The following is a 57,671-nucleotide window of genomic DNA, read 5'->3' as shown; positions in this document are numbered from 1 at the left end:
TACTCAAAAATACGCTGAATAATCAGGGAACCTTTGCTCGGAAAAAGTAATTTATTCGCTTCAACCGAGCAACCCTTCTCGAGACTCATGCACTCGTCATACATTTTATAAGCTTTCTGTATTTATATGGTCTTTAATGATAAATTTTACGCATTTTACCATTTTTTATGCTACTTAAGATTTTTTTAAGACTCATCGTGTATTATTCGCCCACCTTTAACTATTCTTATAAATTACATGCTGTCTAAATATATATCAGAAAGCTTTGCTATTAAAACCATATTCAACCTTGGATCAACTAAAAAAGAAGAAACAATAGGTATTGTTCCTTCTACTAATCCATTAGTGCATGAGAAAAACTCTAATAATGTGGTATCAGTAGATAATCCAACACTTTCTCCTGAGCATTTGGCTCCAATCGGACCCGAAAGTACCAATACATGGAACAAAAAAAAACTTATTTTAAGTGAAAAAACTCGATTTAAATACAATGTAGCAACGTGTACTGCAGTCAATATTAATGACCATGGAGCAAAATTATTAACCGATGCTTATCATAAAATTCATGGTTTACCTGGATTCGTACATCGCTTTTTACATGGCCGACCCTCTTTGGAAAGAGCTTTATTTGTTCAAGCACCAGAAATGTATCCAATTTTTGATACACCTTGTGACGAATCAAAGACCATATTAATGACTAACCCTGCTTATCTGGATACCAAGAAATTTTTATCTGATTGTAAAGTATCCACTAATTATGCATTAAAACAATTAAAAAACTCTGAGAATGGTTTGGCTTTAGTGACCTGGTATATCCATCCTGAAGCATTGCCTCCAAAGTTTCGATCCAAAAAATGTGCGAACAAGATTCTTGCATCCTATAGGCATGAATTAATGCAGCAAGCTGAACTAACTTGTAACAGCATAACTGGGAAACAACCGTTTGACTATTATCGATATGGGAAAGATATGACACCCTTGCAATTGCACGGAAGTTTTTCAAAATTACCACGGACTATGAGTCAGGAATCAATTACCGAGCTAGAATCAAAAAGTGACCATAATTATTTAGCCTGCTTATTTGATTTAGATCATAATAAAGAAAAATCATTGATTTATTTAAAATCACTTAGAGCAAGTATTTTAGCCAATCTTGAAACAGTATATGGTGTTACTCCAGAAGATAAAATAAAAATATATCTCCACATGCCTTATTTGGAAGCCACTACAACGTTGCATGTCCATATTCGAGTAAACCAAGCCGATCATGGTCTTGAAGATGCTAAAAGCTTCGGACTCAATGAAATTATCACTACCTTAGAAGAAGGTGGTTCCGTAACTGACATGATTCTTGATCGCGGAACAATTTACTGTTCAGAGTATCCTCTCGGTGAAAATATAGAAGGAGTAAACGTAAAAACAGTACCCAATCTCAAACGAGATTGGAACGATATCTTCCATTTATTAGAAGCCGATAAAATCACTGTTCATTATTTACTGCATGCACTTCAAAATAATGGCGTAAAAAACCGAATGCAACTGCTTGATATCGAGCAAATTGGAAAATTATTAAAAATTATTGACGAAAGTGATGAGTTTCCAATTATTGAGAAATTGATTGACCTAATCAAAAAACTGGAAATCAATCCAGAATTAAGAAAACTTGGATGGTCACTGGAAACAGGTACATGTGAGGAACAAGAAGTTCATAACATTATTACCCAGAAACAAGTTACTAATGGAACTGTCCCTACCCATAGGAATTTATAATTTTATTTATAGTAAAGAGTTTCTGTACGGCTTGCAGAAACTCTTTATTAAAACTGTATTTCTCATCCTAACTCTATTGCATCTCAATGCTATAACAAGTTATTTTCCTAGGGATCATTGTAATGTTTCAATAAACTCTCGAACAATTTGAACAAATTTTTGTGGGGTTTCTAATTGTGGTAAATGACCGCATCCAACAAAGCAATAATAACGTGCTCCGCGAATATGATCGGCAAGATATTTGGAGTCCCGTTCACTAATAATTATATCTTGATCAGCAGTCAATACTAAAACAGGTACGTTAATTTGTCCTACCCAACTTCGTGAGTCAAATTGTTGGAGCGCAGCGTATTGTCCTTCATAACCCTTAATCGTAAATGGAAAAGGATTATCTAGACCAATTTGGATAAGTTGCTCAAGGACTCCAGGTCTAGAAAGAAATTGATATGAAAAACACCAACTACAGGAAGCCTTAAGCAGTGATCTAAAAGGTACATCGGCTTTCATAAACTCAAGTTGTGCCTCAAGATAAATGTGAAAAGCGGTTTGTATTTTTGCAGCAGAATTACCAATGACCGCAGATTTAACAAGAGTAGGATAACGATACACCAATGATTGCACTATAAATCCCCCCATCGAACTCCCTACAAAATGAGCTCTTTGGATATTAAGTGCCGAACATAAACCCGCTACATCATTGGCCATTTGATCAATGCTATAGGAACCATCAGGAATATCTGTCTGGCCAATACCACGATTATCCAACAGAATCACTTGATACTTTTCTTTAAAGTACTCGATAATTGCAGCCCAAGCTGTGTGATCGGCACTGAATCCAGCAATAAAAACAATAGGCTCTCCTTGGCCATGCATCTCATAGTACATGGAAATATCATTCACTTTAATACGGGGCATAATATTCCTTAACAATCTATTGACTCTGAAAAAATATACCATCTTCTCAAGTGAAGCTAAAGTCATAAGAGAAGATGGAAAAAGTGATCTACAAATACTTCGGAATTGTAAAACGCCTAGGAGAACTAATGAAACAATAAAGATTATGCTATTCTTATTTTAAGGATAAGTTTTTAGAATTTTCTACACATGCGCTATAAAGTTTCTGAACAATTTGCTCGCGGCGAAGAAAAAGCAATTGCTGAATTTAAAGAATTAAATGATGCCAAAATTTTTATTGCTCAAAAACAAGAAGATACTCGAATAGAGAAGCAAAAAATTATTTTTAGACTTTATGATGATTTTGATTTATTGCATGAATTTAATGAAGATAATATATCTGTTTCCTATGCAAAATATGCTGACGGTAATGGAGAGCTCAACATCATCAAATTTCCTTTTCACGTCATGATAAAAGCACAACATGCTACAGATAAAAAATGTATTGCAAACTTTAATCATAGAATTAATGCTAATTTGTTCGTTATTAGCAAATGTAACCTTGATGATTTGCTTAACGAAAATGATCTTTTTTTCATTTTTAAAGACCAAAATCTAATTGATACCTTAAATAAAATCATCTGTACTCATCGAAAAACTGAATCCTCTCGTATGCAAAGAACAGAGAAAGGAGCAAAATTTCATCCTACACCATTACCAACACGGCCAATACCAACAGGAGGGCCTAGCGATTGTTGGATTGAGGAAAATAATGAACATGAATAATACCGAATGAATTATGTCGTTGCTTGACTCAAGCTCAAAAGACACATTCTTTCTAATTTTACGTCAGCCCATCTCAGTACCCTGTTATTATAACACTTTAATTCCTATACATTTTGTTCTTTGCATATTGATAAGAGCCTCATAAGCTTATTTCATGACCTGAACTTTAAAAAAAGTTTTGCACTATACTATATATATGATGATAAATCGGAGGTAGTCATGGATCCATCGAATGAAAAGGACATCTATGAAGCCAGGATTTTGATAGAAAATGAAATTATCTTTAAAACCACTGGAAAAAACCTTGACGATTTGAAAATATGCTTAAGTGAAAAATGTGATCAGGAGCACTCGGGAGCTGAAGGAGAAATTGTTGAGATTATTTCAGGTTCAATCATGTATCGATGTCATAAACAAACAATTATTGATCAATAAATCCCTATTTTTGGAAATCAAAACTATGGAAGGCGTCCAAAATGTACATATATCTTGTAATAATCAATAAGGTTTCTTGCAATTATATTGCAAGTGCGTAAAGCTAATGTAATTTAAATGTTATCGGCAAGGAAGTCTTATGTATAAACAGATTATGGTTGCTGTTGATGGGAGTAAAACTTCCTCTTTAGCCTTAAAAGAAGCCATTCAACTTGCTAAAAACCAAAACTCTAAACTTTGTGTGGTTCACATCATTGATACCTTATATGAAGGCGATGTAGATCGTGAGGCGTTCGTTGAATTAATAAAAAAACAAGGGCAAGAAGTTTTAAAATCAATAAAGAAAAAACTAAATCGCGTAAAAATTGAGTTTGAAATGAAACTAGTTGAACTCACTCCTTCTAAATCACAAATTGCTGAAAAGCTTGTCGATGAGGCAACAGGATGGTCTGCGGACTTAATCATTATTGGTACTCATGGTCGGCGTGGGATTCAGCATATACTGACTGGTAGTGTAGCTGAGGAAATCATTCGTATCTCCAAAATCCCAGTATTGTTGGTAAAAAAATAGACGTATACGAGAGAAAATTAGCCTCTGTTTACAACTCGAATGAGCAAATCATTTTTTACATCATATATTCTTAATCAAAATATGCTATAAGTTTAACCACAAACCAACAGCACCAATACAAAATGACAAAAATACATACAAAAAAACAGATTAATTTTGGTAATGTAAGTAAAAATGCTCTTCCTCGATATGAATATCATCGTACACTACGTGATGCGATAGAACTATCTGCTACAAGCTATTCACAACAACAAGCAAAAAATGGAGTTATGTATCAATGGGATAACATTGCTCCAGAAATTGCTCTTGTTGTCTTGCAAGATGCCAAAAAAAAGGGCATTAATATTCAAGACGAAGTACTGGAAACAATGGGTGCTGAAGCATATTACGAAGAGTGTCTAAAAATAACTCTAGAAAAACTACAAAGCAACCCGCATTATTCCTTGTTCCTACAAAAATTAGCATTACATATTACTCATAATAAATCTCAAGAATTGACCGTTGAGAACTTAAAATCATTAGGAATTAATACTATTGATCAATTTGATGAAATCTTTGTTCATTTTTTGTCAATGCAAAGCAAATTAGTTAAAAACTTCCCTAATTTTCACAAGATAACCGAGGAAGATGATTATGACCAATTCATTACGTTCATGGCTAATGAACCATTGTACGAATCATTTCTCCTATCATATACGCAACATTTAGCATCTGAATTTAATCAAGGAAGAATAAAAAGTGAGCAAGTAGAAGCACCTAAAGAAATGGATAGCAAATCGTTACTCAAATTTTTACACGCAATTAGCTATGACTTAATTCTTAAAACTCCCAATACCGATTTGCTGAAAACAAACACGTTATATGTGGAGTTACTTCATGATCAGCTGAAATATACTGTTATTAATCCTTCTGGAAAAGAAATCAGTGCGCTAATTAATTTCAGTGAACTTGATTTTGCTTTGGATGAACCAATTTCTGAGGAAAACTTAAAAAAACATTTATCTGCTATTTTGAAAATTACATCACAACGAGGACATACAGGAGATATTCCACTTAATAGTACTGCATCACTAAGAGATAAAGGAGTTTCCTTTTTAGAGAGCGATCTTGGCGCAAGCATATTTCTATCTCATTTACCTGCCGTTGATTTGGTAAAAGATGAAGGAATTAAATTTACCCTCTATCAATGGCTTAGTCAGGGTAACTTAGCGCGTTTTATCGATCTATTAGCAGCAGGAGCATGCCAACACTATAACCAAGAACTCGATAGTCAAATAAAACAAATGAAAGAGCTTGTGGGAGACAATGAACTATTTCAAAATGAAATCGAAACTGTGGGCATCTTAATGAAGGGGATAGTTGCTTTAGTCGCTAGCTTAGAAGGGAACTCCCACGCCAAAGATATAGAGTTGGATACGGCGATAGCACAGCTGATTAAACATTTAATAACCATTGACAAACTCTATAAAAATACCCCTCTTTTAAAATCAGATGAGGCTTTTCCATCAATCACAGGAAATTTTGAAAATTTTATCAAAAAAGTCCTCTTTAATTCTTCGAATGGCAAACTCATTCAATATGTTCCTGATAGTAAAGATAAAGAAAAAACCTGGAAACTTAATTTAGTAGATTTAGTCGTTGGATTAGTGAACAATACAAATTTCGTTTCCGTACGTGATGTTAAAAATAAAGAAGAGTATTCTTTTTTGACAGATGAATTAGGTTTAGTGATACCGCCTCCTGTTGTGTTCAGAGAACAGCTTAAAGACAAACTAACAATACATTTAAAAAATGATATACATCACTATCATACTGTACGTAGTTATGAAAATGATAAATTAAATATGACTCAAGCACCCATGGTTTTTAGAGAAGGGCATTTAACCGATTCATTAACTGAAACCACATTTTTTGCTAAAAAAATGACTCGTATTGGGGAATACACTACAGATAGTCATTTGTTATCCGGGCAAGAAAATAACTTAAAAAAACATGAAGTCCGATCAGCAACTGCTACCGCATTAGCAGCTACTGGAATTGGTACCCGTACTGTAACTGATAAGTTTGATATCGCCCTCAAATTTGATGACATGAATGATATTAAGATTCTCTATATTGTTCGTGGAAAAGAAGCATTTAATCCACAACCTTTTACAGAGATGATGGGTAAAACCAAATTAGCTGAAATTGCTTATACGCATGTTAAACCCCAAGATTATATTATGACGATTATCTATAACCACAAGCATGAAATACTTGATGTAATTCCTGGTAACTTAAACGGCGAAATTCAAGGAGTTAGCGATTATGCCAAAGAGGTTATTAGAGCAGGTATTGATTTTTATAATAAACAACATGATCACTCTTTGCTTTATAAACCTTCAGTTAAGCTGCCTGATTTTCATGTACACAAACAGCATTCCGCAAACCCATTACCTAAAAAGAAATCTTTATTTGCTCTCTTACATATGCATCAAATGGAATCAGATTCTTTAGCAAAAAAAACGCCGCCCTCGAATTTTCTAGGCAGTATAAGAATTAATCGTAGCATTAGTAATGGCTATAAGATTTTATCTATGGACATGTTAAGGCCGGAAGTAAAACAAGTGCAACCATTAAGTGACGGATTGGTTCTTCCTGAACAATCATTTCAAAAAACACTTGGTCGATTAAGTGAGGTTAGAGAAGCGGCCGTTGCTCATTTTAATATGAGACACATCTTAACTCTTAAAAGTTTAAATCGGTGGAGTCTTCAGGAAAGAAAATTGCACGAAACTTATAATCGCATACTACAGCCTAATTTTATGGAAGGAGATCTAGAAGAACAATTAATGCACGCCAATGTAGCTCACGAAGAATGGCTCACTGATGTCTTAGTTCCCAAAATGCAAACGACATTAATGCTTCATCTCGCAACGAGATTAATCACTGATTATCGAGTTGATGTAGAGGAGGTCAATGAATTAGCACAACAATTATTTCATAATATTTTAAAATCGGGTGTAAAGTCCCAACAACTCTTGGATGCTTGGTCAGAAATGAATACTTCGCTCCATGAAACAAACACGAAACAACTCTGTACTAAAAACGCCCATGAACGAATGAAACAACTATACCCTACACTAAATCAAGAAAGCATTGCATATCAATCCAGATTTAATTCGTGTTTCATCATGGAAATGAATAAGGTACAAAAAAAACAGGGTAATCAAACCATGTCGGAGTTTTTGGATAAAAACCTAGATGACTTTACTGAAGAAATAAACCTTGAGAAAAAAACAATTTATCCATTAACTGATAATCACGATTTTGTTTTTTTAGGACCAGCAGCAAGTGGTAAAAGCACCATTTCTAACAGATACATTAAAAAAGAAGAAAGAAAAGATTACGTCTCACTCGCTACAGATGATTATCGGAGTATATTTATGCCTTTCACTGAGGCGTTTGAAAAACAAGAAACAGACCAAGGTTTCATTCGTACTCAAGATAGCGCCTATTTAATTAGCGAGCTTGTTGAAAAACGTATGCTCGAAAAAAAGGAAAAGCGCCCCAATATCATTATTGACGGTGTGACTTATAAACCATCACAAAAAGCTTTAGTTGCACAAAATAATAATTCTATAATCGTTTGTGCTTGTCTGGATGATATGTCAGAAGCCATCAAACGTTCTTATGAGCGAGCAAGACAAGAAGAAAGTGGCTCAGCTGATAAAGGTCGTTATGTAAATACCACTAGCTTGATTCATATGCATAAAACAGCAAGTCTTAATTTATTAATTCACTGCGACCTCAATACTACAATTGCATTTTACAATACTAATGTGCCTCGCAGCACAATACCTCCTTTAATTGCTACTTTGGACACCCATGGAGAGAAAACACTTACAATTAGTCATGATACAGGTTCCTTGATGTGTTTAGCATCCTTTTTTAATAAAGCACGAGTAAATACTGGAGCTAAAAGCGACAAACATCTTTTTTTGAAACGATTAAAACAACCTGAATTCCAAATTGATTCATTACTTGCGGTAACAGATTATGGATTTAAAATTGTATTGAATGGAGAGCACAATAAGCCATGCGTCACTATTAAAAAGGCAAGTAATGGCCAAATGATTATGGAAATCACCGATCCTGAACAAATTAAAGCTAAAATCAAAGACAATCAGGCTGAAAAATCTTTATTGCAAATGCTTTTATTATACGGAAAACTTGGTAACCTTAAATCAGTTCAAAAAGAGTGTTTATTACATGATGATATTGATGTTGTTATTGATCCATTAATTGATTCATACTCTACACAGGAAAATACTGGACATTTTTTGCTTAAAACCATTTCAAACTAGATATAATCCTAGAAAAAGCAGTTGAGTTCGTAGTGAGCAAACTAAAGGTAGGATAATTATGATTAGTACATCTTTTAGGTCAGGAGGTTACATTATGAATACTGAATTTCAGGTAAAAATTGCATTACAGAAAGAGAAAATAGAGAACTTTATTAGTCAGATGCGTAAAATACTTTCAAATAACGATGATGCAGTTGAAAAAGAAAATCGGCTTGAGATATTTGATACTTTGCTACTTTTAGCAACCTATGCTAATTCTGAAGAACTTGAAAAAGAGTTTCAAAGTTCATTACCTCTGTACGAAACTGATAATACAATCAATTACATGTGTCGACAACTACGTGAAATTAATGGTTTTTGCAAGTGCTCTTTGAGTGATGAACATGAGGTATATCAAGATTTATTTAGTACTATAACATTCCCTTCTGCCAGAGCAAAAAACTCAGCCCGCGAATTGCTTAGCCAAACAATTTCTAGGACAATCCTTGAAGCAACAAATACAGCTAAGATATACCAAATATCACCAAGGTAGCATTCTCGAAACAAATGTGACAAATTTTATGAGCATTAAAATTTCTATATTCTTAGATATCATTATATGAATATAATTTACCTACCTCCTGATTGAATGTCCCTCTTGCTAAAAAATTCATGATTAATTCACGTGTTTTTGCATTATTCATAATAAAAGTATGATTGGAATTCACAATAACAGGATCATTTTGTCCCTCCAAACGCGCATACTCAGGTGGTACTTTCGCATCATACTGACCAGCGATTATCCCTATTTTAATGTTAGGTACAGGTACATGATGTACATATGATGTTTGATCAGAACTAAGCTCAGCTAATGGTTTTATCGGGAAGGTAAGAAAAGGAAACATCTTCGTAGATAACTTTGCTAATTTTGAACCTTGATTAGGTGGAGCCAACATAATGAGAGAACCAATATTTTTTAATTGCTTTTTTGAAAGGGTAGCGAGTGCTTCTCGAGTAATAATTCCCCCAAGACTGTGCGTTATAAAATTAATTTTTACCCCAGGATTTTTTGCTAATAAATTTTTAATAAATTGACTTAAATAAACCCCATGTTCTTGGATACTGTATTTAGGAGAAGGATAATTATAAGAATAAACTTCATAACCTTTTCTTTTTAAAAAATTTTTTAGTGGCCACATACTTAAGGAAGTACGCATTAAACCATGAACGAGTACAATTATTTCCCGAGCATGTTGTGATTGAACTAGAACTTTATGAGAAGCGCTAGGATCTTGCTTAGCCGCCGTAAATGCATGAGTTTGAACCATACACATCATTCCACTAATCATCAAAATGAGTTGAATAGATCGTTTTACTTGGTGAATGGTTTTGACCATTAATCTTCCTTTTTAAAAATTAATATTCCTAGTTTATCTAATATAGCAGCTTCGAAGAACATTCCAAGACGAGAATATATCAAACCTTTTGCATCACAAACAGATTTTGCTTTGAGTGCAAAAACGCGGGGGGTCAAGGAGCGCAGTTATATTCCTAAGAGCAAAATAGAGTTGCAGGTAAGAGATCCAGTAAAGCAAGAGATCTGATCTTTTTTTTGATAGGATTGATGGATTTTTTTCCTAATACAAGATACTCTACCCGTCCTTTTACAATGAATTCCATTAATAAAAAAATTGAACCACTAACCTAGGAGTTTTATATGTTAAAAAAGGTGATTTTTACTACTTTTTCCATAATGAGTTTCTCTTCCTTTCTTCCTGCATATGCAAACATAGATACAAGCTGTAAGGTTCAAGTAGCTGTTGCAACACCACCAATAACTTTTGACCAAAATGTTGCATTTAATGTAACTAGTCAAACAGGATTAAGTAAATCCATTACACTCAGCGGCGGAAGTGCTCCACAATTTATTGAAAAATTACCTTGTACTTCAGAGCCTTTAATAATAAGCGCAACTCCTTATATAACTCCAGCGAATGGCTTATTACAAGCTCCTGTCATTGGTCAATGTATTTTAAAAGCAGGCCCCGTCTTTTTAAATGGTCCAGAAAATAGTGTTTCTGTAGTATTTCCTTACGATTTTAATTGCAGTTATTAACTTCGGCATGTTTTTGCCTACATCTTTTCTTAAGATGTAGGCGAGAGCTTTACTTATTATCCTTATCATGCCTTTTGTGACATATTCCCCAATAAGCGCCGAGACAACTAAACACTGCCCCAAGAAAAAATACCAAGAAAGCTAAAAAAGCACCTGAAGCAAGATCTGCTGGAGTCACGTTAACCTCCACCACAGTAACTTTTTCACCATTTTCTGTTGAAGAAGAGATCTTAGTAGATCCAACTGGGGTCGTAATTTGTGTAATAGGAACTGGAATTGCGACAACAGTACGAGCAATATTCGAATATGCGACTACGTTTTGACTCAAAATCCCTAATACTATAGCACCTATGATCAAAGAAGAAACCCAGGTAATAAAACCGTAAATAATTCCCAAATGATGATGTTTGGAGCAATGCAACCGACCTAAATAACCTGCAATATAACCACTAATAACCGTGGCAACAATAACACAGACGATTATTCCTAGCATTCCACCAAAAGAGAATACAATTGATCCATTAGTTACAGTCTTAAAAGAAGTTAACCCTATAACAATGCTTAATAGACCTAATAAAAGACCCAGTCCAAGAGCAATTAACGCCCCAACAAGAATAGCTGTCCAAGAAATACATTTATTGGGATGTATATGACAATGTTCATGCTCTAACGTGTTATTACTTATCATTTAACTCTCCTTATCTAAATGATTAATGTACTGCTTTTCCCCAGATAAAGATGAAGTTTATCTCCTGCTGATAGTCATATAGCATTCGGGAAAATCTTCTTTATTCTCAGGCAATTACTTTTTCATAAAAAGTAACCCATGTATCTTTGCTTTTCAAGCAAAAAACACAATCACTTACCACAACATAATACTCTTTAAATATAGAACACAATGTGGTTAATGGCTTTGGTTCTCAGCAATTTGTTCTATATTCCGCACAATATTTTTAGCAATAGCATTAAGCGGTAAATCGTTATCATCTTTACCAAAAGGATCTTCCAATTCTTCAGACAAGATTTCTAGACCCAGTAAAATATAAACAATCATGACCATCATTGGAATAATAAAAAAACCAAAAGTATCAATCCAACCAAAAGGAAACATAAGCGCATAAAAAAGCAACGCTTGTTTTACAAAAAAAGCAAAAGCATGGGGTACCGGAGTATTAGCAATTCGCTCACACCCACCTACCATATCGTTGATGTTCGCAAGATGAACATCTAAAACAAGATATTGTTCCAGATGCAGCTTATTTTTTTGACGCAATTCATTAAGAATACGATACATTCGTTTCATTATTAAAAGAACTGGATTTTTTCCTTCAAACTCATGGATACATAAAGAAAGCAATTCTGTTTGGATTCCATTACTTTCTTTACGTAGATGTGCTTTAATAACGATAGGAAGTTTTTGAAGTAATGCATAAAAATCGGGATGTTCATTCAATCCTACGAAAGCATCAAACTTTAAACCCAAATTACGACAATTATTTACAATAGATCCCCATAAAACTCGACCTTCCCACCAACGTGCGTAACTGGTATTGACTCTAAAACTAATAATAATAGTTAGAATAAAGCTAAAAATCAGGTGGAATTGCCCTAAATTATAGCGAGTCGCACTTTCAAAAAAATAGGCAATAAATACTGCATAGAGGATAAGCACTACCGAAATTGGCATTAATTTTCGAAATACTTTTTCTTTATAAAACAAGAAAAGATGGGGCACCCAAGTTAAAAGATTATGCGATCTTTTCTTCATTGTTACAAACCTTAATTAAAAAGATAATAGTGTAACTTACTGTTTGTGCAAAGCAAAGATTCAAAGAGATGACTGCAATTTTATTGAGACAACAGCTACTCCTGTCAAAAAATTCGCTTTAATTTATTTAATTGAAAATAAATGAAATTTTCTAAGTTGCTCTCAATTTTTAATCCAGCTAAGATAGAGCCAACTAAAAATCATAAGGAAGTGATCCATGAGTGATTTTTTTCAAACTCCTCCTTGTCTTAGCAATCAATACGATGATGATCGACTATTAAAAACTTATCTTGAATGGAAACTTCCACCGCCCATGCTTACTGAGATTCAACCTGAATTGTATCATTTAGGCCAACGCGCCATCGAAGACATTTACCAATTAGGCCTAGAAGCAGAAGAATATCCACCCAAACATATACCCTATGATCCATGGGGTAAGCGCATAGACCGTATCGAGGTTTCTCAAGCCTGGAAAAAACTCGACAAAATTTCAGCTGAAGAAAAATTAATTGCCATTGGTTATGAACGTCGGCATGGTGCTTTCTCTCGAATTCATCAATTTGCCAAGTTATATCTGTTTCATCCCTCTTCAGCCATTTATACATGTCCTCTTGCAATGACCGATGGTGCCGCACGAGCCTTGGAGCTTTATGCCGATGAGTCATTAAAGCAACATGCCCTTCCACATCTTATTTCTTCTGATCCTGCTCAATTCTGGACTTCGGGACAATGGATGACTGAGCGCACAGGAGGCTCGGATGTAAGTGGTACCTCTACCATTGCTAAACCTGATGGTACTTACTTTCTTCTCAATGGTGACAAATGGTTTACCTCAGCAACAACATCACAAATAGCGATGACTCTTGCTCGTATCGAAGGTGCTCCAGAAGGAAGTAAAGGATTAAGTCTTTTTTATTTAGAACTTCACGATCAAATGGACAAACTCAATGGTATCCGGATTAATCGCTTAAAAGATAAATTAGGCACACGTGCGCTCCCTACAGCAGAACTCACTTTAAACAATACACGTGCACTATTGGTCGGAGGAGCTGGTGATGGGGTAAAAAAAATCTCCTCCTTATTTAATATCACCCGAATTTACAATGCATGTTGCGCTGTAGGTTATATGCGCCGCGCCATTGCACTTGCCCGTGATTATGCCACGAAACGCGTTGCATTCGGTCACACTTTATCAAAGCACGGACTGCATATCGAAACTTTAGCGAATATGCAAATAGAATTTACTGCAGCATTTCATCTCGTCTTTCATGCTATTGAACTTTTAGGAAAAGATGAATTAGGTGAAGCAACACAAACCGAACGAGCCCTATTAAGACTATTGACCCCTCTTGTAAAACTCTATTCAGCAAAACAAGCAATCGCACTCGTCAGTGAAGCTTTAGAATCCTTTGGTGGAGCTGGGTATATTGAAGATACCGGATTGCCACAATTACTGCGAAATGCCCAAGTTTTATCCATATGGGAAGGCACAACAAATATTCTAAGTTTAGATGTCTTACGCGCAATTCATAAAGAAAATGCGGCAGTAGCATTTCTCGATGACCTACAAAAACGCTTGAACCAAATCAACCTCCATGACCTCATCCAGGCTAAAGTAAAAGTCCAACATATGACACAAAAACTACAAAATTATATCCACTCACCCCAAATAAGTGATGAGGATCAACAAGCAGGTGCGCGTCAACTTGCTTATTCTTTAACGCAAACCTTTGCCGCAAGCTTATTACTGGAACACGCTCAATGGGCTTTTTATAAAAATAACGATACGATACCTATGATTACGGCTATCCGATGGTGTGAAAAAAACTTATCTGAACCGTCCCATTTTTCGGAAATCTATCGAAAAAAATCACAAATACTCGCTATGGATTATAATGATTTTTAACTGCGACAAAATAAAATTAATCTATTTATAACTCCCCACACCATTCTGATAACGGAATGATTTTCCTGATCACTCCCTCGCTTGTCCAAATAACTATTAGTTATATCCAATAAGCCATAGATATGCATCGCTTAAATTCCCTTAATTAATGGTTTGTAGAATAAAAAATAAGCATCTAGAAATAAGATTGCTATTTAAAAAATAGCTGGGAGAAAAAAATGAAAATCGTAGTTTTTAGTAGTTGCAGCAATAACTTTGGCGACCTGGCGTTTGGTAAAAGAATAGGATTAAAATTACGCGATAAATATCCAAAAGCAGAAATTTCTTTAGTGACTGATCCGAAAGATAGTCCTAGAGGAAAACAAGCGAAAGCGCATCTTGAAAAGATTAATCTAGATTCAAAGTTTCCTATAATACCAATTGATGATTACCAACAAAATTATCGATACGATGTTCCAGCTGATTTAATCATCATAGGCCCTGTTTTAAACATTAAAGAAGATTTAGTTATTAATATCTTAGCAAAGAATAATCCTACTGTACCTATTGTCTTAATGACTGAATATAACTTTGATGATTGGGTAATCAGAGATTTAAATGATAAGATAATGCGACAAAAAGGATTTTCCGGTTCGATTCTTGATTTTCCGACGGGTATCAATAACCTTGGCGGCATTTTTATTGAAAACCAACTTGTTGATTGTGATTTAACGAAAGACGAAACGCGACAAAATATTTTTAATAAACTGACACAAACAAGTAACATTATATTAGGCAATGCAAGCAGTAACGACTATATAAATAACACAAATATTGCCGTTAATTACAGTCATAATAATGCTCGCCGATTTCTAACTGTACATAGCTTGATAGTTAGTCCTGTTAAAAATGTCGACGTAATCAACCTTGGTGATAAAAATCAAATTGACAAAACAGTATTAAAAGAACAATCAGAAAAACTACTCCAGAAAGGTTTTTCTAAGGTCATTTATGCATCTATAGAAGATGGTTCAGAAGTTGTTGCCCAAACCAATAATAATGGTCCTATTTACAGAGTGATACATACAGGTATGGTGTCTGCTGATGAATCACTCGCACTACGTCAATTATGTGGCGATTTTGGAGGCGCCACGGGGGATCAATCCTATAGTGAAGCTATTTCAAAGAGTTCTATTGTTGTATATGAATGTCAAACATGGAAAAAAGGTTTTTTAGATGCGATGGTAGCACTTGGAAACACTATTGATGCAAGTGGCAAATTAGGAGAAACAATTAGGCTACTAGGTACAGCAGATAGTGAAGAAAAATATGTAACGTTATCCTCTAATCTAAGAGATGAAAATGTATTAAAGGGGCTACACGATTTTCGCCTCACCATTTTAAAAAATCACGACTTATCTATAAATCTCAAATACTTAGATGATTTTTGGAATAAAGACCTAAAAAAGAAATTAATTGATCAACTAAGCAAGTACTCTTCTCAACTTAAATCGCTGCATAATCATAATGATATTGCTGTGATCTTAAAAGATCTTACTGATAAAATAGATGGACGTTCATTGTTCGAGATCCTAGAACATTGGAAAGTTGATAACGCTCATGGTTTTGATAAAAACAATTATGAAGTATTGTTCAATAATAAAAATAGAATCGCTTATCAAATTAAGAGTCTGATTGACAGTTATTTCTCAAAAAGCCAGATAATACATAAAATAAATAGTGATGACGATTTTTATATTGGTATTAAACAAAGTATCATTCTTTCTGATAGCCATAAAAATCAACCGCAAACCTCAATAACTAGGAAGTCAGCACAAAAGTACCTTGATGTAATTCTAACATTAGTTAATGATCTAGAGAGTGAAGTGCAAAACACACAAACTAATCAAAGCGATAAGCTCCTAAGATTATGTGATGAATTAAAAAACGAAATCAGAAACACCTTTATAACATTAGCCAAAGAAAATGCAATGAATCCCACTATTTTCCATTTGATTGTTTCAGAATTTAAAAACCATGCCACTGTAAAGCTAAACAATTTTCAAGCGAATTCCAGTAATTTAATACCAAACAGCATGAATAAATTTGACGTGCTAAAATTTACAATCCAAAGCTCTGTCAACGAAAGTATTTCAAATTCAAAAGAGGAAATCAACGATTCAATAAGATCCAGCAATACTGCCCCTTATTCTATGCAACAATCACTACGAAGTAACCTCCAAGAGCTTCGTAACGAATACATACAATTAGAGAATATAACACCAACACCCCGCAAAAATCGAAAATAGGAATATTGATACACTTTATAAATAGTATGGGCACTGTTAACTAGGTTAACAGTGCCCTAGTGTCTTGATGTCAAATTGAATTATAAAATTAGAACCTGTGACACCACTGTTTTTAATTGTTAGTTAGAGCATTATAGTTGTTAAGAAAATAATTCCTTTTAAAAAATATGAGTACCCACTATCACCCTATATTGAACTATTGATCGAGTAGTTATAAGATAAATTAATTATCAAGACATACTGAAAAATGAATATCGTCGAATTAAAATCATTTCTCGCTGTTGTTGAATATCATTCGATTTCTTTAGCATCTAAAAAAATGTATGTTACTCAGCCCGCTATGACCAAGCGCATACAAAAGTTGGAGTCAGAACTTGGAGTGCAGTTATTTAAAAAATCAGGTTTACGAACCGAATTAACTGAAAAAGGTAAGCTAAGTATTCCTTATATTAGGCAATTAATACATACCTATGAAGGATTGATGCTTCAACTGGAAGGAAAAAATTGTAATTCACGTTTGCTTAGCAATATTGGCGCTTCAGTTTATATCGCGCAATCTGTACTCCCTGACATTCAAAAATATATAAGCTCTCAAAACAATAATTTACTCATGAACATCAAATTAATTCATGAGCGAGATGTTGTCGATGGATTATTTAGTGGTAATTTCGATATAATTCTTTCTCCTTTGAGCTTCAGTTTTCCAAAAACAGTAACTTCGATTCCCTTATGGAGAGAAAAACTTTTACTTGTTGCTGCTGATGATCATCCTATTCACTTAAATAAGAATCTAACATTGAGCGATTTAGCTCTTTACGATGCTGTAGTAATGGAAAAAGGAATGGCATTGCGCCAGAAAATTGATGAACTTCTATGGAATAATGATCTGAACTTAAGAGTAATATCCGAAGCGAATACCATCTATAATAATATCGCTATGACCCAACAACAATTAGGATGGTCTGTGATTTATGAACGTTTATTGCAGCCAGGTTTATCTCCGATAAAAATTGAAGGTTGTGATTTGGATATCGAATTTTATGCATATTTTCTAGTGAAACGCAAAGAAGAACGAATGGTTAGACTACTTATTGGGTATTTACAGCAGTTTATTAATGCATCTAATGAATGGAAAAATTTTGCTATAAAAAATTCATAATTCGCTAAAAAGAATTTGCCTTATTCAACTCATTTTTTCTGACAATAATTTTTTTACAGTTAATAAGTCAAAATAGGTTTTTTTCTTATCAGCTGGATTTCGCAAAAGATAAGCAGGATGATAACTCACTACGAAGGGAATATTGTTATAATGATGTACCGTATTACGTAGTTGTTTCAAAGAAAGAGGCTTGTTCAATAAAAATTGGCCTGCAAAACGCCCTAAAGCCAAAATCAGATGGGGTCGAATAAACTCAATTTGACGAACCAGAAAAGAACTGCATTGAGCAATTTCATCCAGATGGGGATCGCGATTATTAGGGGGTCTGCATTTTAAAACATTAGCGATATAAACATCCTTTTCAACCATCTCAATGCTCTGCAGCATTTGATTTAATAAACCCCCGGCCTTTCCGACAAAGGGCAAACCTTGCTGATCTTCATAAAAACCTGGGGCTTCCCCAATAATCATTAACTTAGCTTGCTCATGGCCGCGATAAAAAACAGTTTGTGTACGTGTCTTATGCAGAGGGCATCGTGTACATGCTGCCACTTCTTTTGCGAGTGAGGATAGGTCTTTTTGACAAGAATTAGGGTGACGCAGTAGCCAAAGATCGATACCCATAGTTTGCAGATAATAATGATTTAATTCATTAGACATAAGTGGCCTATTTTAAATAAAAAAATTACATTAGGAATGTGTCAACAACCCCTAGAGCGTCATATGCTTACGTCCCGTGACATGTCCTCAGGATCTAGAAACGCTCCCCACATTGCTGGATTCTGCAGACAAGCCGCAGAACCTCGAAACAGAGAACTGTGCACATTTACATCATTCAGTGCTCTCGAGTTCTTGGTGAGTGCATTTTCGTATTTCATCTTCGATAAATCAACGATTACTCTTCGTCATATCTTAGGTTATAAAATTTATTAATTACACTCTGTTAATGATTTTAAATTATTTTGCTAATATATTCCCTATTGTCATTTGTAATGAAGAACTAATTCATGACATTAGCACAACAAATAAACCCATATTCTGCAGAATCTGCATTTAGCGATGGTCGATTAAGACAAGCACAATTAAAGATGCTTGCGATGCTCGAAGTCATTGATTCTATTTGTCTTAAGCATAATTTAGACTATTGGCTTGATGCAGGAACCCTTCTAGGAGCTGTGCGACATCAAGGTTTTATCCCATGGGATGATGATGTAGATATTGCTATGCCTCGTGCAAGTTATGAACAATTCTTACGTGTCGCTCCCGAAGAAATTCCTGATTTCATGTGGCTACAAACAATACACAGTGATCCTGGCTATTTTAACATGGCCACACCTTTAAAAATTAGAGATCGATGCAGTCGTTTTATTGAAAAGCATGAAAAAGGTAATGAACCTTATGTGCAAGGTATCTTTATTGATGTTTTTGTCTATGACAACATGCCCGTGGATCCTAAGCAACGAAAGCGCTATAAATTTTATGCTAAAAAACTCTCCCGTTTATTAAGCACTAAATACAGCAAAGTGAAAACAGGACATTATCCAACTCTTTACAAGACTATTGCCTCTCTTTTGCCTAAATCTCTGCTCGAATTTTTCCTAGAAAAAATTATCTATCAAGCCAACACAAGTAAAAGCCCTTATGTAGGGCGTGGTTATAATTGTGTCGGTAATAATTTAATAAAACATGATGAAATATATCCCCTTCAACGTGTTATATTTGAAACTAAAGAGTTCAATATTCCCAATAATGCCGAAACATTTCTCATTCAACAATATGGAGATTATTGGACAATACCACCAGAGGATCAAAGAACGATGAGACACTGTAAAGAACTCATCCCCCATCTGAATGAAATGATAGGATGAGCATGCTCACAATTCACCCTCACGATAATCAATTGTCAACTCTAAATTTTCGAAAGAACGTCGTCCTCCGCTCACGGAGGGCGACGATATCGAGAGGCGATGATTCGTCCTTAAATTGACGTCATTGAGCGTTCATGCCTCATGCTCCGCAAGTGATCCTTCAAATCTTCAATGCAGCATCGTTCTAAGTCAATTGCTTCGCTCATGGATCGCTTTTCATTCGCCCAAATTACTTTAATTTTTTACGATACTTGCGCTGTTGCTGTTTTTTTACTCCCTTGGTACTGCCTGTTCAACTCTTCAAGTGCTCCTTCAGTAAAATCTATCTCTGGATTTATTATTTGCTCTTTCCAGAGAGGCATGCGAACTGCTTTGAAAAAACGCTCTTGTTCTGCTTGTTCATAAAGCTTTTGGACTTCAGCTGTGTAAAGCTTGCAAGCTCCTGTTATTTTTCCTTCATCATCAGCATCTAATTCAATAATGGCCTTTTGGGCTGCTGCTTTAGAATCCACTTTTGCACCTCGAATACTTACATCCATGCTCTTTTGAGCATCTTCTATGCTATCAAAAAATGCAACCTCATGGCCTAATGAATAACCACAAACTTGTTCATACATAAACTGATGAAAAGGATTAACGACAAACGAGGATAAATCTTTAAGACTATCGCCAACCGAAGTATATGCAGGGCTTACTATTGCGTATAACTTTTTCATTTTATTCCTTAAAATTTTAAATTAAACGACTCATTCTAATACCGATTTTTTAGTTCATTTTTGCTAAATTTTTCAAGTGCAAACACTATCAAATTTACTTGTGTTTGTATAGGAATTAATGGATCGCTAAAAAGAAAAGACAGTAAGAACATTTTAGGACGTGGGCAATATATTATTCGTTGCCTCACGTCCTTCAAAAAATACAGCAGGTTCAGCGGTCTTAACTTGTGCAGTAGGACTCAACTGATTTTTATAGGTTTAACCTAGCTCAGGTTCATATGCAGCTATTTTTCGGGGTTTTAATTCAGCCTGTTCTTCTGCAATTGCTTTATCATTTACAATTTTAGTCACGCAGGCATCAGACCAAACATTTAAGGAGGTTTCCAACATATCAATTAGACCGTAGAAAGGCAAAATAACACCCATAAGTACAATTGGAACATTCATACTCGATAATAAGCTCACACTAAGGAAAAAGCATCCCATAGGAACACCGGCATTACCAATCGCAGCAACTGTAGCAACGATAATCCATAATCCCATCGTACCATAAGAAATTGGTATGCCGTGATTTTGCATTAAATAAATCACTGTAGCAAAAATAAAAGCAGCGCAACCATTCATATTGATACTGGTGCATAGCGGTAGCACAAAACGACTGATTGATGGCTTAACCTGTAGATTCTTTTCTATAGTACTCATAGTTACAGGTAATGTGCCCACTGAAGACTTAGAGAAAAAAGCTACTGATAATGCGGGAAGCATAGAACGCATCGCTGTAAAAGGCTGAATTTTGTTCTTCTTCAACCATAATGGCAATATAATAAAACCTTGGATTAAATTTGCTAAAACAACAATTAATAAGTATTCACCTATACCTTTAATATCCATGCCAGAACGTAATTGAACAACTGTTGAAGTAATAAAACCAAAAAGTCCCAAGGGAATAACGGCAATAATCCAACGCGTCATCACCAAAAACATACCGTGTGCGCCTCTAAAAAAGCGTGTTATTATATCACGTGAATCTTCATCGGGAATTTGGCGTACCGCAATGCCAATAATGATACTTAAGAATAATACCCCCATGACTTGTTGCTCTAAAAAGGGAGCTAATAAGTTAGTTGGTATGATATTTGCCAAATACCCAATATATCCTAGGCTGCTTGCTGATTTAATCTCATGAGAGTCCAAATTGACCTGAACAGAGCTAGGATGAATAACGATATAGAGTAAGCAACTAATTACCGCAGCTACTACAGTTGTCGAAAAAGTGTACGTAATTGTTCGCTTCCAAATTTTTTTCATAAATCCATCGGTCTTATAATTTGCCAAAGTAACAATTATCGATAAAGAAATGATCGGTAAACTGATGCATTTAAAGAGCTTAATAAACAAATCGGAAACCAATAATCCAGTTTCTTTTAAAACACTTATATCCGACAGCCCACTGGCAATACCTAAACCGATCATCAAAGCATAAATTAATGGGGTACTAAAAATGAATTTTTTCTGTTGCTGATGTGCTGCACACATATTTAAAATCCTCAAAAAAAACCGAACGATAAAGAAGGGGAAAAAAGAAAATGAGATCAGCAACAACAACAAATAAGCTTAAAATGAGAGAGGGTCGAATGATGAGCCATATGGTAAGACGGAATTAACATGGAAACCCTTATAAATGTTTAAAATATGAGCAATACGAATTATATTCTAACACGCGCCAATTATTCGTCAAGAGCTTTATGTGCCTTATACAATTAACCAACTAATTCTATACAATTAATTTGCTGTTTCAAACGGATAATCCGTCGGTAGGCATCTTCAATACGTTGGGATTCTATTTTTTGTTCAAAGATTAAGCGCTCGATTACTTCAATTACTTCAGGCGCTGTTATCTTGGCTAATTGATTTGCAAAAATGATCATATCAGCCCCTGCATTGATTGTCAGACATAAAGCGTCCTCAAGCGAGTAATGATCAGTGATGGCTTGCATTTGTAAATCATCAGCGATAATTACTCCATCATAACTCATAGAATTACGCAATAAACCCGTTAAAATCTCGTAGGATAAAGTAGCCGGCATCCCCTGACTGTCCAGCTTTTTGTTTATTACATGCGCTGTCATAATCATTGTAGGATGATACACATCGCGTACCAATGAAAAATACGGTTCTAACTCTTCTCTTCGAAATGTATTCGTCACATCGACAAATCCCTTATGCGTATCACCAAGCGCACTTCCATGTCCTGGAAAATGTTTGTAGCAGCATGCAATACCGTAGCGAGAAAAAACACCCACAAATTTTTTAGCAAAATCAACTACTTGTTCAGGAATAGTTGAAAAACTACGATGTAAGGCACCAACAATACCCTGTTCTTCTTGTAAGTTTAAATCCACAACCGGAGCAAAATTAAGATTAAACCCTAAAGACTTTAACGTAAACGCCATTTGGGTCAATTCCGCCTGCAATGCTTCAGGAGACAAACGTGCCATATCATAAGCACTGATGGTTGGCATACATCCCTCAACTCTGGACAAGCAGTCGATGGCTCCTCCTTCATAATCTATGGCAACTAATAGAGGTAATCCATTATTTTTATAATTTATTTCAGAAGAATAATCATTAAGTTGACGAGTCAGCTGTTTTATTTGTGCCTGATCTTTTAAATTCCTTCCATACGATGCTGTAGATACATCTTGATCAAATAATAAAACACCACCTAATCCATCAGAAGAAAGCCATTCAGCCACGGGACTTTTATCATGAATAGTGCATCCATCAAATCCCATAATTAACATTTGACCAATTTTATTTCTTAAAGTAATCATGAATTGTCCCCTCAACTTATATAGGAATAATCCTAAAAAGTCAGTCCGTATTTAGATCAATCCCATTTATATCTTTTTGGGTGGTATTGCTGGAATACTGTCAAAATCACACTTACATGTTCCAGTAGCGTCAGGAGGAAGTGGGATTTGTGAAAAATCGGAAGGATAACACACAGAAACATTCCACGCTGAATCACCAGGATTAACTTCATTGGGTAAAGACCAATAGTTTTTAGCATAATAACTTTCACCTTTTCCGCTTTCCCATATCGCCGGTGAAAACTGAGCACGATACATTAATTTCTGTCCAGGCTCACAAAGAAAAGATTGACGCACCCAAGACTTTCCAGGCGGTATTATTGCTGTGGTTAAAACTTTGGCCGTTGCTGCATCCATAACATCTACTGTCACAGTATAGTTACTCCAACAATTATCCTTAGCTAAGGTATAGTAACAGGTAATAGCCCATAGTGAATTAGAGGAAATAAGACTTACAGCGACAATAAAAATTCGTGCTAACATATTAGAATCCTTCGTGCGTAGAGCAATTAATCTTTTTATTTTGGGGCTCAAAACGAAACCCATACTAAGAAATAGTAACAACCTTAGAACTATTTACTAATAGTATATACAATATCATCTAAAAGTTATGTATTTAAGATAAAACAAGGGTTGATTTTATCATCTGACCTGTATAAGCTTGCCCGATTGGGAGAGATGGCCGAGCGGTCGAAGGCGCACGCCTGGAAAGTGTGTATACGGAAACGTATCGAGGGTTCGAATCCCTCTCTCTCCGCCAAATTAAGAAGGTAATGGTCAGACCCCATGCTTGAGCTGTCTCTTAATCATAAGTTAAACATCTTGGGTAAAAGTCAGATTTGAGTACAGGTTGGACTCTTACTTAGGACCTGTTAACAATTCGCTAGACTGAGCCAAAATGGCATGATTTTAGAGCACCGAAATACAGCATACTCAAAGTATGTGAGTATGCATCGGAACGGATAAAATCATGCCATTTTGGCCAGGATAGTGAACTTGTTAACAGCCCCTAATAAAAGTAGTTGATATTATGGCGAGAACCTACTGCCTTTATGTCTCACATTCCCAGGTACTTTGCAGTGATGGAGCTAACACATCTTAGTATGTAGCCTGCAAAGTATGATTATGAACAATTCATTTAGGGATATGACAAATGAAGTTAATTATAATAGGAATTTTATTATCATTTAATACAATCGCTGGCAATTATTTCCCTAAAGAAATATCTCAAGATCAGCCATGGTCTGTTTCTGCAAGTGCTGGAACTGGTAATTACCAAGTAAATTCTAGTAATAAAAATACGGCCATAGGAAGGTTTGCACTTGCTAATGAACTGATGCTCGCAGGCAATATTGCCCTGGGCCTAGAATTAGGGCTGCAAACGGGTACTCGAATAAAATTGAACTTGCAAAAAGAAACATTTCAAGCACTAAAAAATTGGATTCCAATGCAAACCACTCTTTCACCTACACTCGATTTATTAATCACAACCAAAAGCGATCCATTGGGAAATAGTGATTTTTTTGCTCAATTAAAAGGTGGACTTGCATACAGACACTGGCGAGATACCCGTGCACCCCTAAATGATATTTCACAACTCGCTGGTGAAATACAAGCGGGTTTTGGATATCCAATTACTGCTCTAGCTAGTTTAAGTCTATTGTATCAGGGAATATTTAGCGGTAATGGTCCTAATCTTCATTTAGATACTCACAATAAGGAACAATTATCAAATATACCTACATTACATGCCCTATTGGTTGGATTATCTATTAACCTATAAAAAATAGGATCGTAACACTGAAACTCAGGAATATTTTAGATTAGCTTCTCCTTCTATTGAACTATAATTTAATCAAATCGGAAGTCGATATGTGAAGAGTTTACTCAAAAAACGCTTAACTTAGCGCCATTAAATTATAGGGAGTACTATCATGAAAGAAAAACATTATGCCTATAAAATAACTCACCATGCATTAGGCTTAAATTGTCCTCATTCTGCGCTAGAAAACGATAAGATGGTAGACTTATTAAAAGAAATAGAAAGCCAACATCACGATGGTGTATTCTGGGTATTTAAACAATTTGGCGATCAACCTCAAGAAGCCTTGTGCCTTATAGACTGTTCAAAAAAACGAATTTACTTTCATTATTCTGGGGAAGTCGAAGATCTACAAAAGGCGATTACTAACTTAAGTCATTAAATGGTAAAAACCATATCATCAAACAAAGTGAATCAATTAAAATCTTTTTGGATTTATTTATATCTAAATAGATCTGGACAATTGTCTTCATTTTAGTCACTATTTCAATCCGAGTTGATTACCTAAATAAACGTTTCGGATAAGAGTTATATAAGATCCAGTCGATATCTAGGTTCGTTCGGGTTGAGGAGTCCTGCCATAGACTTAATGAACTTGTAGTCGTCCTCGCGAAAGCGGGGACCCATTTTGATGTAGACACCATGCTCCAATAGAAATGGATTTCCGCTTTCGCGAAAATGACGAAGCCCTTCAGTCAATAGCAGTGCTCCTCAGCCCGAACGGTTCGTGATAATGAGCCGATCTCCTTAGCCGAAACTCAAAATGAAGAGAATATTATGTCTTTAAAAATTAGAATCATTTTAAGTTCTATTGTTTTTAGCTTCTTGTCTTACGCCTATGCGAAACCTGTATCAAAAAATAGTGAAAATGATACAGCCATCCAAAATGCTGTTTTATTCTACATTAATGAATACAGACAACAACATGGCTTATCTAAACTGACGATGGATAATCATATTGTAATTCAAGCCAAACAACATTCTCAGGATATGGCCACCCATCGCATGCCTTTTGGCCATAAAGACTTTGGAAAGCGAATTGCCACACTACGCTCACAAATTAAAAACGCGGGTGGTGGCGCCGAGAATGTCGCTTATAACTACAAAAGTGCCCAAGAAGTAGTAAAGCAGTGGCTACATAGTCCAGGACATAAAAGAAATATTGTTGGTAATTATAATCTGACAGGTATTGGAGTTGCTCGTGATAAACAAGGAAAACTTTATTACACCCAAATTTTTATTCAAACTGGAAAAAACAGTCGAAGCTATGCAACGTTTAAAAGACCGACTCTTAGTGTTCCATTTTTCGGTATCATGAGAAAAAATTAAACGTAGTTTACTTTCGGACTGACTCGAGCACAGCATGCTTTTGCTCTATTTTATATTTGAAGATTACGATTATCCTATTTTTTTAACGCAATCTTTGCAAAAAACAATTAAGACCAAGTGGCATTACTATGAGGATTGGCCTATCATAAGATCATAGACAGTACACATTGTTCAGCCAACATCATTACTTGGGAGCCAGATTGAGAGTGCGGTGTGCATGCCTAGTATAAACTAAGAAGCCTAAAACACTCCAGAGGAGTCCATCATAGTAACTAGGACTGCTAACAATCTTACTGTCTATTCTGAATTCGACAAAAAGGCATTTTTTTATAGGATGCCTTTTTTATTTTCTAATTTCCTCACTTATAATTAACGTGAGTTGGACATAAAAAGCATAAAAATGCCGTTTATGTCGCTAAACGAACATTATCCAGTTCCAAATAGAAACAGTTCGATATAAAAAATTACTTTATTTTTTAGGTCGAACTCACGTTATAATTAAGAGATGTATTTCAATGAGATGAAACACTTAAAATGGATATTTTATTAATTTTTCTTATTGTTTTCTTTTTTAGCATGTGCTTTTTGATCATTAGTTTTTTTGATTACTTATCAAGGAGTGATTCATGAGCCTCTATTTAATCTGTGGACTCATCGCCTTCGGCTTGTTAATTTATTTATTATTCGTATTATTTAAACCTGAATTGTTTTAATAATAAAAAGGGAAAAGGATTTCCATGACAAAATTTGGTTTTCTTCAAATCGCATTCTATTTGATCTTCTTACTCCTTCTTGTCAAACCTCTTGGTTGGTATATGGCACGAGTATACCAAGGCCGATCTTGTTTATTAGATTCCTTATTAAAACCTTTTGAGTCACTTATTTATAAACTATGTGGGATTGATCCTAAAAAAGAAATGGGATGGAAAACGTACCTATCAACGATGCTTTTTGTTAATTTAGTAGGCGTATTAGCAGTTTTTCTTTTACAAAGAATACAATTCTATCTTCCTCTAAACCCGCAGGATTTCTCAGCCCCCTCAGCTGATCTTGCGTTTAATACTGCCATCAGTTTTGCTACTAATACTAATTGGCAAGCCTACAGTGGTGAAACAACCATGAGCTATTTAACACAGATGCTTGCGCTTACAGTACAAAATTTTATTTCTGCAGCAACAGGAATGTCTTTATTAATCGCATTAATACGAAGTCTAGCAAAACATGAAAGTCACGGTTTAGGTAATTTTTGGGTGGATACCCTACGCGGTATACTCTACATCTTACTTCCATTGTCATTCATTTTCGCTCTTATCTTATGCTCACAAGGTGTCATACAAAATTTTAAACCCTATCAAAAGATTAGCCTTCTACATCCATTTACTTATCAACAACCGCTTACAGACCTAAGAGGTCAACCCCTATTAGATAGTCTAGGTAATCCTAAAGTAACTTCTGCAAAAATAACTGAACAAATTATTCCCATGGGACCTGCTGCCTCACAAATTGCCATTAAACAATTAGGTACTAATGGCGGTGGTTTTTTTAATGTCAATTCTGCTCATCCCTTCGAAAATCCTACGCCACTGACTAATTTTCTTGAAATGACAGCACTTTTACTTATTCCAGCAGCTTTTTGTTTCACTTTTGGTGTGATGGTTCGAGATAAGAGGCAAGGATGGGCAGTATTAATCACCATGTTAATCCTATTTATTCCGCCTTTAATACTTGGAACTGTAATGGAACAAAATGGCAATCCTGCATTTCAACCCATGGGAATTGATATGCAGCCAATATCTAATCTTTACCCGGCTGGCAATATGGAAGGCAAAGAAACACGCTTTGGCATTGTTAACTCAACAATTTGGGCTACAGCAACTACTGCAGCATCCAATGGTGCAGTCAACTCCATGCATGATTCGTTTACCCCATTAGGAGGAGTTGTTCCTCTTTGGATGATGCATTTAGGTGAGGTCTGTTTTGGTGGTGTAGGTTCAGGACTATATGGAATGCTTATGATGATCATTATCACCGTATTTGTTTCTGGTCTTATGGTAGGCAGATCTCCCGAATATCTTGGCAAAAAGATTGAACCTTATGAAATGAAAATGGCCTCCATTGCTGTTTTGATTATGCCGTTAATCGTTCTTATCTCAACTGCTTATGCTTCAGTAACCTCTTCAGGTATTAGCTCAATAGCTAATCCGGGTTCACATGGCTTCACAGAAATTCTTTATGCATTTACTTCTATGGGAAATAATAATGGCAGTTCCTTTGCGGGTTTAAAGGCTAATACTCCATTTTATAATATTCTGGGCGGCTTACTTATGTTAATTAGCCGATATTGGATTGCCATTCCCACTCTTGCAATTGCTGGTTCACTCGTTAAGAAAAAGCATATTCCCAGTAGCCCCGGTACCCTGGCAACTCATACACCCCTTTTTATTGTTTTGTTAGTTTGTATCACCATTGTCATTGGTGCCCTATCTTTTTTACCAACCCTTGCATTAGGCCCTATTGTGGAACAATTGATCCTTTGGGGAAAATATGGCTACTAAATTACATTCAATATGGGATTTGAATATCATTAAAGTTGCCCTAGTTGATGCATTTCTCAAACTCAGGCCACGCACACAAATTAAAAATCCGGTGATGTTTACCGTATATGTAGGCTCAATTATAACGACAGTACTTTTTATACAATCACTTTTAGGAAAAGGAGAGGCCCCTTCTCTTTTTATTCTGGCGATCACATTATGCCTCTGGTTTACCCTCCTATTCGCTAATTTTGCTGAGGCTATAGCAGAAAGTCGAGGCAAAGCTCAAGCACAAGAATTGCGTCGAGCACGACATGATATTCAAGCAAAAAAATTAACAAAAGCATCTAAAAACGCAAAATTTACCCTAGTTACTTCAGCACAATTACGTACTAATGATCTGGTTTTAGTCGAAGCAGGTGATTTCATTCCTAGCGATGGAGAGGTTATTGAGGGCATTGCCTCTGTTAATGAAAGTGCTATAACTGGCGAAAGTGCGCCAGTTATTCGTGAAAGTGGAGGAGATCGTAGTGCAGTAACCGGAGGGACTCAAGTTATCTCCGATTGGTTGATCATTCGCATTACTTCTAATCCGGGAGAAACATTCTTAGATCAAATGATTGCCTTGGTAGAAGGTTCAAAACGTCAAAAAACACCTAATGAACTTGCCTTAACTATCTTACTCGCTGCGTTAACCATTATATTCTTAGTGGTTTGTAGCACCCTACTCTCTTTCTCCATTTTTAGTGTATTTGTAACCAAATCAGGCCAAGTAATTTCAATAACAGTGCTAGTTGCTCTTTTTGTCTGTTTAGCACCAACTACAATTGGAGGATTGCTTTCCGCAATTGGTATTTCAGGCATGGATAGAATGATTCAAGCTAATGTTATTGCTTTATCTGGACGTGCAGTTGAAGCCGCAGGAGATATTGATGTTTTATTGCTTGATAAAACAGGAACAATTACTTTAGGTAACCGTCAAGCTACCGAATTTATTCCTGCAGAAAACGTCACCATTAATGAATTAGCAGATGCGGCACAATTAGCATCACTTGCAGATGAAACCCCTGAAGGCCGGAGTATTGTTATTTTAGCCAAAAGAAAATATAAGTTACGCGGCAGAGAACTGGAGCAACTCAACGCAACTTTTGTTCCTTTTACCGCTCAAACGCGCATGAGTGGTGCCAACATTGAAAATAGACAAATTCGGAAAGGTTCGTTTGCTGCAATTGAAGAGTACATCAATCAGTTAGGCAGCATTGTTCCTGAAAATGTGAGAAAAAACGTCGAAATTATTTCACGACAAGGAAATACCGCATTGGTTGTTGTAGAAAACCAGAAAGTACTCGGGATTATTCGTCTTAAAGATATTATTAAAGGTGGTATTCGAGAACGATTTGCTCAATTAAGACACATGGGCATTAAAACGATTATGGTTACTGGAGATAATCCACTTACTGCTGCTTCTATTGCTGGTGAAGCAGGAGTGGATGATTTTCTTGCTAATGCAAAACCAGAAGACAAACTTAAATTGATTCGTGAGTTACAAGCCCAAGGGCATTTGGTAGCGATGACAGGAGATGGAACTAATGATGCGCCCGCTCTTGCTCAAGCAGATGTTGCCGTCGCAATGAATTCAGGAACACAAGCAGCAAAGGAAGCGGGCAATTTAGTAGATTTGGATTCGAATCCAACTAAATTAATTGAAGTAGTTGAAATTGGTAAACAACTACTGATGACTCGCGGTTCACTCACTACTTTTAGTATGGCCAATGATATTGCCAAATATTTTGCTATTTTACCTGCGGCATTTTCGAGTACCTATCCTGAACTTAATATCTTAAATATCATGCATCTGGCAACACCTCAAAGCGCTATTCTTTCTGCAGTTATTTTTAATGCGCTTATTATTGTTTTTCTCATTCCTTTAGCGTTACAAGGGGTGAAATATAGACGTCTTCCTGCGGCACAGCTCTTGCGTAAGAACGTGATCGTTTATGGCTTTGGTGGATTAATCGTTCCCTTCATCGGCATCAAAATAATAGATCTGTTCTTAACTTTTGTAGGTTTAACAGGATAAAAATAATGACAGAAATCGTCAAACAAATAAAAATTTCTTTACTCTTTTTACTCCTATGTTCGCTACTTACAGGCCTTATTTATCCTGTTGTCATTACCCTTATTGCTCAAGTATTATTCCCCTACCAAGCAAACGGCAGCATACTTCGATATCAGGATAAACCCATAGGTTCTGCATTAATTGGACAATATAGTGATACACCCAATTACTTTTGGGGACGTCCCTCCGCAACGACCCCATTTCCTTATAACTCAGCAAACTCTTTAGGTTCTAATATGGGGCCGTTAAACCCCGAGTTTTTGGCTGCAGTAAAAAAAAGAGCGGCGACTCTTCGTCAATATGAAAATAAAATGCCATTGATTCCTGTTGACTTAGTAACGGCCTCTGCAAGCGGCCTTGATCCAGAGATAAGTCCACTAGCAGCTTTTTATCAGATACCTCGGATTGCTAAAGCACGTAATATTTCGGAGCAAGAAATACAAATATTGGTGAATCAATTAATAAAAAAAAGAACCCTGTATCTTTTGGGAGAACCGCGTATTAATGTATTAGAACTTAATTTGGCCCTAGATCATATAAGGACCACTCATGAATGACTCACGTCCCAACCCTAACGCATTATTGCAACGAGTGCTCGAAGAGGAACAGCAACAACAGCGTGGTAAACTCAAAATCTATCTCGGTGCTGCTCCTGGAGTAGGAAAAACTCATTCCATGCTTCATGAGGCATTGGAAGAACAAACTAAAGGATTAGATATTGTTGTAGGCATTGTTGAATCCCATGGCCGCATAGAAATTGAGGAAATACTTAAAAATTTCGTGGTCCTACCTAAATTAACTATTGATTATCACGGCAAGAAACTACAAGAATTTGATTTGGATGCTGCTCTAAAAAGAAATCCTGGATTAATCCTTATGGATGAAATGGCACATACAAATGTTACTGGCGTGCGTCATAAAAAACGTTGGCAAGACATTAAAGAGCTTCTGGATCGAGGAATTGATGTATCTACCACTTTAAATGTTCAGCATATAGAAAGTTTAAATAATGATGTTTCCCAAATTATTCATGCACCTGTCCAAGAAACGGTCCCTGATTTCATGATTGAACGTGCGAATACTATTGAGCTCGTCGATTTGGCTCCAGAAGATTTATTAAAGCGTTTGGCAGAGGGCAAGGTTTATGTCCCCAAACAAGCACAACTAGCCGCAGAATTTTATTTTCGTAAAGGCAACTTAATGGCATTACGTGAACTCGCATTACGTACATTAGCAAAGCGAGTCAATACTCAAGTGCTTTTATATAGGCAAGGACAAGGAATAAAAAGTATCTGGCACATCATGGAAAAAATCCTCGTTTGTGTAGGACCTGGTCCAGAATCCCATAAATTAATTCGCTCTGCCAAAAGAATCGCAGCGAGTTTTCAAGCAGACTGGATGGCTGTTTACGTAGATTCTCCTCGAACCCAATTATCGAGAACACAACGTAACCAAGCGATAAAAAACCTATTTTTTGCAGAACAATTAGGTGCTGAAACCCATATATTAATGGGATATGATCTCGTTAGAGAAATTCTTAATTTTGCTCGTGAGCAAAATGTTACTTTGATTATGATAAGTAAACGAATTCAAACTCGGTGGAAAAATTTTTTCTTTCGTAGTTTAGCTGACGAAATTTTGCGTTATAGCGGTGACATTGACGTGTATACCATAACCGAAATGGTAAAAAAATCACCAAAAAAAGCACTTCCGAAACCGCTGACCTCCTGGTTCCCTTATTTCTTATCAATTAGTATTGTTTCAGTCACAACATTGTTTAATTTTTTGCTGTACTCCCTAGTACCCGATGCTAACTTAATCATGGTTTATTTAATAGGTATGATTGCGATTGCCTCCCTGGGACGTACCGGACCTACAATTTCAGGAGTTTTTCTCAGCCTTTTAGCTTACGATTTTTTCTTTGTGCCTCCTTACTATAGTTTCTTAACAAGTGATGCAGATTATATTTTCAATTTAGTAATGATGTTCGTTATCGCATTTATCATTTGTCGACTCATCTTGGTTACTCGTCGTCAATCAGAGATTGCACGTCTTGCCGAATATCAAACTTCTACTTTATATACTTTAAGCCGAAGATTATCGAGAACTCGTGGAATAGTCAGGCTACTTAGAACTGGAATCAATTATATTTCCGAAATTTTTCATTGTGAAATCATTGCGTTATTGCCTAAAGATACACGCTTAGTCATTCGCGCACGCTCAAAATCTCATCAAGAATTGGATGATAAAGAATACAGTATTGCTCAATGGGTATTTGAATTAGGACAAAAAGCCGGATTGGGAACTGATACGCTTTCTTTTTCTAATGCCATATTCATCCCATTGATCGGTGCGCGAGGTACAATGGGTGTTTTAAGAATTCAACCGTTTAAGAGTGATGATTGGGCAACACCGGAAAAAATACAGCTTTTAGAGTCTTGCGCCAATCAAATTGCCTTAGCTATTGAAGTAGACAGCTTGCAAGAAGAACTTCATAAAAGCAACGCATAAAATGTTGTATACCTTAGTCTGGAAAATAGTTCTAAATTACAATACGATAATAATTATCTAGGTAAAAAGGATTTACTCATGATCATTGCAACCTTACATACAGCAGGAAATGAAACTCGAGTAGCGATTACTCCTAATTCAGCGAAACAGTTCATAAAATCTGGGTTTGAAGTTAGCATAGAAAAAAATGCTGGTCAGGCAGCAGGCTTTAGAAATCAAGATTATGAACAAGTCGGGGCGTATATTAGCGACAACAAAAAAAATATTCTTACAAAAGCAAACATTCTTCTCTGCATTAATGAGCCTAATCCCAAAGACCTGGAGGGTTTATCACCAGGCGCCATGATCATCGGTCCTATTGATAACGAACCGCAAAGTCAATTAATTTCCTGGTGCCAAGAAAAACAGATTACCTTATTCTCAATGAATCTTATTCCTCGTATCAGCCGTGCTCAAAGCATGGATAGCCTCTCTTCCCAAGCCAATTTGGCAGGATATCGAGCTGTTCTCGAAGCGTGTACTCAATTTCATCGAGCTATTCCAATGATGATGACAGCTGCAGGAATGATTCAACCTGCTAAAGTACTTGTTCTTGGTGCTGGTGTGGCAGGCTTACAAGCTATAGCAACAGCCAAACGTTTAGGTGCGGTAGTTTATGCATTTGATGTACGACGTGCTGCAAAAGAACAAGTTGAAAGTTTAGGCGCTGAATTTATTGAAGTCAGCCAAGATCAAGATAGTGAAACAAAAGGTGGATACGCTTCTGAAACAAGCGAAGAATATAAAAAATTACAGGCAGAACTTATTGATCAATACGCCAAATTATCAGATATTGTTATTTCAACCGCCTTAATTCCTGGTCGTAAGGCCCCTGTTTTATTGTATAAACATACGATAGAACAAATGAAGCCTGGATCAGTTGTCGTTGATCTCGCAACCTCCCGCGGTGGGAATTGCGAAGTAAGCGTTATTGATAAAACCATCCAACATGGAGAAGTAACCATCATTGGTTTAAGCAACTTAGCAGGGCTTGTTCCAGCAACAGCAAGTGAACTTTATGCGAATAATTTAGTTCACCTTATTCATCTCTTGGCCCCGACTCCTCCCGAGATCATATTAAATCCCAACGATGAAATTATTCAACAAGCGGTGCTTTGTCATCAAAATCAATATCTACCCTTCCAGGTCATAAAGGAGACCCAAAATGCATGAGATGAATACCCTAGGAAATCCTTATATTACAATACTTACTATTTTCGTATTAGCTTGTTTTGTCGGGTATTATGTAGTTTGGAAAGTTACACCCGCACTCCATACGCCTCTAATGTCAGTAACCAATGCAATATCCAGTATTATTGTTTTAGGTGCCCTCATTGCTGCAGGAAGTCAATTCATTGGAAAAATAACCTGGATAGGTGGTCTAGCAATATTCATTACCTCAATTAACATTTTTGGTGGTTTTGTGGTCACTCAACGTATGCTTCGCATGTATAAAAAATAGAATTATTGTTTACTTGTGGGTTTTAATTTAAATATTAGGGATGATTTCTCATGACTACCTTGGTTCCTTTATTTTATCTATTAGCAGCTATCTGTTTTATACTGGCACTCAAAGGCCTTGCCAGCCCAGCTTCTGCACGAAGAGGAAATCTATTGGGAATTGCTGGTATGATTCTCGCAGTAGGCTCAACGTTAATGATGCCCTCAACATATCATCAACCTCTACTCATTAGTTTAATGATTGCAGGTGGAATAATCGGAACCTATATCGCTCTTAAAATCAATATGACCGCTATTCCACAATTAGTTGCTGCCTTTCATTCTTTGGTAGGAATGGCAGCAGTACTTGTCGCATTCTGTGCTTTCTTATCTCCTCACTCGTTCCATATAGGAGTTCCCGGTGCCATCGCCAAGGCAAGCCTTGTGGAAATGAGCTTAGGTTTAATTATTGGTGCTATCACCTTTTCTGGCTCTGTAATTGCTTTTCTTAAATTACAAGGAATTATGTCAGGAGTTCCTATCAAACTTACTGGCCATAATATCATCAACCTCTTGACTGCGTTGGGAATTCTTATTTTATTTGTATTATTTTTAATAAACCAAACACTCACTCTTTTTTGTATTATGGCTGCCTTAGCCTTTTTAATTGGTGTGCTACTTATTATCCCAATTGGTGGTGCTGATATGCCGGTAGTGATTTCCATGCTTAACTCGTATTCTGGTTGGGCTGCCGCTGGTATTGGTTTTACCCTGAGTAACCATTTACTGGTGATTACTGGGGCCCTAGTTGGAGCGAGTGGAGCAATTCTAAGTTATATCATGTGTGTGGGCATGAACCGCTCTATTTTCAACGTAATTTTTGGCGGCATCCAAACGTCGGGAACACAATTACAAGCCAATACATCAACCGAATCACGCTCAGTACGACAAGGAAATGGTGAAGATGCAGCATTCCTCTTAAATAATGCAAAAGATGTGATTATTGTCCCTGGATATGGTATGGCAGTGGCACATGCGCAACATGCAGTCAAAGAATTAGTGGATGCGTTAGAACATCGAAACATTAAGGTTCGCTTTGCAATTCATCCTGTGGCTGGACGTATGCCTGGACATATGAATGTACTGCTCGCAGAAGCCAACATTCCTTATGATAGAGTTTTTGAACAAAGTGAAATTAATCGTGATTTCGCTAGTTGTGATGTAGCTTATATTATTGGAGCAAATGACATAACTAATCCTGCAGCAAAAACTGATCCAAGTTCACCTATTTATGGAATGCCCGTTTTAGAAGTTGAAAAAGCAAAAACAGTTTTGTTCGTGAAACGGAGTATGGCGCCTGGTTATGCCGGTGTGGAAAATGCTCTGTTCCATCACGACAATACGTACATGCTCTTTGGCGATGCTAAAGCAATGACGGAATCTATTGCTAAAGCATTAGAATCATTATAAATAACATGAGTTCGACATAAAGACATTTCCATGTCTCCAAAACAAACAGATCGGTATAAAAAATTACATTATTTTTTATATCGAACTCCCATTAAATAAAGGCAGCTAAACATCTAAATAATTAATGAATATTAATTTGCCATAGAAACAAAATAAAGGTATCTTAGCCCATTAATTTTCATTATGGAGTGAACTAATGTTACGAAAGCTAGGATTCGGGTTATTCTGTGTTGTGACTTCTTTAACTACTAATGCATATGCTATGGATAGTCATCCACTCCAACAAGGGATCGCTATTGAATATGAATTACCCAGCAATGTCCCTCAAGAATTCATTAATTATATGTTCTGGCCAATAGAAGCTAATTGTAAAATTACTACGGAAGATGAAAGTAATGATCTTTTCGTAGAAGCATTAGCTAAAAAAGGAAAAATTAACGACATCCCTTTAACTACAGGAGATTCTTTGCACTATAGTGTACAACACAACCAGACTCTGAAACTCAGTGCTGATTCTGGGGCAAAGGTGAGAATTACTAATTTTGGTCTACATACTGTAAAAGCGAGTTGTACTACTTCCTAAAATTCCTAAAAAAGGATTAAAGCCGACATAAAAGACATTCCGTTCCTTTTATGTCGCAACAAACCTTGCTTATGCCTATGAGCGATAAAGAATCCACTTTATTATCATCAAAAATGAAGATTATCGCTATGTGATTAATGTTCTCGTGTAGCATGAAACTTAATTTTAGGATATCGTTCTTGAGCCATAGCTAAATTAACACGAGTTGGGGCAAGATACATTAATGCATCACTTCCATCTAATGCTAAATAATCATAAGCTTTAGTGCGAAATTCGCTCATCGCCTTATCATCCTCTGAGTAAACCCAACGAGCGCAAGTCACATTTACGGACTCATAAATGCAATCTACTTTATATTCATGCTTCAATCGATGTGCAACAACATCGAATTGCAATATCCCTACAGCACCTAAGATTAATTGATTGCTGTTTAATGGTCTAAATACCTGAGTTGCTCCTTCCTCAGATAGCTCAATTAAACCTTTTAATAAAGCCTTACTCTTTAAAGGATCCTTTAAACGAACCAAACGAAAAAGTTCTGGGGCAAAATTAGGAATGCCAGTAAATTTTAATTGCTCTCCTTGAGTAAAGGTATCACCTATTCGAATAGTTCCATGATTGTGTAATCCGATAATATCTCCTGGCAAAGCAACTTCTGTGTGTGATCGATCACCTGCCATAAAGGTCAATGCATTGGAAATTTGCACTTCTTTACCAATACGCAAGTGACTCAATTTCATCCCTTTTTTATAAGCTCCAGAGCATATACGTAAAAAAGCAATACGGTCTCTGTGCTTTGGATCCATATTGGCTTGTATTTTAAATACAAACCCCGAAAAAGCCTCTTCATCTGGAGATACAACCCGCTCTTGAGTATTTCTCGGTTGTGGACCTGGAGCATAGCGCACATAATCATCCAGTAATTCTTTGATGCCAAAATTATTAATTGCTGAGCCAAAATAAACAGGAGTCATTTTTCCTGCCAAATAATCCTGCAAATTAAATTCATGTGAAGCCCCCTTCACAAGTTCAATTTCCTCACGTAATTCTTGGGCACTCTCTCCTAACATCTCATCCAATTGAGGATTGTCTAATCCTTTAATTTGCATTGCATCTTGTTTTTGTGCATTTTTTCCAGGTTGATAAAGATAAACTATATCTTCATAACGATGATAAATTCCTTTAAAACGTTTTCCCATACCTACAGGCCAAGTGACTGGAGCACATTGAATCCCCAAAACCGACTCTACTTCATCAAGCAAATCAATGGGATCACGACCTTCACGATCCAGTTTATTAATAAAGGTCATAATTGGTGTATCACGCAAACGACATACTTCCATCAACTTCACTGTTCGTTCCTCTACCCCTTTGGCCACATCAATTACCATAAGCGCTGAATCTACAGCAGTTAAAGTCCGGTAAGTATCTTCAGAAAAATCCTCATGGCCAGGAGTATCAAGTAAATTCATGACGTGCCGGTTATGTACAAACTGCATTACAGACGTAGTAATAGAAATACCTCGTTCTTTTTCCATTTCCATCCAATCTGAGGTTGCATGTCGATCCGCCTTACGCCCTTTAACAGTTCCAGCCAATTGAATTGCGCCACCAAATAAAAGTAACTTCTCTGTTACAGTGGTCTTACCTGCATCAGGGTGAGAAATAATTGCAAAGGTTCGTCTTGTATTAAAATCCTGATAAAAATCGGACATGAAGTTCTCTAAAATAAGTAGATTGTTTTCGTATGTGAATTTTAAGCCATTCTTGAACAAATTCAAGACGAAACAAATGATTATCACCCCAATAACCCCTATAAGAATAGTTATTGTCACTAAAAAACGGTACTATAGTATCAATTTCGTCTAAGAATTAATGTCCATTATGAAACGCTGTACTTGGGTTGGAATAAACAAACCTTATTACGAACACTACCACGATACAGAATGGGGTATCCCTGTTCATGAGGATCAAAAACATTTCGAAATGCTTATCCTCGAAGGGGCTCAAGCAGGTTTAAGCTGGGAAACGATACTCAAACGCCGCGAAGCATATCGCAAAGCATTTAAGCAATTTGATCCTCATGCTGTGGCACAGATGACGGATGAAGAACTACAGAATTTACTCACTGATCCTGGCATTATCCGCAACCGACTTAAAGTTTTTTCAGCGCGAAAAAATGCCCTAGCATTCATCAACATTGTACGCGAATTTACCTCATTTGATAATTATGTTTGGCAATTCGTGAATGGAAGTCCTAAAATAAATTACCCTCATAGTCTTCAAGAAATTCCCGCAACTACGCCCGAGTCAGACGCATTATCCAAAGACTTGCAAAAAAGAGGGATGAGTTTTGTAGGCTCTACGATTATATATGCTTATATGCAAGCAGTGGGAATGGTGGACGATCATTTAGTCGACTGTTTTTGTAAAAATCGCGATGCCTGAGTTTTTAATTACCTTTTAACATTGAAGCATGAAAAATTAAATGTTCTTCAATAAAGCTCGCAATAAAATAGTAACTATGATCATAACCTTCTTGCATCCGTAAATTAAGATCAACAGCAGCATTCAAGCAGGCATCCTGGAATAATTCGGGTTTTAATTGTTCTTGCAAATACGAATCCTGAGTCCCCTGATCAATTAATATCTTCTTATGCGGCCATCCCCTTTCTAAAATGAGACTACAAGCATCATAATCCTTCCACTTATCCTGATCTTTCCCCAAATAACCTGTAAACGCTTTTTGTCCCCATGAACACTGGCTAGGTGCACAGATAGGGGCAAAAGCAGAAACTGAACGATATTGTTCGGGATTTTTTAAAGCTAAAGTAAGAGCTCCATGACCTCCCATTGAATGCCCAAAAATACCACAAGCTTGTTCATCAAGAGGAAAATGTTGCTGCAGTAAATTAGGCAATTCATCACCCACATAAGAAGACATTTGATAGTATTGTGACCATGGTTTTTGTGTTGCATCCACATAAAACCCCGCACCAATGCCAAAATCATAACTTTTCTGATCTCCAGGCAAATGAACTCCCCGAGGACTTGTATCCGGTGTAACCAATGCAAGACCTAATTGAGCAGCCATGCGTTGTGCACCTGCTTTAGTAATAAAATTTTGTTCCGTACAAGTCAATCCAGAAAGCCAATACAACACAGGAACACATTGGCTGTGTACTTGCGGTGGCAAAAAAAGACCGAAACGCATCATACAACGAGTTACAGAAGATTGATGTGCATAAACACGTTGAATACCCCCAAAGCAACAGTGCTCTTCAATAAGATCAATAGTCATTTTTTTTCAACTCAAGAAAATGATTAAAAAGTAAGAACTGTACGAATAGATTCACCTTGATGCATTAAATCAAAAGCCTTATTAATTTGTTCTATAGGTAAAACATAAGTAACTAAATCATCGATATTAATTCTTCCATCCATATACCAATCAACAATTTTAGGAACATCAGTACGACCTCGTGCGCCCCCAAATGCAGAGCCTTTCCATACTCTGCCTGTAACTAACTGAAAAGGTCGAGTTGAAATTTCTTGTCCTGCTCCAGCAACCCCGATAATCGTGCAGATCCCCCATCCTTTATGGCAGCATTCAAGAGCTTGGCGCATCAGTTTTACATCACCAACACATTCAAAACTATAATCAGCTCCTCCTTTAGTCAGTTCAACCAAATGAGCCACTAAATCATCACCAAATTCCTGAGCATTAACAAAATCAGTCATCCCCATTTTTTGAGCTAAAGCCTGACGGTTAGAGTTAATATCAATGCCAACGATTTGTTCTGCTCCAACCATACGCGCACCTTGAATTACATTAAGTCCAATTCCTCCTAAACCAAATACAACCACTCGCGCACCTGGAGTAACTTTAGCAGTATAGAGTACAGCGCCTATGCCTGTAGTGACACCGCAGCCGATGTAACACACTTTTTCAAAAGGGGCATCTTGGCGGATTTTCGCCACTGCAATTTCAGGTAAAACGGTGTAATTTGCAAAGGTTGAAGTCCCCATATAATGAAATAATTTTTTTCCATTAAAACTGAAACGGCTTGTACCATCAGGCATAAGTCCCTGACCTTGTGTTGATCGAATAGCTTGACAAAGATTCGTTTTCTGAGAAAGACAATACTCACATTGGCGACATTCAGGAGTGTATAGAGGAATCACATGATCCCCAGGTTTTAGAGAAGTCACACCAGGACCAACATCAACAATAACACCAGCCCCTTCATGCCCTAAAATTGTCGGAAAAAGACCTTCTGGATCAGCACCGGACAAAGTAAATGCATCGGTATGACACACACCTGTTGCCTTAATTTCAATAAGAACTTCACCTTGTTTGGGTCCTTCTAATTCAACCATTTCGATTGCTAATGGCTTTCCAACTTCAAATGCCACTGCTGCTTTTACTTGCATCAAAACTCCTTTCAATACTTTAGAAATTCTTATTAAAAAGCTCACTCTACAGTGAGTTAATAATCGTAACATAATAATTATATTGAAAAAAATTAAAATTAGATATTTAAAAATTTACGTGTCAACAATACAATCCGAGAACCCCACTCTCTTTTTTGTATTGATTCAGTAACTCCACGCCCGGGATCTCAAGCAAGCGGCGCGTATTAAATTCATAGCCCAAAAGCGTGATAAAACACATAGCGGATGACGTGGGATTTACTTTATTTATTTCTTGTTAGTATTCTTTTATACTTAACGATTAAATAACCAACAAAATTCTTTGGAAAGCAGAGAATGATCATTAATAGCGAATTTAAGCCTGCTAAGTGGCTTAAAAATCAGCATGGACAAACTCTGTATCGGACTATTACAAATCGGTTGCAAGTTCCTGTCGATTTTTATGAACGTCTTGAATTACCCGATGGTGATTTTATTGATTTAATCTGGAGCACAAGTAGTTTAAGCAATCATACACCGTTAATTATTCTACTCCATGGATTAGGAGGAAGTGAGAACTCCGCATACATTGCCAGTTTATTCAATGCATTTAATACATCCGGTTACCGAGCGGTTTTAATGAATCTTCGTGGTGCAAATGCTCCTAATCGTTTACCACGCTCTTATCATGGAGGAGATACCGCTGATTTTGCTTATGTTCTAAGTCAATTGAAACTACGAGAACCTTCAACAAAAAAAGCTGCAGTAGGCATTTCATTAGGTGGAAATATAGTGCTCAAATGGTTAGGAGAAACAGGGCATCAATCTTTAATTGATGCGGCAGTCGCGGTTTCTGTGCCTTTTCAATTACACAATGTCGTTCAAAAAATAAATAAGGGATTTTCTCGTATCTATCAAGCCCACTTATTAAAAAGATTACGCCATCTCTTTTTACAAAAATTAAACGTTATCAATCATCAGTTACCTCTTTCTACGCAAACATTAGCATCAATAAAAACTTTATACGATTTTGATAAACAAATCACGGCCCCATTAAATGGTTTCCCCAGTGTCAAAGAATATTATCGGAAATCAAGTTCAAAGCAGTACCTCATTAGTATAACAACGCCTACATTAATTATTCATTCTTTAGATGATCCTTTCATGACTCCTGATGTAATCCCAAAACCACATGAATTGTCACCAGATATTCTTTTAGAATTGAGCCAATATGGAGGACATGTAGGATTTATCGCACAAAATAGTCGATACTGGCTAGAACAACGCATTCCTTATTTTTTGAAAGACTACTTAAACTCATCTCCTTAAACCAAGATGATCAAGAAATTAAATTAACGTGAATTCGACATAAAAGGCATTCCTGGGGCCTTTATGTCGCTATACAGAGTTAGAATTTCTCACATTATTGTGAAATAGGTACTTTTCGTATTTCAGAAATATTTTTTAGTACTCAGCATACAAGCGCTTTAGAAGTAACCAGTCCCTAGAAGAATAAATCGATGATTTGTCGTTTTACTCAAAAAGAGCAAATAATGTTTTTTTGAAATGGTTAAGAAAAGCCAAGGCGCCAACCTCTGCTATTTGTTGCATCACTTTACCAGTCCATCGCTTTCGTTCAGCCTTCCACCCTATAAAAAATGCAGAAATAAGAAGAACTGCGAGTGCCAAGTGAGCGTAATTGATTTTGCTTTGGGCAAAATATTCTTTATGCTCTGCCAGCTCTTTCTTCTGATCTTGCAAAATTTTATCCATCTGAGCAATTTGTGCAATGATCTGTTTTCTTGAGTTTCTCATGCTCAGCACTCTGGTTTTGTGAAAAATATTCTCTGGTTTTTTGAAAACTCATATTACTTAAATTATAAGATAAGTATTTCGTTAACCCTAGTAATAGCCCTACATTCAACAAGAAAATAACAAAAAGAGCTAAAAGAAAGCTATTAAAAGCCAATGCAACAAAATATCCTAGTAAAAACATAGTTGTTAACCATACTGTGATGAATATTACTAACAGCATGCATACATTCAGCAATAAAGGAAAAACACTAAGCCCTGCCAACTTGGCCTCAAGACGAAATAAAGACAATACTGTTCTAATAATAGATACTTTTGCTGCAATAAGTGCTTCTAATTGTTTTAAAGCATCCATTATTTTTTCATAAGCTTGGATAATAAAAATCCAATCCCACCAGCAATTAAAACAGAAGTTAATGGATTGTCTTGTATCTTTTTTAATAAATGATCGGAATATTCTTTAATACTCTCTTCCACATCATTTGCCTTATGAACACCTTCTTCATACAAATGATTAACTTTCTTTTTTCCTTCCTTTAGTAATTGACTAGCAGCTGCTTCTAAATGCTCTCTTGGTGTATACACTTGATTTTCATTAGAGCTTTTCATATTAATACCCTCCTTAGCGTAGGTCCGTTGATTCAAACTCATATTAAAGTAATATATTAACTATAGTTATTAGAATATATAAATCAATAAAATTTACTCTAAGAGAGTTGAATTATTCCTTCTGCGCTAACCAGCTATGGAGCTGTTTCTTGATCCTATCTCATCACAGCTGCTTGCGCAAAGGGTGACGGACTTCTCAATACCGTCGCCTTCCGCAAAAGCGGAAGGTCTAAAAGCAACAAATCTTTGCTCTAAACTTCATCTTGCAGTCATACGCGTATGAGACCCCCTGATTACGCAGAGGGTGACGGACTTCTTAATACCGTTTCCTTCTGCAAAAGAAATAATTGGATCCTGTTTTATTTGCGATGGACAAGATGTGTAGAAGATTCAGGCTATGGAGGGAGATACAGAATATTTTTATTTTGTATTCATCACTTGAGTGAAAATACGCTTTGCCATTCGTCTTAATGACAAAAGAAGTCTAATATTATTTTCGAAACCAAAATATAGAATGCCCCCAACAAATTTTGAATAGCGTCATTAACCTCCTCATAATTCTTGTATGTTTCAATTTAATATAACCTTAAAATTGACAAGGATTTATTGCTTATGACAACGTATACTCTCTACAAAGTTAGTGGTACCACTCCTGGTTTAAATAAACAAGTTGAAGGTTTTCAATTCCTAACTGATGAATCGCCAAAACCGTACACGCTTCCACGGCAAATAATGAATGGGACAATAGAATATACACCATGCAAATTTGTAGTTAACACTACTAGTGATAATGAAGCTTTAAATTTGGTCCTTAACTCTAAGTTCAGGGATATGGAGGCTGCCAGAGATACTATAATTCCTTTTTCTGGAAATGGTGTAACAATTATTTCTAATGGCATAGAAGAAAATAGAAAAATACTAAATCAGATGCCTCGCGAAGCTAAAGAAAATTTAGCTGAATACTTATCTTATAAACATGCAACAACTAACGAAGGTAGACAGCATCGAAAGACTGTAGATGCTAAAAATTTCACAGAGCTTAAACAGCAATATCAAGAAATGCGAGGAGATGCTTTAAAAACAAAAATCTTAACTGACTTTAAGAGCGAATTGACTACGGCTAGAGATAAAAAGGACCTAGTTGCAATAGTTGAGAGGTTGAAAAATAGTAAAGAATATAAAGTTCTTGCTACGGGTCAAGATCGCACAACTCAATTATTAGGGCTAAAAACAAGTTCAGTTGCTGCATTTGAAAAAATGATTGAAGAAGTAAAAAAGAAGGTTGAATCTGACGCTACGTCAAGTTATCGGCCCAGATAACACCATAAAAATAACAAAAATTATTTAGATAAACTATATTATTTATACTAGGACATGTCGTCATAAGATTAAGTGGCTGCATCACCCTAAGGACGCATATTGTGATTCAAAACATATAGAATAGGGAGATAAATATGTTGAATCTTGATACAGAAACCATTTGTGATCTTCTGGATAAAGCACGGCAATTTCAAGTTAAAGAAGACTTAAGTTTTCCTGAAGAAACTGCAGAAATGGACTCTCTTTATGTTTTGGCTGATTATCAAGACGACCCAGTATACCAAGAAACAGTAGAATACATTGATGGTTTACGACCCGATCAGCAAGCTACTTTAGTTGCATTGATGTATTTAGGTCGCGGCGATTACAGCCAGGATGAATGGGAAGAGGCCTTTAATTTCGCTCAAGAGGAGTTGACAGAGCACACTGGTGAATATTTATTATCTAGACCATCAGTAGCTGATGATATTGAACGTGGATTAAATATACTGGGTATTTCCTACCGAGAATAATTTCAGATTCGAGGAGGGAGTAAGAATGTCCTTCATGAATATAGGAACCTCGGGATGGGTCTACCAAGGATGGAAAGAAGTTTTTTATCCCCCTTCTCTTCCCGCTAAAGACATGCTTGCCTATTATGCAAGCATTTTTAACACAGTAGAGCTCAATAACAGTTTTTATCGTATGCCTTCCTCAAAGAATATTTTAAAGTGGAAAGAAAATACTCCAGATGATTTTGTTTTTTCGTGTAAAGCCAGTCGCTTTATCACTCATATTAAGAAACTCAACGATGTCCAGGATGGGATCCATTATTTATTTAAAACACTTGAAGGATTAGACAAAAAGTTAGGTCCCATTTTATTTCAACTGCCTCCATATTGGCCACTTGATTTTGAACGACTGGATCAATTTATCAAGGAATTACCTAAATCATTTTCTATTACCTTTGAGTTTAGAAATAAAAGTTGGTTATGTAAGAAGGTATATGATTTGCTTCTTAAAAATAACATAGCTCTTTGTTTTTATGATTATAAGGGCTTTCAATGTCCGGAAATTGTAACAAGCGATTTTATCTATTTACGTCTACATGGACCACACCTCGAACCCTATTCAGGGCATTATAAAGAAAACTCACTGTTGGATTATGTTCATAAATTTACACATTGGGATAAATCAGTTAAAAAAATTTTTTGCTATTTTGATAATGACGAGAAAGTAGCAGCACCTCATGATGCACAATTATTAAAAAAATTAACTCTAATGAAAGGTAACAATCATGAGCAATATTTGGATGATATTAAATGAGTATTAGGTCCCAACCCAATTAGAGATAAGGACTCTTGTCAAATTGTCTCACTTTATGCAATGATTATTATTGAAACATTCCGATAATGATTATGTCACTATGATAATTCCAGGAGGGTCCTAAGATGAAGCGATTTTTTACCGTAGGAAAGGAACTCATTACCAAAAAAAGCACCAGAACACTTTTACCCTCTCGAACTTTTTCCAAATCAATCTCCGCAGGTGAAAATTCACTACTAATGAATGAACTAAGTAAAAAAATAGCTCAACCCCTTGCTACGAAAATACCTGATGCACGTTTTTTTGAAAAATTAAAAAGGGAAGAACACCAACAATTTTCTCCTAAAAAACGTCGTAGATTTAGTTATAGCGATAATCGTAGCGCCGCACTTTCATTACCTTATTCAACGGAGCAATTAGCGACAAAACAAAACGATCAAGAGGCTCTTCTTGGAATGTCCAAAAAGTCAATAATTGAGCATGCCAATCGGCGTGTTGATTTATTTTTTTATACCTTAATTGCCTATTATAAAACTTCTTTTTTTCCAACATACGCTCAAACTACATTACAACATGGTACAGGTCGAACAATAAATAAGGGATGTATTACTGAAGCATGCCATAGCAGCTTTACACCTTCATTACTTGATAACATCATTTATCAAAACAAGGACACTGGAGAAAAGCTTAGAAGTTTATTGTCGGATACTCATCTGCAGAATAGCTTGAACTCAACTGTTGAATTGCCTCCATTTGTTAATGATCTCGATGATGTCTTAGAAAATACCTGTAGGCCTGAATGCATAGAAATTATACGTCGTACTTCTATTGGAGAAATTAATCCTATTGAAGGATTAACTATTTTTCTTAAAATGATGCATGATGTTTTAGAAGATCTTAAAGAAAAAGCCGAGCCTAAAAGTCCATCTTCTCTTTCACATCACTCTGTATTGAAACAAAAATCAATGAATCCAGTCTTAATCGATCTTGTAACAACTGGAACCTTGTCGAACACATTTTCCGATGAAACACAGACAGTTATGGATGAATACATACAACTTTTACTTAGAATGAAGCCGGATGAAAAGAAATTATGTGAAAAAAAAGGTAATAAAGAAAAAATATATCTAAAAAAAATAACAGAAATACAAGAAGAAATTTTATATTCGAAACGCAATCAAAACTCAATGGTACTAGATTAAAATTAGACTTGTATTTTGTTTGATGCAACGTGCACGTGTTTTTCAGGAGCAGAATTTAATGAGGGCACTCGAGAAACACCTGCACTACAGCAATCAAATAAAAAGGTGTATCAAAAGATTCCATCCTATCGCTCCCAATCACCTATAGCTAAACATTATTTATTTGCATAAAATAAATGTTCATTACACTAACTTTTATTCCTGGCGGCCATTTATGAATATTCACACCGTTGTTGAAGAGCAAAGAAAGTTCGCTATGGCCGGACATGCTAAAACGATTCTTTTCCGAAAGCAGCAACTGCAAAAATTAAAAGATATTCTCAAGCAAAACGAACAAATGCTTTATCAAGCGCTTTATGCAGATATTAAAAAATCTCACTTTGAAACCTATTTGACTGAGCTTGCATTGGTTTATCATGAAATTGATAAAGCTATTAAATATGTTGCTAAATGGGCTAAACCTAAAACCATAAGAACTGAATTAGTAAACCAACCAGGGAAAAGTTTTATTCTTCCTGAACCTTATGGAACCACATTAATCATTGGGGCGTGGAATTACCCTTATCAACTTACTTTAAGCCCTTTAGTTGCAGCAATGGCAGCAGGCAATACCAGTATTATCAAACCAAGTGAATTACCGAAAAACACTTCCTCTGCAATCGCGCAAATGATTAATCAACATTTTGATCCTGCTTATCTTCATGTAGTAGAGGGAGGTGTGGAAGTCACTCAAGAGCTTCTTAGTTATCGTTTTGATAAATTGTTTTTTACCGGGAGTACTGCTGTTGGTAAAATCGTTGCTAAAGCTGCAGCAGAACACCTAACCCCTGTAACTCTTGAATTAGGTGGTAAAAGTCCCTGTTTAGTTTTTAGCGATGCCGATCTAAAAATTTCAGCGCAGCGCATTGTTTGGGGTAAATTTTTAAATGCCGGTCAAACGTGTATTGCCCCTGATTATCTTCTGGTTGAAGATTCAATTTATCATCCTATGCTGGCGGAGCTTAAAGCCCAACTCAATAAAATTATTGGACCTAACCCTATTGAGAGTGAAAGCTACGTACGAATTATTGATCAAAAACACGTACAACGCTTAAAAAAACTCATAGACCCACAAAAATTATATACCGGGGGTCAAGTTATCGAATCAGAAAATTATATTGAGCCAACTATTCTTAAAGATGTAAGCTTCACTGACGAAATCATGAAAGAAGAGATTTTTGGTCCTATTTTACCTGTAATTCCTTTTTCGGACTTAAAATCTGTTCTTCAAGAAATAAAAACACGTCCGCGCCCTTTGTCACTTTATGTTTTTGGAAAAAATCAACAACTCCCCACGCAAATCATCCATGAAGTTTCTTTTGGAGGCGGTTGTATTAACGATGTGATTATGCATATTTGTGATTCTAATCTTCCTTTTGGGGGCGTGGGAGAAAGTGGCATGGGGAGTTATCATGGTGAAGCAGGCTTTAAAACATTTAGCCACTTCAAAAGTATCTTGAAAAAAACGTTTTGGTTTGAACCCCCAATCAAATATAAACCTTATAATCAACTTAAATTAAGACTGATTCGCGCTCTGCTTGGCTAACGAACATAACCAATTGATTTTTAACACGATGATTTGAAACGTTAAGGACGAATAGTCGTTTCGCTATTACAATTCTCCCGTCATTGCCTGAATCTTGTATACGAGATAATTTTTCATTAAATTCTGAATCAAAATATATCCTATTAATTCATTTGTTTTAATCAATATTCCACCTTGTAGATGGCCAATAATAGGTCTATAACTTTAAAAATAACAAAGAGTATTTCACATGACAGAAAAAACTAAAAATAAAGCTATTTACCATCAAATGTCCACAGAGTTTCTCTCCGTTGAAGCAAATGCGTTAATTCTCACAAATATTATCAAAGCACTCCCCGGTAGTGTTTATTGGAAGGATAAAGAAGGAAGATATCTCGGATGTAATGATACTATGCTTGAAATGGTTGGAATGAAATCAGTAATAGGTAAAACAGATTTTGATATGCCCTGGGTGGAATCTGCGGCAACGATACGTAATAATGACTTAAGGGTAATGGCGTTGAATTCTTCCTTAGACTTGGAAGAAACAGCAACACTAGCCGATGGACAACAAGTTACTGTATTGACTAAAAAAACTCCATTAAGAGATGATCAAGGAAATGTTGTAGGTATTATTGGGGTCTCTTTAAATATTACTCATCGAAAACAGCAAGAGGAACGTCTTCTTTCGAACCAAGAAAAAACTCAATCCACATTAGAAAATATTATTGCACATATGCCTGGCCATGTTTATTGGAAAGATAAAAATGGGGTTTATCAGGGATGCAATAATCTCCAAGCACAAAGCGCAGGATTGCAATTTGGCTCTGATGTTATTGGAAAAACAGACTTCGACTTACCCTGGGGAAAAGAACAAGCTGAATTGATTCGCAAAAATGATCGCCAGATTATGGATACGGGAGAAACAGAAGTTATTGAAGAGATCATTCAGATAAACGGTAAAGACACCATTTTTTTAAGTCATAAGTCACCAATACGCAATAAGCAGGGTGAAATTATAGGCGTATTAGGAATGTCCATTGACATCACCGAACGAAAAAAAATTGAGGCGGAGCTTAATATTGCTAAAGAAAAAGCCGAAGCAGCAAATCGTGCAAAAACAGAATTTCTTGAAAACATGCGCCACGACATCCGTACGCCACTAACCGGTATTGTCGGATTTTCTGACATCATTAAAGCAGAAGCTCAAAATCCTCGCCTCAAAGAATATGCAGATAATCTAGTAGCATCCAGTCATGCGTTACTTGATTTTATGGATGAAGTCCTAGAAGCAATCCATGTAAGCTCTGGTGAAATACCTAGAGTAAAGAAAAAATTTGAATTACAAAACATTTTACAGCATGTAATTGATTTAAATAAGGCTAAAGCCTGTGCGAAACATCTCAATTTATCGATTGATTTTGATAAAAAAATTCCTAAATACCTTATTGGTGATAACATTCGTATCCATCGAATTATGCTTGAGTTGCTGACCAATGCTTTAAATTTTACTGATTCAGGTTTTGTAAAATTAACAGCCAAACTTGCAAAACAAGAAGATCGAGAAGTCATTCTGAAATTTATAGTAGAAGACTCCGGCATCGGAATTCCACAAGACAAACAGCAAGAAATTTTTCTTCAATTCAAACGACTCACTCCTTCTTACAAAGGAATTTACAAAGGAGCTGGCCTTGGTCTTGCGGTGATCAAACAATTTGTTGATGAATTAGAGGGAGAAATTTATGTCAAAAGTATTGTTTCAAAAGGAACAATATTCACATGTATCATCCCCTTAAAAGTAGCTCTTTTAGAAGACAATATTGGCGTCGATGAAGATTTTTCAGTCTTAAAAAAAACAAATCTAAAACAAAAAATGGAAATCAATACCAATCAACCCAATGCAACAGTGAATCTGTTTCAATACCGGATCTTAGTGGTTGAAGATAATCCAATCGCACAAATTGTAGCCAAAACATTTCTAAATCAGTGTAACTGTCATGTAGATATAGCCATTGATGGACAATCTGCACTAACACATTGGAAACAAAATAAATATGATTTGATTTTTATGGATATAGGCTTACCTGACATGGATGGTTATCAAGTAACTCATCATATTCGTGTGCAAGAAGTTGCGAAAAACCTTCATACACCAATCATTGCTCTAACCGCTCATGTAAGCGATGAAAACAAACAACGCTGTATTGAGTCAGGCATGAATGCGGTCATCAATAAACCGTTAACCCCAAAAAATTGTCGTGATATTTTGAATACTTTTATTCCTGCAATACACAAAGACAAAAGAATAGTTCCTAACGAGATCTCTGATTTACTTAATTCAGAAGCACAGCTTTTTGATCTTTCCGCATTTCCAATACTCGACATTCAAGAAGGAATAAAAACTACTGGTACAGAAAAAACACTTTATGACATGCTTCAACTGATGCTTAAACATTCGTTTACTGAAGACTGTTCTATGCTAAAAAAAGCACATGACCAAGGAGATTGGGAAGAAGTTCAAAAGCTTGTTCATAAAATTAAAGGAGGTGCAATCTATGTTGGAGCCATACGTATGAAAATAGCTTGTCAATATCTTGAACGCTATTGGAAAAACAGTCAACATGAATTATTAGAGAAATTATATCAACAAGTTCTTCACGTTATTGATGAAAGTCAGTCTGAAATTAGCAGATGGACAAAAGAGAAAACGCATTAGTCGCAAAGTACTCGGCACTCCTCAAGGCTTAACATTCATTCAAATTATTCAATAGGTGCCATTCACGAAGATCTCTTTCACCTAGGATAACATGGGCAATTACGGTTTTTCACAAAATGCATGAGCATTACATCAATCAATATCCTTTGTGTATTCAAACATAATAATTACTTAATATTTTTACCTTATAATTGGGTCCATATAACTACAGAATGAGTCTAAATATGTCCTATAGAATAAATAATCCTGGGGGTGGTGATTGTGGATTTTATGCGTTTGCAATAGGGTTAATCCATGTAATTCAACAAGAATATTACTCTAGTAGCAACAGTAAAACATTTAATCTCTGGAAAAAAGAAGGTCTTGGCATGGATCTCCAAGATATTTTAGCGATTGATTTAGATTGGTTAGCTTGCTTACCTCACAGTTATAAAAAGGATCAATTACTTGCACTACAAATGTCTTTAAGAAACATTACAGTTAATGCCAATAAAGAAGATCTGCTAAATCGAATCTATGTAGAATTAACATCAGAAGAGAAACAAACTAAAATTGAAGGTTCACCTGTCTATGGCAAATTTATGGAATTAGTACAATTTTACTTAAGAAAACATAGCAGTTTGGAGCGGATAAGCCAGTATAATGAATTAGCCTTATCTCCTGAAGTATTGCAATTAGCGCAAAAAACGGCCCATTCACTTCTACCAATGCTTAGAGGACAACCCTTTGATAAAGCACAAAAAATAGAAAATTCTTATGTTAAAGAAACACTGGTACTTGACGTACTGTCTATTAATGGTAGGAATCCTCATTCTGTTATCTTAAATGGAATTGAACAAATTAGACGTAGAGGAAGATGGGCTACACATAGTGATTTAAATGAAATTGCAGATAGACTCAAAGTTAACCTCCACGTTGTTGGTCAAATTAATGGGACACCTACCCCTGGTTATCCCACCATTACCTTAAATAATGAAAGTAATGCACACTGGACAACCTTTGTAGAACAATTATTCGAGCAGAAACCAAGAGTTTCCGCCCAGCAAATTACTGAAGGATCAAAAGTAGTCTCATCTAGAAAACCAGAAAAAACCAATCATGAAACATTGACTCACTCCACAAAAGTAGAACGAGCTAGTAATACTCCACAAGAAAATTATAAACAGCATCTCGACAGTCTCTTCGAAACAACGAAAAATCAACGTTTCTTTACCACTCCAGTCCAGAGTAAAATTGATGTCCATGCAATTGATAATGCAAGAGCTTTAGCAACAGAATCTGACCAATCATTTGCTACTCGTTTACAAGAAGCAGAACTACGGCTCATTTGGGCCAACTAATCATTTCTCGTCACCAAGCTCTAAAAGAGCTTGGTGGACTATTGATGAAATTAAAAAATTGATGACACTTGCTCTCTATCACCCTGGCTTTATTATGTTATAAGATGTATCTTCAGGAGCTTAAGAGATAATTCTGATGCATCATATTCAACGTTTCATCGAAGCACAACAAGGTAAAGATTTATATCCTGCCTACAAAAACGCTTATGCTGAAATCAAAACAGGCAAAAAACAAAGTCATTGGATCTGGTATATTTTTCCTCAACTAGGCACACTTGGATATAGTTCCACTGCAAAATATTTTGGTATTACTGATCTGAATGAAGCTTGTGAGTTTTTACAAAATAAAGCGCTTTTTAAAAATTATTACGAAATAACGCATCTAGTTTTACAACAACTTGAAAAAACTCCTATTAGTACATTAATGGGAGGAACTGTTGATGCTCAGAAACTTGTATCCAGTTTAACATTATTTCGAGAAGCCGCTTCATTTCTTATAAGCCAAGGAAACACAACTCATGACTTCATAAGACTAATAGCGTGTTGTGATCAAATTTTTATAAAAATTGCAAGCCAAGGTTATTTTCCATGCGAACAAACTCGACTTTTTGTCCAATCATGCTTACCAAAAACCTAACTACATCTCCTTATTTAGATAGTGTACCTATAGGCAGTCGTTACATCAGGATAATGGGGCGGGCCACTAAAATTTTAATTTATAATTTCGAGACTTATCTTTTCAGGCTTTAAAAACTCTTGTTATAGTAAGTTATCAAACCCAAATAATTACAAAAGGATTTTGCATGACACTTAAATTAAGACTAGGCAGCATTTTTATATTAGCGAATCTTTTAATCACAAATGCTTACTGTTGTTCTACAGTATTTTCCAATAATAATGGGATCAGTCCTATAGTAGCGCGCACTATGGATTTATATATTTCTGACATGCCCACTTTAGTTATTTATTCTAGAAATATTGATCGCTATGGTAATACTGGAGAAAATTCACTCAAATGGAAATCCAAATATGGAAGCATCGTAGTAACAGCGTTTAATTCTAATGCTGCTTCAGATGGCATGAATGAAGAAGGTCTTGCCGCCCACCTCCTTTATTTATCGAACACACAATATCCAAAAACAGATAATAAGCCCAATCTTTCCAATTTGCTTTGGGCACAATATGTTCTTGATAATTTTAAAACCGTAAACGAAGCTCTCCAAGGAATAGAAAAACTTCAAATTGTTGCGACAGAACTCCATGGAAAAACCTGGCCAATTCATTTAACCATAGAGGATCCAAGTGGTGATTCCGCAATTGTTGAATACATTGATGGAAAAATAAAAATCTATCATGGCCATAATTATCGAGTAATAACCAACGAACCTCCTTACAACATTCAACTGAATAATCTAAAAAAATATCGTTCATTTGGTGGAAAACTACCCATCCCAGGGGACCCAGATCCCTTGAGTCGTTTTGTCAGAGCCTCCTATTACTTACACTCGTTACCCAATGCGACAACCAATCAAGAGGCAATTGCTGGTGTATTTTCAGTAATTCGCACTGTTATGGTACCGTTTGGAGCAGTAGATACTTCTGGAAATAAAACAGAAGATGCATGGCCTACTCGCTGGGCCACAATTGCCGATTTAAAAAACAGAATATATTTTTTCAACTCCACCATGACACCTAACTTAATATGGGTCGATTTAAAAAAATTTGATTTCTCATCCAAAATAAGTAGTTATTCGATTAGTCCGTTAGATATAAACTTAGCTGGGGATATATCAAAAAACTTAGGCGCAGAAAAAAACTAACTCATACTACATATGCTCCCAAAGCTACTAATCAAAGAGCTATAATAATAAAAAAAGCATCCTTTAATTTAATGACCAGAATCCACTTCCATAGGTGGATTCTCACTCAACATAACAAACTGTTAATTAAATTGAAGGGGCTGAGTGAAACATTTAAAATATAGTTTTTTATAGGTTGGCTTAATTTGATTTCTAACATTTATTGCAGTTCTTATCTAAAATTACCGGCTGATTTTTATGAAGTGATTGAGCCAACTCCAATTACAAATCCCTATTTAGTTAAATTCAATCATGAATTAGCCTCTTTTCTTAGAATCCCTGATGTATCGTTATCCGATGAAAAAAAAGCTACGGAACTTTATGCAGGAAATTGGGTTCCTACTCCTCTTAAAAGCATTGCTTTGGCTTATGCAGGTCACCAATTTGGTTACTATGTTCCTCTTTTAGGAGATGGTCGCGCGATTTTGCTTGGTGAAGCATGCAGCCAAGATGGAAAACGATGGGATATACAATTAAAAGGCTCCGGAAAAACACGATTTTCTCGAATGGGAGATGGTAGAGCACCACTGGCTGCAGTTTTAAGAGAATATATTATTAGTGAAGCAATGCATGGTTTAAAAATTCCAACCACTCGATGTTTGGCTGCAATCGCAAGTGAAGAACAAATCTATCGCCAAAGCGGCCCTGTGCCTCTAGGGGTATTAACACGCATTGCTTCGAGCAGTTTACGAGTGGGTTCTTTTGAATATGCAGCATCATTAAAAGAACATCATTTATTAAAATGCTTGGCAAACTACGCCCTTGAACGACATTATCCCGATCTGTTACAGAGTCCAAATCCCTATCTTGAATTATTTAAGGCAGTTATCGATCGTCAAGCAAGTCTTATTGCTGAATGGATGGGCGTAGGTTTTATTCATGGGGTTATGAATACTGACAATATGACTATCTCTGGTGAAACCATTGATTATGGTCCTTGTGCGTTTATGGACGAATTTGATTTTGGCACTGTATTTAGCTCAATTGATGTTTCTGGTCGATATGCATTTGGAAATCAAGCTTCCATTGCTAAGTGGAATTTAGCCCAATTTCAGCATGCATTGCTCCCTTTGTTTCATCCTAAAGAGGAACAAACATTACAACAATTGCACGAGGCAATGAATTCATTTACGGATCGTTTTTATCATTATTGGGGTAAAAAGATAAGAGCAAAATTAGGCTTAGTCGGCGAAAATAATCAGATCGCAGAATTGGTCAATGACTTTTTTCACTTAATGCAACAATATAAGCCTGATTTTACCAATACTTTTCGTCTTATGAGTGGCGCACTTGACTCCGATCACGAACAGAAGCAGTTAATAAAAGCACTCGGAAACCAGCCCAAGAGTAAACAATGGGTATCCGATTGGTTACATTACATCAAACAACAAAAAGTTGATATTCAAAAAATAAAAAACAAAATGAATCAGACAAATCCCGCTTATATTCCTAGAAACCATTTAGTCGAAAATGCAATTAATGATTTTATTGAAAATAAAGAAAGCACTTTAATGAATTCTCTTTTGACTGTATTGAAAAAACCTTTTCAACAACAAAAAAACACAGAACAGTTACAATGTTTACCTCTACCACACGAGCGTGTATGCCAAACTTTTTGTGGAACTTAGAGGCGTCCGGAAAGTGTATGTGTTCGAGCAAATACACCTACACCGAGCTAAAAATGAAATCAAAAGAAGAATATTGGAAACGACCATTTAAAGGTTATGAACGAAGTGGGAACGAGCTCACTGCTTATCTTTTGGATGGCAGCCTTGAGATTGATAATAATCTAATAGAAAACCTCATCAGACCCTTTACTTTGGGAAGAAAAAACTGGTTGCTGGCTGGTAGCCCCAGAGGTGCTTATGCTGGAGCATTGTTTTTCGCATGCACTTGCCACCCTGTTGCATTTACAAAAACATAATGATCAAATATAATACTACATGTATTTTATCAGCGCCATAGGAAGCCTCATGCAAAATAAATTTACAAAGTTACCGAGTGTACTAATAAATAAAATCACCAAAGACTTCACAACAAAAGAGCTATTTCAGTTCATGCAAAACGATAAGTCGACCTACCAGCTCTTTAAATCTGACTCATCAAATCATATCAATTCAATGCTTCTCAATCGATTTTTAGGCCATGTTGTTCGAGGTGAGCACTACGCTGTAGAGAGAATGCTTAAGCTACGTCCAGACTTACTCTA

At 36.0% G+C, this 57,671-nt stretch carries 52 protein-coding genes, 1 tRNA gene and 1 pseudogene (1 of these 54 only partly in view); 39 read left to right on the top strand and 15 right to left on the bottom strand.

Going from position 1 to position 57,671, the window contains the following annotated elements:
- Together phaZ and Lgra_RS11830 are read left to right on the top strand one after the other, a co-directional pair.
- On the top strand, positions 1 to 22 hold the 3' end of the coding sequence (phaZ, locus tag Lgra_RS11835) for a polyhydroxyalkanoate depolymerase (protein WP_058499479.1). 1,298 nt of this gene lie to the left of the window's left edge; the window shows 22 of its 1,320 coding nt (coding positions 1,299–1,320); its start codon lies beyond the left edge, outside the window; it ends in the stop codon at positions 20 to 22.
- Positions 23 to 237: 215 nt separating this feature from the next.
- Positions 238 to 1,770, top strand: a complete 1,533-nt coding sequence (locus tag Lgra_RS11830) for a hypothetical protein (RefSeq protein ID WP_058499478.1) — start codon at positions 238 to 240, stop codon at positions 1,768 to 1,770.
- 114 nt (positions 1,771 to 1,884) lie between these two features.
- On the opposite strand, the gene Lgra_RS11825 is transcribed toward Lgra_RS11830, so the two are convergent.
- Positions 1,885 to 2,685, bottom strand: a complete 801-nt coding sequence (locus Lgra_RS11825; protein ID WP_058499477.1) for an alpha/beta fold hydrolase — start codon at positions 2,683 to 2,685, stop codon at positions 1,885 to 1,887.
- Positions 2,686 to 2,874: 189 nt separating this feature from the next.
- Between Lgra_RS11825 and Lgra_RS11820 the strand changes: the two genes are divergently transcribed.
- From Lgra_RS11820 to Lgra_RS11800, 5 genes are all read left to right on the top strand, one after another.
- Positions 2,875 to 3,450 (top strand): hypothetical protein, encoded by a 576-nt coding sequence (locus Lgra_RS11820; RefSeq protein ID WP_058499476.1) that lies wholly within the window; start codon positions 2,875 to 2,877, stop codon positions 3,448 to 3,450.
- Between the two features lie 219 nt (positions 3,451 to 3,669).
- Positions 3,670 to 3,885: a hypothetical protein gene (locus Lgra_RS11815; RefSeq protein ID WP_058499475.1), complete on the top strand. Its 216-nt coding sequence runs from the start codon at positions 3,670 to 3,672 to the stop codon at positions 3,883 to 3,885.
- Positions 3,886 to 4,024: 139 nt separating this feature from the next.
- The gene (locus Lgra_RS11810; RefSeq protein ID WP_058499474.1) at positions 4,025 to 4,456 is read left to right on the top strand and encodes a universal stress protein; all 432 of its coding nucleotides are present in this window, start codon (positions 4,025 to 4,027) and stop codon (positions 4,454 to 4,456) included.
- Between the two features lie 122 nt (positions 4,457 to 4,578).
- Positions 4,579 to 8,802: a zeta toxin family protein gene (locus tag Lgra_RS11805; RefSeq protein WP_058499473.1), complete on the top strand. Its 4,224-nt coding sequence runs from the start codon at positions 4,579 to 4,581 to the stop codon at positions 8,800 to 8,802.
- 94 nt (positions 8,803 to 8,896) lie between these two features.
- Positions 8,897 to 9,334: a hypothetical protein gene (locus tag Lgra_RS11800; protein ID WP_058499472.1), complete on the top strand. Its 438-nt coding sequence runs from the start codon at positions 8,897 to 8,899 to the stop codon at positions 9,332 to 9,334.
- A gap of 52 nt (positions 9,335 to 9,386) precedes the next feature.
- Here the strand turns inward: Lgra_RS11800 and Lgra_RS11795 are convergent, their stop codons facing one another.
- Entirely contained in the window at positions 9,387 to 10,178 is a 792-nt protein-coding gene (locus Lgra_RS11795; RefSeq protein WP_058499471.1) for an esterase/lipase family protein, read from the bottom strand.
- Positions 10,179 to 10,498: 320 nt separating this feature from the next.
- On the opposite strand from Lgra_RS11795, the gene Lgra_RS11790 reads away from it, so the two are divergent.
- Positions 10,499 to 10,897, top strand: coding sequence for a hypothetical protein (locus Lgra_RS11790; protein WP_058499470.1), 399 nt, complete (start codon positions 10,499 to 10,501; stop codon positions 10,895 to 10,897).
- Between the two features lie 49 nt (positions 10,898 to 10,946).
- Here the strand turns inward: Lgra_RS11790 and Lgra_RS11785 are convergent, their stop codons facing one another.
- On the bottom strand, positions 10,947 to 11,585 hold the full coding sequence (locus Lgra_RS11785; RefSeq protein WP_058499469.1) for a hypothetical protein: 639 nt from the start codon (positions 11,583 to 11,585) through the stop codon (positions 10,947 to 10,949).
- 216 nt (positions 11,586 to 11,801) lie between these two features.
- Positions 11,802 to 12,665: a bestrophin family protein gene (locus tag Lgra_RS11780; RefSeq protein ID WP_058499468.1), complete on the bottom strand. Its 864-nt coding sequence runs from the start codon at positions 12,663 to 12,665 to the stop codon at positions 11,802 to 11,804.
- A gap of 217 nt (positions 12,666 to 12,882) precedes the next feature.
- Between Lgra_RS11780 and Lgra_RS11775 the strand changes: the two genes are divergently transcribed.
- From Lgra_RS11775 to Lgra_RS11765, 3 genes are all read left to right on the top strand, one after another.
- Positions 12,883 to 14,571, top strand: a complete 1,689-nt coding sequence (locus Lgra_RS11775; RefSeq protein WP_058499467.1) for an acyl-CoA dehydrogenase family protein — start codon at positions 12,883 to 12,885, stop codon at positions 14,569 to 14,571.
- A 218-nt stretch (positions 14,572 to 14,789) separates the two neighbouring features.
- On the top strand, positions 14,790 to 16,859 hold the full coding sequence (locus Lgra_RS11770; protein ID WP_238584436.1) for a hypothetical protein: 2,070 nt from the start codon (positions 14,790 to 14,792) through the stop codon (positions 16,857 to 16,859).
- Positions 16,860 to 17,106: 247 nt separating this feature from the next.
- On the top strand, positions 17,107 to 18,018 hold the full coding sequence (locus Lgra_RS11765; RefSeq protein WP_058499466.1) for a LysR family transcriptional regulator: 912 nt from the start codon (positions 17,107 to 17,109) through the stop codon (positions 18,016 to 18,018).
- 24 nt (positions 18,019 to 18,042) lie between these two features.
- Here the strand turns inward: Lgra_RS11765 and Lgra_RS11760 are convergent, their stop codons facing one another.
- Complete coding sequence (locus tag Lgra_RS11760; protein ID WP_058499465.1) at positions 18,043 to 18,678, bottom strand: uracil-DNA glycosylase; 636 nt, start codon at positions 18,676 to 18,678, stop codon at positions 18,043 to 18,045.
- Between the two features lie 347 nt (positions 18,679 to 19,025).
- On the opposite strand from Lgra_RS11760, the gene Lgra_RS11755 reads away from it, so the two are divergent.
- Positions 19,026 to 19,886, top strand: a complete 861-nt coding sequence (locus tag Lgra_RS11755) for a LicD family protein (RefSeq protein ID WP_058499464.1) — start codon at positions 19,026 to 19,028, stop codon at positions 19,884 to 19,886.
- Between the two features lie 242 nt (positions 19,887 to 20,128).
- On the opposite strand, the gene Lgra_RS11750 is transcribed toward Lgra_RS11755, so the two are convergent.
- The 4 genes from Lgra_RS11750 to Lgra_RS11735 form a co-directional block, all read right to left on the bottom strand.
- On the bottom strand, positions 20,129 to 20,602 hold the full coding sequence (locus Lgra_RS11750; RefSeq protein ID WP_058499463.1) for a hypothetical protein: 474 nt from the start codon (positions 20,600 to 20,602) through the stop codon (positions 20,129 to 20,131).
- 258 nt (positions 20,603 to 20,860) lie between these two features.
- Positions 20,861 to 22,138 carry a dicarboxylate/amino acid:cation symporter gene (locus Lgra_RS11745; protein ID WP_058499462.1) on the bottom strand — a complete coding sequence of 426 codons (1,278 nt, stop codon included), beginning with the start codon at positions 22,136 to 22,138 and terminating at the stop codon, positions 20,861 to 20,863.
- A 224-nt stretch (positions 22,139 to 22,362) separates the two neighbouring features.
- Positions 22,363 to 23,436, bottom strand: a complete 1,074-nt coding sequence (locus Lgra_RS11740; protein ID WP_058499461.1) for a glycoside hydrolase family 3 N-terminal domain-containing protein — start codon at positions 23,434 to 23,436, stop codon at positions 22,363 to 22,365.
- Between the two features lie 66 nt (positions 23,437 to 23,502).
- The gene (locus Lgra_RS11735) at positions 23,503 to 23,958 is read right to left on the bottom strand and encodes a hypothetical protein (protein WP_058499460.1); all 456 of its coding nucleotides are present in this window, start codon (positions 23,956 to 23,958) and stop codon (positions 23,503 to 23,505) included.
- 189 nt (positions 23,959 to 24,147) lie between these two features.
- On the opposite strand from Lgra_RS11735, the gene Lgra_RS11730 reads away from it, so the two are divergent.
- From Lgra_RS11730 to Lgra_RS11675, 13 genes are all read left to right on the top strand, one after another.
- Positions 24,148 to 24,235: transfer RNA gene (locus Lgra_RS11730), tRNA-Ser, on the top strand.
- A gap of 393 nt (positions 24,236 to 24,628) precedes the next feature.
- Positions 24,629 to 25,258 carry a hypothetical protein gene (locus Lgra_RS11725; protein WP_058499459.1) on the top strand — a complete coding sequence of 210 codons (630 nt, stop codon included), beginning with the start codon at positions 24,629 to 24,631 and terminating at the stop codon, positions 25,256 to 25,258.
- A gap of 151 nt (positions 25,259 to 25,409) precedes the next feature.
- Positions 25,410 to 25,679 (top strand): hypothetical protein, encoded by a 270-nt coding sequence (locus tag Lgra_RS11720; protein WP_058499458.1) that lies wholly within the window; start codon positions 25,410 to 25,412, stop codon positions 25,677 to 25,679.
- A 395-nt stretch (positions 25,680 to 26,074) separates the two neighbouring features.
- Positions 26,075 to 26,626, top strand: a complete 552-nt coding sequence (locus Lgra_RS11715; RefSeq protein ID WP_058499457.1) for a CAP domain-containing protein — start codon at positions 26,075 to 26,077, stop codon at positions 26,624 to 26,626.
- 626 nt (positions 26,627 to 27,252) lie between these two features.
- Positions 27,253 to 27,339 carry a K(+)-transporting ATPase subunit F gene (gene kdpF, locus Lgra_RS18630; protein ID WP_083502905.1) on the top strand — a complete coding sequence of 29 codons (87 nt, stop codon included), beginning with the start codon at positions 27,253 to 27,255 and terminating at the stop codon, positions 27,337 to 27,339.
- Between the two features lie 24 nt (positions 27,340 to 27,363).
- Positions 27,364 to 29,181: a potassium-transporting ATPase subunit KdpA gene (gene kdpA / locus Lgra_RS11710; RefSeq protein WP_058499456.1), complete on the top strand. Its 1,818-nt coding sequence runs from the start codon at positions 27,364 to 27,366 to the stop codon at positions 29,179 to 29,181.
- Positions 29,171 to 31,240 carry a potassium-transporting ATPase subunit KdpB gene (gene kdpB, locus Lgra_RS11705; RefSeq protein WP_058499455.1) on the top strand — a complete coding sequence of 690 codons (2,070 nt, stop codon included), beginning with the start codon at positions 29,171 to 29,173 and terminating at the stop codon, positions 31,238 to 31,240. The genes kdpA and kdpB overlap by 11 nt, the downstream gene beginning before the upstream one ends.
- Positions 31,241 to 31,245: 5 nt before the next feature.
- Positions 31,246 to 31,836, top strand: a complete 591-nt coding sequence (gene kdpC / locus Lgra_RS11700; protein WP_058499454.1) for a potassium-transporting ATPase subunit KdpC — start codon at positions 31,246 to 31,248, stop codon at positions 31,834 to 31,836.
- The gene (locus Lgra_RS11695; RefSeq protein WP_058499453.1) at positions 31,829 to 33,790 is read left to right on the top strand and encodes a DUF4118 domain-containing protein; all 1,962 of its coding nucleotides are present in this window, start codon (positions 31,829 to 31,831) and stop codon (positions 33,788 to 33,790) included. Before kdpC ends, Lgra_RS11695 begins: the two co-directional genes overlap by 8 nt.
- A 78-nt stretch (positions 33,791 to 33,868) precedes the next feature.
- On the top strand, positions 33,869 to 35,002 hold the full coding sequence (locus Lgra_RS11690) for a Re/Si-specific NAD(P)(+) transhydrogenase subunit alpha (protein WP_058499452.1): 1,134 nt from the start codon (positions 33,869 to 33,871) through the stop codon (positions 35,000 to 35,002).
- Entirely contained in the window at positions 34,995 to 35,291 is a 297-nt protein-coding gene (locus tag Lgra_RS11685; RefSeq protein ID WP_058499451.1) for a proton-translocating transhydrogenase family protein, read from the top strand. The genes Lgra_RS11690 and Lgra_RS11685 overlap by 8 nt, the downstream gene beginning before the upstream one ends.
- A 50-nt stretch (positions 35,292 to 35,341) precedes the next feature.
- Positions 35,342 to 36,739: an NAD(P)(+) transhydrogenase (Re/Si-specific) subunit beta gene (locus Lgra_RS11680; protein WP_058499450.1), complete on the top strand. Its 1,398-nt coding sequence runs from the start codon at positions 35,342 to 35,344 to the stop codon at positions 36,737 to 36,739.
- A gap of 196 nt (positions 36,740 to 36,935) precedes the next feature.
- A complete protein-coding gene (locus tag Lgra_RS11675; protein WP_058499449.1) occupies positions 36,936 to 37,322 on the top strand; it encodes a hypothetical protein in 387 nt (128 codons plus the stop codon).
- 134 nt (positions 37,323 to 37,456) lie between these two features.
- Here the strand turns inward: Lgra_RS11675 and Lgra_RS11670 are convergent, their stop codons facing one another.
- Positions 37,457 to 39,037: a peptide chain release factor 3 gene (locus Lgra_RS11670; RefSeq protein WP_058499448.1), complete on the bottom strand. Its 1,581-nt coding sequence runs from the start codon at positions 39,035 to 39,037 to the stop codon at positions 37,457 to 37,459.
- Positions 39,038 to 39,206: 169 nt separating this feature from the next.
- On the opposite strand from Lgra_RS11670, the gene Lgra_RS11665 reads away from it, so the two are divergent.
- A complete protein-coding gene (locus Lgra_RS11665; protein ID WP_058499627.1) occupies positions 39,207 to 39,770 on the top strand; it encodes a DNA-3-methyladenine glycosylase I in 564 nt (187 codons plus the stop codon).
- 4 nt (positions 39,771 to 39,774) lie between these two features.
- Here the strand turns inward: Lgra_RS11665 and fghA are convergent, their stop codons facing one another.
- On the bottom strand, positions 39,775 to 40,623 hold the full coding sequence (gene fghA / locus Lgra_RS11660) for an S-formylglutathione hydrolase (RefSeq protein WP_058499447.1): 849 nt from the start codon (positions 40,621 to 40,623) through the stop codon (positions 39,775 to 39,777).
- Between the two features lie 23 nt (positions 40,624 to 40,646).
- Complete coding sequence (locus Lgra_RS11655; RefSeq protein ID WP_058499446.1) at positions 40,647 to 41,756, bottom strand: S-(hydroxymethyl)glutathione dehydrogenase/class III alcohol dehydrogenase; 1,110 nt, start codon at positions 41,754 to 41,756, stop codon at positions 40,647 to 40,649.
- 336 nt (positions 41,757 to 42,092) lie between these two features.
- Between Lgra_RS11655 and Lgra_RS11650 the strand changes: the two genes are divergently transcribed.
- On the top strand, positions 42,093 to 43,064 hold the full coding sequence (locus tag Lgra_RS11650; protein WP_058499445.1) for a hydrolase: 972 nt from the start codon (positions 42,093 to 42,095) through the stop codon (positions 43,062 to 43,064).
- Positions 43,065 to 43,268: 204 nt separating this feature from the next.
- Here the strand turns inward: Lgra_RS11650 and Lgra_RS11645 are convergent, their stop codons facing one another.
- Genes Lgra_RS11645 through Lgra_RS11635 form a run of 3 tightly spaced genes read right to left on the bottom strand, consistent with a single transcriptional unit; the run spans position 43,269 to position 44,156 of the window.
- Positions 43,269 to 43,496: a hypothetical protein gene (locus Lgra_RS11645; RefSeq protein ID WP_238584435.1), complete on the bottom strand. Its 228-nt coding sequence runs from the start codon at positions 43,494 to 43,496 to the stop codon at positions 43,269 to 43,271.
- A 4-nt stretch (positions 43,497 to 43,500) separates the two neighbouring features.
- Entirely contained in the window at positions 43,501 to 43,902 is a 402-nt protein-coding gene (locus Lgra_RS11640) for a hypothetical protein (RefSeq protein WP_058499443.1), read from the bottom strand.
- A complete protein-coding gene (locus tag Lgra_RS11635; RefSeq protein ID WP_058499442.1) occupies positions 43,902 to 44,156 on the bottom strand; it encodes an ElaB/YgaM/YqjD family protein in 255 nt (84 codons plus the stop codon). The genes Lgra_RS11640 and Lgra_RS11635 overlap by 1 nt, the downstream gene beginning before the upstream one ends.
- Before the next feature lie 612 nt (positions 44,157 to 44,768).
- Between Lgra_RS11635 and Lgra_RS11630 the strand changes: the two genes are divergently transcribed.
- From Lgra_RS11630 to Lgra_RS18320, 12 genes and pseudogenes are all read left to right on the top strand, one after another.
- A complete protein-coding gene (locus tag Lgra_RS11630; protein ID WP_058499441.1) occupies positions 44,769 to 45,476 on the top strand; it encodes a hypothetical protein in 708 nt (235 codons plus the stop codon).
- A gap of 134 nt (positions 45,477 to 45,610) precedes the next feature.
- Positions 45,611 to 45,988: a DUF3775 domain-containing protein gene (locus Lgra_RS11625; protein WP_058499440.1), complete on the top strand. Its 378-nt coding sequence runs from the start codon at positions 45,611 to 45,613 to the stop codon at positions 45,986 to 45,988.
- A 25-nt stretch (positions 45,989 to 46,013) separates the two neighbouring features.
- Complete coding sequence (locus Lgra_RS11620; RefSeq protein WP_058499439.1) at positions 46,014 to 46,781, top strand: DUF72 domain-containing protein; 768 nt, start codon at positions 46,014 to 46,016, stop codon at positions 46,779 to 46,781.
- 125 nt (positions 46,782 to 46,906) lie between these two features.
- Positions 46,907 to 47,983 (top strand): hypothetical protein, encoded by a 1,077-nt coding sequence (locus tag Lgra_RS11615; protein ID WP_058499438.1) that lies wholly within the window; start codon positions 46,907 to 46,909, stop codon positions 47,981 to 47,983.
- A 214-nt stretch (positions 47,984 to 48,197) separates the two neighbouring features.
- On the top strand, positions 48,198 to 49,568 hold the full coding sequence (locus Lgra_RS11610; protein ID WP_058499437.1) for an aldehyde dehydrogenase: 1,371 nt from the start codon (positions 48,198 to 48,200) through the stop codon (positions 49,566 to 49,568).
- Between the two features lie 229 nt (positions 49,569 to 49,797).
- Entirely contained in the window at positions 49,798 to 52,263 is a 2,466-nt protein-coding gene (locus Lgra_RS11605) for a PAS domain-containing sensor histidine kinase (RefSeq protein ID WP_083502904.1), read from the top strand.
- Positions 52,264 to 52,487: 224 nt separating this feature from the next.
- Positions 52,488 to 53,603 (top strand): hypothetical protein, encoded by a 1,116-nt coding sequence (locus tag Lgra_RS11600; RefSeq protein WP_058499436.1) that lies wholly within the window; start codon positions 52,488 to 52,490, stop codon positions 53,601 to 53,603.
- A 136-nt stretch (positions 53,604 to 53,739) separates the two neighbouring features.
- Positions 53,740 to 54,240: a DUF1810 family protein gene (locus Lgra_RS11595; protein WP_058499435.1), complete on the top strand. Its 501-nt coding sequence runs from the start codon at positions 53,740 to 53,742 to the stop codon at positions 54,238 to 54,240.
- A 166-nt stretch (positions 54,241 to 54,406) separates the two neighbouring features.
- Positions 54,407 to 55,423, top strand: a complete 1,017-nt coding sequence (locus tag Lgra_RS11590) for a linear amide C-N hydrolase (RefSeq protein WP_058499434.1) — start codon at positions 54,407 to 54,409, stop codon at positions 55,421 to 55,423.
- A gap of 185 nt (positions 55,424 to 55,608) precedes the next feature.
- On the top strand, positions 55,609 to 57,090 hold the full coding sequence (locus Lgra_RS11585; protein WP_238584434.1) for a protein adenylyltransferase SelO: 1,482 nt from the start codon (positions 55,609 to 55,611) through the stop codon (positions 57,088 to 57,090).
- A pseudogene (locus Lgra_RS18625) lies at positions 57,039 to 57,350 on the top strand (IS66 family transposase); the annotation flags it as partial. The gene Lgra_RS11585 and the pseudogene Lgra_RS18625, both read left to right, overlap by 52 nt.
- Before the next feature lie 85 nt (positions 57,351 to 57,435).
- On the top strand, positions 57,436 to 57,671 hold a 236-nt coding region (locus Lgra_RS18320), incomplete at its 3' end, for a hypothetical protein (protein ID WP_238584433.1).

It is taken from the genome of Legionella gratiana (assembly GCF_001467695.1).
Lineage (GTDB): Bacteria > Pseudomonadota > Gammaproteobacteria > Legionellales > Legionellaceae > Legionella > Legionella gratiana.
The sequence above is the reverse complement of the archived record's forward strand: the minus strand, read 5'-3'. Positions and strand labels throughout refer to the sequence as shown.

Bases quoted from the DNA above. Each gene is read 5' to 3' on its own strand.
- Lgra_RS11830 (WP_058499478.1), top strand. From the start codon at position 238: ATGCTGTCTAAATATATATCAGAAAGCTTTGCTATTAAAACCATATTC.
- Lgra_RS11825 (WP_058499477.1), bottom strand. From the start codon at position 2,685: ATGCCCCGTATTAAAGTGAATGATATTTCCATGTACTATGAGATGCAT.
- Lgra_RS11820 (WP_058499476.1), top strand. From the start codon at position 2,875: ATGCGCTATAAAGTTTCTGAACAATTTGCTCGCGGCGAAGAAAAAGCA.
- Lgra_RS11815 (WP_058499475.1), top strand. From the start codon at position 3,670: ATGGATCCATCGAATGAAAAGGACATCTATGAAGCCAGGATTTTGATA.
- Lgra_RS11810 (WP_058499474.1), top strand. From the start codon at position 4,025: ATGTATAAACAGATTATGGTTGCTGTTGATGGGAGTAAAACTTCCTCT.
- Lgra_RS11805 (WP_058499473.1), top strand. From the start codon at position 4,579: ATGACAAAAATACATACAAAAAAACAGATTAATTTTGGTAATGTAAGT.
- Lgra_RS11800 (WP_058499472.1), top strand. From the start codon at position 8,897: ATGAATACTGAATTTCAGGTAAAAATTGCATTACAGAAAGAGAAAATA.
- Lgra_RS11795 (WP_058499471.1), bottom strand. From the start codon at position 10,178: ATGGTCAAAACCATTCACCAAGTAAAACGATCTATTCAACTCATTTTG.
- Lgra_RS11790 (WP_058499470.1), top strand. From the start codon at position 10,499: ATGTTAAAAAAGGTGATTTTTACTACTTTTTCCATAATGAGTTTCTCT.
- Lgra_RS11785 (WP_058499469.1), bottom strand. From the start codon at position 11,585: ATGATAAGTAATAACACGTTAGAGCATGAACATTGTCATATACATCCC.
- Lgra_RS11780 (WP_058499468.1), bottom strand. From the start codon at position 12,665: ATGAAGAAAAGATCGCATAATCTTTTAACTTGGGTGCCCCATCTTTTC.
- Lgra_RS11775 (WP_058499467.1), top strand. From the start codon at position 12,883: ATGAGTGATTTTTTTCAAACTCCTCCTTGTCTTAGCAATCAATACGAT.
- Lgra_RS11770 (WP_238584436.1), top strand. From the start codon at position 14,790: ATGAAAATCGTAGTTTTTAGTAGTTGCAGCAATAACTTTGGCGACCTG.
- Lgra_RS11765 (WP_058499466.1), top strand. From the start codon at position 17,107: ATGAATATCGTCGAATTAAAATCATTTCTCGCTGTTGTTGAATATCAT.
- Lgra_RS11760 (WP_058499465.1), bottom strand. From the start codon at position 18,678: ATGTCTAATGAATTAAATCATTATTATCTGCAAACTATGGGTATCGAT.
- Lgra_RS11755 (WP_058499464.1), top strand. From the start codon at position 19,026: ATGACATTAGCACAACAAATAAACCCATATTCTGCAGAATCTGCATTT.
- Lgra_RS11750 (WP_058499463.1), bottom strand. From the start codon at position 20,602: ATGAAAAAGTTATACGCAATAGTAAGCCCTGCATATACTTCGGTTGGC.
- Lgra_RS11745 (WP_058499462.1), bottom strand. From the start codon at position 22,138: ATGTGTGCAGCACATCAGCAACAGAAAAAATTCATTTTTAGTACCCCA.
- Lgra_RS11740 (WP_058499461.1), bottom strand. From the start codon at position 23,436: ATGATTACTTTAAGAAATAAAATTGGTCAAATGTTAATTATGGGATTT.
- Lgra_RS11735 (WP_058499460.1), bottom strand. From the start codon at position 23,958: ATGTTAGCACGAATTTTTATTGTCGCTGTAAGTCTTATTTCCTCTAAT.
- Lgra_RS11725 (WP_058499459.1), top strand. From the start codon at position 24,629: ATGAAGTTAATTATAATAGGAATTTTATTATCATTTAATACAATCGCT.
- Lgra_RS11720 (WP_058499458.1), top strand. From the start codon at position 25,410: ATGAAAGAAAAACATTATGCCTATAAAATAACTCACCATGCATTAGGC.
- Lgra_RS11715 (WP_058499457.1), top strand. From the start codon at position 26,075: ATGTCTTTAAAAATTAGAATCATTTTAAGTTCTATTGTTTTTAGCTTC.
- kdpF (WP_083502905.1), top strand. From the start codon at position 27,253: ATGAGCCTCTATTTAATCTGTGGACTCATCGCCTTCGGCTTGTTAATT.
- kdpA (WP_058499456.1), top strand. From the start codon at position 27,364: ATGACAAAATTTGGTTTTCTTCAAATCGCATTCTATTTGATCTTCTTA.
- kdpB (WP_058499455.1), top strand. From the start codon at position 29,171: ATGGCTACTAAATTACATTCAATATGGGATTTGAATATCATTAAAGTT.
- kdpC (WP_058499454.1), top strand. From the start codon at position 31,246: ATGACAGAAATCGTCAAACAAATAAAAATTTCTTTACTCTTTTTACTC.
- Lgra_RS11695 (WP_058499453.1), top strand. From the start codon at position 31,829: ATGAATGACTCACGTCCCAACCCTAACGCATTATTGCAACGAGTGCTC.
- Lgra_RS11690 (WP_058499452.1), top strand. From the start codon at position 33,869: ATGATCATTGCAACCTTACATACAGCAGGAAATGAAACTCGAGTAGCG.
- Lgra_RS11685 (WP_058499451.1), top strand. From the start codon at position 34,995: ATGCATGAGATGAATACCCTAGGAAATCCTTATATTACAATACTTACT.
- Lgra_RS11680 (WP_058499450.1), top strand. From the start codon at position 35,342: ATGACTACCTTGGTTCCTTTATTTTATCTATTAGCAGCTATCTGTTTT.
- Lgra_RS11675 (WP_058499449.1), top strand. From the start codon at position 36,936: ATGTTACGAAAGCTAGGATTCGGGTTATTCTGTGTTGTGACTTCTTTA.
- Lgra_RS11670 (WP_058499448.1), bottom strand. From the start codon at position 39,037: ATGTCCGATTTTTATCAGGATTTTAATACAAGACGAACCTTTGCAATT.
- Lgra_RS11665 (WP_058499627.1), top strand. From the start codon at position 39,207: ATGAAACGCTGTACTTGGGTTGGAATAAACAAACCTTATTACGAACAC.
- fghA (WP_058499447.1), bottom strand. From the start codon at position 40,623: ATGACTATTGATCTTATTGAAGAGCACTGTTGCTTTGGGGGTATTCAA.
- Lgra_RS11655 (WP_058499446.1), bottom strand. From the start codon at position 41,756: ATGCAAGTAAAAGCAGCAGTGGCATTTGAAGTTGGAAAGCCATTAGCA.
- Lgra_RS11650 (WP_058499445.1), top strand. From the start codon at position 42,093: ATGATCATTAATAGCGAATTTAAGCCTGCTAAGTGGCTTAAAAATCAG.
- Lgra_RS11640 (WP_058499443.1), bottom strand. From the start codon at position 43,902: ATGGATGCTTTAAAACAATTAGAAGCACTTATTGCAGCAAAAGTATCT.
- Lgra_RS11635 (WP_058499442.1), bottom strand. From the start codon at position 44,156: ATGAAAAGCTCTAATGAAAATCAAGTGTATACACCAAGAGAGCATTTA.
- Lgra_RS11630 (WP_058499441.1), top strand. From the start codon at position 44,769: ATGACAACGTATACTCTCTACAAAGTTAGTGGTACCACTCCTGGTTTA.
- Lgra_RS11625 (WP_058499440.1), top strand. From the start codon at position 45,611: ATGTTGAATCTTGATACAGAAACCATTTGTGATCTTCTGGATAAAGCA.
- Lgra_RS11620 (WP_058499439.1), top strand. From the start codon at position 46,014: ATGTCCTTCATGAATATAGGAACCTCGGGATGGGTCTACCAAGGATGG.
- Lgra_RS11615 (WP_058499438.1), top strand. From the start codon at position 46,907: ATGAAGCGATTTTTTACCGTAGGAAAGGAACTCATTACCAAAAAAAGC.
- Lgra_RS11610 (WP_058499437.1), top strand. From the start codon at position 48,198: ATGAATATTCACACCGTTGTTGAAGAGCAAAGAAAGTTCGCTATGGCC.
- Lgra_RS11605 (WP_083502904.1), top strand. From the start codon at position 49,798: ATGACAGAAAAAACTAAAAATAAAGCTATTTACCATCAAATGTCCACA.
- Lgra_RS11600 (WP_058499436.1), top strand. From the start codon at position 52,488: ATGTCCTATAGAATAAATAATCCTGGGGGTGGTGATTGTGGATTTTAT.
- Lgra_RS11595 (WP_058499435.1), top strand. From the start codon at position 53,740: ATGCATCATATTCAACGTTTCATCGAAGCACAACAAGGTAAAGATTTA.
- Lgra_RS11590 (WP_058499434.1), top strand. From the start codon at position 54,407: ATGACACTTAAATTAAGACTAGGCAGCATTTTTATATTAGCGAATCTT.